Consider the following 54,508-nt stretch of genomic DNA (forward strand, 5'->3'; position numbering starts at 1 on the left):
CATCTCTACATGGTGTTCGCCGAGCGCCGCGACGAGCTCTACAAATACTGCCTGGACAACGGCATCGAAGCGAAGATCCACTATCCCATCCCGCTGTATCAGCAGGAAGGCCTCAGGCACCTCGGCTACGCGCCGGGCACCTTCCCGGTCACCGACCGCCACGCCCAGGAAGTCATCAGCTTCCCCGTCGACCAGCATCTGACGCGCGCCCAGCAGGACCGCGTCATCGAGATCGTTCGAAAGTTCTGCCATGGACGCTGACACCGGCCGCCGGCGCATTGGTTACGTCAATCTTCCCGCGCAATTCGAGGAAGAGCGCGTCGAGATCATGCAGGCGGTCGAGGGCGTGTTCCGGCGCGGCGATTTCATCGGCGGCGCGGCCGTTGCGAAGCTCGAAGAGGAGCTCGCCACCTATCTCGGCTCGCCGCATGTGGTGGCGCTGAATTCCGGCACCGATGCGCTGATCCTGTCGTTGCGGGTGCTCAACATCGGTCCCGGGGACGAGGTGATCACCCCGCCGAATTCGTTCGTGGCGTCGACCGCCGCCATCATCGCAGTCGGCGCCACGCCAGTATTTGCGGACGTGCTGCCGGACCAGAATATCGATCCGGCCGCGGTCGAGGCCGCCGTCACCCCGCGGACCAGGGCAATCATGCCGGTGCACCTGACCGGGCGGATGGCCGACATGAACCCGCTGATGGCGATTGCGGCCAAGCACGCTCTCGCCGTGATCGAGGACAGCGCACAGGCCGTCGGCTCGACCTATGACGGGCGGATGAGCGGGACCATCGGAACGTTCGGCTGCTTCTCCGCCCACCCGCTGAAGAACCTCAATGCCGCGGGCGACGCCGGCTTCGTCGTCACCGCCGACGCCGAGCTTGCCGCGAGAATTCGCCGCCTGCGCAATCATGGCCTGATCAATCGCAGTGACGTCCAGGAATGGGGCATCGTGTCACGCCTCGACACGGTCCAGGCCGAGGTGCTCCGGATTCGCTTGCGTCACCTGCCCTCTGTCATTGAACGCCGGCGCCGCAACGCCGCGCAATATCGCGCCGAGCTCGGCGGCCTTCCCCTGTTCATTCCGGTTTGCCGCAACATCGAGTTCAACACCTTCCACACCTTCGTCGTGCAGACGGACCGTCGCGACGACCTCCAGAAATATCTTGCTGACAAGCGCATCGAGACCGCGATCCACTATCCGGTACCGATCCACCTCCAGGAAGCGGCGGCGCATCTTGGCCACGGTCGCGGCGCGTTCCCGGTGACCGAGCGGCAGGCGGATCAGATCCTCACGCTTCCCATCAACCAGTTCCTCTCGACCTCGGACATCAGCTATATTTGCGCGACGGCCCGGGAGTATTTTGCATGACGGACACGGCTTTCCTCGAGGCCGATGAGCAGGCATTGGCGCAACGCTTCATCGACGACGGCTTCGTCACCACGCCGGCCGACGATCGCGCCGGGCTCGATCGTATCCAACGGCGCGCCGCCGAGCTCGCGGCGGATTATCTGAAGCTGCCACACGGCAACGACCCCTACGCGATGCTCGACACCATCCACACGCGGGTGAGCGTAGATGATCTCAACGGCCTGCGGCTGCACGTCTTCAACGGTCTCAACGCCGAGCCCTGGTTCCGGCCGACCTATTTCCGTCTGGCGCGCTCGACGATCGAGACCATCGTCGGCAACGAGCTCTGCATGCAGCGCCGCGTCAATCTCAGCATCCAGCTACCGGGAGACGATTCGTCGCTGCTCGCCACCCATTCCGACGTCTGGTCGGGCGACTCGCCGTTCGAGGTCGTGGTGTGGGTACCGCTGGTCGACGTCCACCGCACCAAATCGATGTATCTGCTGCCGCCATCCCTGAACGGCAACATGCAGGACCGGATGGCCAGCCTGCGCAGCGCCGAGGAACTCTACCAGACGATCAAGCCGCACGCGACTTTCATCGAGATTCCCTACGGTCACGTGATGCTGTTCAACCAGACCCTGATGCACGGCAATCGCATCAACGAGGAAGCCGGCTCGCGCTGGAGCATGAACTGCCGTTTCAAGAGCATCATGTCGCCCTATGCGGACAAGCGATTCGGCGAATTCTTCGAACCGATCCTGTTGCGCCCGGCGACACGTGTCGGCATGCAATACAAGCTCCCGGGAGGCTTCCATGGCTGAGCGAGCCGGCCATCGCGGCTATATCGGCGCCCGGCCATTGAACGGCAGCCGTACCCCGCAGCACGTCCAGAACATCGTGATCCGCGACTATGCGCGACGGAAGAAACTGCATTATCTGCTCAGCGCCGCCGAGCACACCATGCCCGGCAGCTACATGGTGCTTGAGGACATCCTGGACGAGCTGCCGCGGTTGCGCGGCCTGATTCTCTACAGCATCTTCATGCTGCCGCCCGACGAGGCACGGCGGCGGGAGATCTATGACCGGGTGCTGAGCGAGGGCTGCGATCTGCACGCGGCCGTCGAGGAGATCACGCTGTCCTCGCGCGACAACATCCAGGCCGTCGAGGACATCCTGCTCGTCAACAAATTCGCGACCATCCTGTGACGATGCTGCGGACCGGTTGAGGACAATGGCCGAGATCAACCTGCTCCAGCCGATGCACGCATCGACCAAGCGGAACTACGTTCAGCGGGTCGTCGAGCACGACAAGGCGGAATCCGCCACTGTCGCTCGGCAATGGGGACACGACTACTGGGACGGCGACCGCCGTTATGGCTACGGCGGCTACCGCTACGACGGACGCTGGCGCCCGCTCGCCCAGACCCTGATCGACCGCTATGGCATCAAGCCCGGGATGAGCGTGCTCGATGTCGGCTGCGGCAAGGGCTATTTGCTCTACGAATTCACCCAGCTCGTCCCCGACCTCACCATCGCCGGCATCGACATCTCCGACTATGGCATCGCCAACGCCAAGGAGGAGGTGCGGCCGCAATTAAAGGTCGGCAGCGCCGTCGAGCTCCCCTACCCCGACCACAGCTTCGATCTCGTGGTGTCGCTCGGCGTGCTCCACAATCTTCCGCTCGAGGACGTCTTCCGCGCCGTGTCGGAGATCGAGCGCGTGGGGCGCGGCGCCTCGAAATATCTGATGGTGGAATCGTTCCGCGACGAGCGCGAGAAGGCGAACCTGCTCTACTGGCAGCTCACCTGCCTGAGTTTCCATGGTCCGGAGACGTGGGCCTGGATCTACGACAAATGCGGCTACCGGGGCGACCATGGGTTCATCTTCTTCGAATGAAGCAACGGGCCTGCGCCGGCCGGCCTCGTTGCGGGCGCAAAATCCCGAAGTGTATTATTCGGACGACGCCATCGTCACGGCGGACGACGCCACGATCGCGGAGCTGAAGCGCATCGCCGCAGGCAATCCGCGTCTGCGCAGCCGGCTGTGCACGCATCCCGATCCTTCGTCCGGCCTGCACGAGATGCTGATCGTGCATCACCGCGAGTCCTATGTGCGGCCTCACAAGCATTTTGGCAAACCTGAATCGTTTCACCTGATCGAGGGCACTGCGCAGGTCGTGATCTTCGAGGACGACGGCCGCATTCGCGACGTGCTCGAGATGGCGCCGTACGGCCGGGGCGTGCTTTGCTATTACCGGATGCCCGAGCAGGTTTTTCACTCGATCCTGATCACCTCGGAGTGGCTGGTGTTTCACGAAACCACCGCCGGTCCGTTCGATCCCTCCCGCACGGCGTTTCCCGACTGGGCACCGGATGGCGGCGATGCCGCGGAAGTGCAGGTCTATGTCACTAGGACCGGTGCGCTCGCCGCGGAGCATCTGGCCCATCGCCATGCTTCACGAGCCAATCCAGCAGAGGTTCCTATTCGATGACTGATCATTGCCGCCTCTGCCACTCGACCAATTTGCGCCCGGTCATCGACCTCGGACAGATGCCGATTGCGCATCGGCTTCGGCACAGCCGCGACGAACAGGAGGAACGGTATCCGTTCGAGGTGTTCGCCTGCGGCGAATGCGGCCTCCCCCAGATCGTCAAGCCAATCGATCCCGACATTCTGTACCGGCAGTTCAACTACAATTTCAGCAGCTGGAAGCCGGAGCCGCACCAGGTCGACGAACTCGATACCATCGCCAAATTCTCGGCCCACCAATCCGTGTTCGAGATCGGATGCAATGACGGCCTGTTCATGGACAGGCTTCGCGAACGCGGTGCGAAGATTTTGGTGGGCGTCGAGCCCAACCCGGTGTCGGGCAAGATCGCCCGCGAGCGCGGCATCAAGGTCTATGCCGACATGATCAGCCCGGCGCTGTGTCACGACGCGGTCGCGGAGGCCGGCAAGTTCGACCTCGTCGTCTCGCGACAGGTGCTCGAACACATCGTCGATTTCGAGAATTTTTTCGACTGCGTGAAAATCGCGCTGCGCGACGACGGTCTGCTGTTCATCGACGTGCCTGATTTCGCGCCCGGCTCGACCGCGGGCGACCTCTCGGTCCTGTGGGAGGAGCACGTCAGCTACTTCACCGAGCCGACGCTGCTCGCGCTGCTGGCGCGCCACGGCTTCGAAGCGGTCTCGGTGAAGAAGTACAATTTCAGCGGCGGCAGCCTCGCGATCGCAGCGCGACATACGACGCGCGACGTTACGGCCCCGCCCGCGCCGTCCGGCGTCGGCGAGAGGTTCGGCCAGCGCGCAAGGGAGTACGGCGCGCGTCTCCGCCCGATCCTCGTCAAGGCCCGCGCCAACGGCGCCGAGATCGCCATCTACGGTGCCGGCTGCCGCGCCTGCACCTTCACCAATGCCCATGAACTCGCGGATCTCGTCGACCTCTCGGTCGACGACCAGAAGGAGCGCCAAGGCTTGTTCCTGCCCGGCACCGGCATTCCGATCCGCCCGCCGGAGGACCTCGCCGGGAAGTCGGAGCCGCTCGTTTGTCTTCTGGCCGTGAACCAGGAGAACGAAGACAAGGTCGGCAGCCGGCTGCGCGAAAACGTGAAGCGTCCGCTCCACATCGTTTCGATCTTCGCGCCATCGGACATCTGGAGCGAGCTCGATCGCCTTGAGCCCGCCGCAGGGTCGCGGCATGGCTGAGGACAAGCTCTTCAACTATTACGAACGTCAGGACGTCCTGCCGACGTTCGGCAATTTCAAATCCGCCGCCGAACTCGAAGCCTATGCCGGCCTGCGGCGCGAGTTGTTTTCCGACAAGCTGGTGCTGCCGCCGCGGTTGTTCCGCGACGCAGACGTGCTCGAATTCGGCCCCGATTCCGGCGAGAACGCGCTGGTGTTCGCCGGTTGGGGCGCAAACATGACGCTCGCCGAGCCGAACCGGCATGCGCACGCGAAAATCCAGGCTTACTTCGCGCATTTCAACCAGGCCCAACGTCTCCGCGAACTCCTATCGTTCGACGTCGAAGGATTTCACAGCGATCGCCGTTTCGACATCATCGATGCCGAGGGATTCATCTACACGGTGCAGCCGACTGAAAATTGGCTCGGCATCTTTCATCGGCTGCTCAATCCGGACGGTTACGCCGTCGTTTCCTACTACGAGCGCTACGGCGGCTTCTTCGAGCTCGCGCTCAAGGCGATTCATGCGGCCGGCAAGGTGCTGACGGGCCGTCCCGGACTCGAAACGGCGAAGCTGCTGTTCGACGCGAAATGGAACAGCATTCCGCACACGCGCAGCTTCGAATCCTGGCTGATGGACGTGCTCGAAAATCCGTTCGTCCGGCACCGCTACTTCCTCGACGCGGGCGCCTTGTGCACGGCGGCGCACGAACAGGGATTCGATATCCATTCGGCGTGGCCCGCCTATCGCGACGGCCTGGACGTCTACTGGCACAAGAAGATCCTGTCCGACGATGAGAAGCTGCGGCGCGCGACGCGCCACCTCGGCCGCAGTCGTCTGAGCTTTCTCGGCGGACGGAAGCTCTATCTGGCCGGCAAGACCGAAGCGGTCGACGCGATTTCGGCTTCGATCGAGACACTGGTTCTCGACGTCGATGCGATGATCGACGATCCCTTCGGCGACAGCCTGCCCCGTGCGATCGCGAGCCTCGCGTCACTGCGCGAGACGATACCGACGATGGAAATTCTCGCCGACGACGCTTCCGACGTCGACGCCATCATTGCGACCCTCGACAGTTTCCACCGTATCTTTGGCGCGATCGGGCGACGGGATGCGTCCACAGTCATAGCCCTCACCCAATCCGACCAGGCGTTCATCAACACCTGGGGACAGCCGGCGCATTTCCTCGTTCTCCGGAAACGCTTCGAGGGGTCCTAGCAAGTGAGGCCAGGCATTGGCATCATCGGAACGGGCATGGTCGGTCAGATGTGCCACCTCGCCAATTTCGCCGCCAACCCCACCTGCCGCGTTGTCGCGATTGCGGATCTGCGGCCTGATCTCGCCGCCGCAGCGGCGCAGAAATTCGACATCGCCCGGGTTTACGGTACGCACCGGGAATTGCTGGCGGATAGCGAGGTGTCGGCCGTCGTCGTCGTGACGAAGCGTCGCGCCACCGGCCCGATCGTGCTGGATGCATTGAACAGCGGTCGCCATGTGCTCTCGGAAAAGCCGATGGCCTACACCACGGCTCAGGCCGTTTCACTGACCGAGGCGGCGCGGCGGCACAACCTCGTCTACAGCATCGGCTACATGAAGCGTCATGATGCCGGGGTGGCGCGCGCGATTGCCGAGTTGGCGCGCCTGCGAGCGGATCAATCGCTTGGACGGATTGTTGGCGCGCGAGGCTGGTGCTTCGGTGGCAGCACGGGCCGGTCGCAGGACAATTTCGTCATGACCGGCGAAGTGCGGCCGGACGGGCTCGAGCTCTGGCAGGACGGCCCCGACTGGATGCCGGGCGCGATGCGCCCCGGCTACGACAATTTTCTGAACGTGTTCAGCCATATCATCAATCTCGCGCGCTACGTGCTCGGATCGTCACCGACAGTTGCGGAAAGCACCGTCGAGACCTCGGGCGCGGCGACCGTGACACTCGACTTCGACGGCGTCGCCTGCGCGCTGCAACTCGCGAATGAACTCGAAGGCGTCTGGCGCGAGGGGCTGAGCATCGAATTCGAGCGGGGCACGCTGACCATCGAATTGCCCCCGCCTTTTGCCGAGCAGGAGGCGGAGGTCATCCTCGATCAGCAAGGACAACGCACGCAATTGCCGCGCGACACGAGCTGGGCGTTTCGGCGTCAGGCCGATGCATTCGTCGCTGATATCGTGGAACAGAGGACGCCGTTGGCGTCCGGCGAGGATTCCGTGGCCGACATCGCCCTTGCGGAGGCGATCTGGAAAGCGCGGGTCGGTCGCTAGGTTTCACGCCGTCCGGCGGCAATATCCGGGCGATGGCTGATCGCCCACGTTCCAGCTAAGTGTTTGATTTGGCTGGCAGGAGTGGCAGGGCTCGAACCTGCGACCCCCGGTTTTGGAGACCGGTGCTCTACCAATTGAGCTACACTCCTACGGACCCTGCGTTGCCGCCCGGATCAGGCCGCTTTGAAGCACAGGGGGCGGCCGGATTGCAAGGCCGGATTGCAAGGGTGAAGCGCGCTGGCTTCGCTTGTTTGTGCCGCGCCTTCTGGGCCACAGTCCGCTCCGAACAATAATAAGCACCGGGAGTACCCATGACTGCGTCCGCGACAGCCCACCGCCCCTCGATTGCGCCGAAAACCCCGCCTCTGCCGGAATCCCGCCCCGAGACGCTGGGGCTGTCGCGTCCTCGCCTCCAGGCCATGTCGGACGCCTTCAAGCGCGAGATCGACAAGGGAACCGTTCCGGGCGTCACCGTGCTGGTGGCACGGCACGGCCAGGTCGGCTGGTTCGAGGCGCTCGGCAGACAGAGCCCGACAGGCGCAGCGCCGATGGCGCATGATTCGATCTTCCGCATCTTCTCGATGACCAAGCCGATCGTGTCGGTCGGCATCATGACGCTGGTCGAGGACGGCCACCTGCTCCTTGCCGACCCCGTCGCGAAATTCATCCCGGAGTTCGCCAACCAAAAGGTCGGCGTGGTCAGCGGCGGCAAGCTGGAACTGGTTCCGCCAAAGCGCCCGATGACGGTGCAGGACCTGCTCCGCCACACCTCTGGCCTGACCTACGAGCACCAGGGCGACGGCCCCGTGCACAAGATCTACCAGGACTCGCGGGTGCGCAGCCGCAAGATCACCAATGCCGAGCACGCCGCCTTGGTGGCGAGCTTCCCCCTGGTCTGCCATCCCGGCGACGAGTTCAACTACAGCCGCTCCACCGACATCCTCGGTCGCATCATCGAGGTTGTCAGCGGCAAGTCGCTCGGCGCGTACCTCGCTGAGCGCATTCTTACGCCCTTGCAGATGGCCGAGACCGGCTTTGCGACAGCGGAGGCCAATGCCGTCCGGCTCGCCGAGCCGTTCGCAGCCGATCCCTGGACCGGCGACAAGGTCGCGCTGTTCAACATGCTCGAGCAGCCAATCATGGAGTCCGGCGGCGGCGGCCTCGTCTCGACCACCATGGACTATGCCCGTTTCGCGCTGATGCTGCGCAATGGCGGCACGCTCGACGGCAACAGGATCATCGGCCGCAAGACGCTGGAGCTGATGGCCTCCGATCATCTCGGACCTCACGTCGTGACCAACGGCACTCTGCTGTCACCCGGCCATGGTTTCGGCCTCGGCTTCGCGGTGCGCCGCGATGCCGGCATCGCGCCCTTCCCCGGCAGCGTCGGCCAGTTTTTCTGGAGCGGCATTGCGGGGACGTTCTTCTGGATCGATCCGAAGGAGGATCTGTTCGTCGTGTTCATGAGCCAGGGCCCGGGACAGCGCGATTTTACGCGAACGCTGGTGCGGGATCTGGTGTACGCGGCGGTGGATTGAAACGGCGCCGCTATGCGCGGCGCTGCATCCACATTTTCGCTGTCATGCCCCGGCTTGACCGGGGCATCCAGTACGCCGCGGCGGATCTCGTGGGAGCGAGCTCTGCAACGAAGGCCGCGGAGTACTGGATCGCCCGCGCTTCGCGGGCGATGACAGCTACTGGGGCCTCAGCTGATCGTGGCGCCGCCGTCGATCACCATGGTCTGGCCGGTCATGAAGTCGCCGGCCCGCGAGCCCAGGAACACCGCGGCGCCCGCGATCTCGTCGGGGACGCCGATGCGCAGCAGCGGCGAGCGCGCGGTCGAGGCTTTCAAATTCTCCGGATTGTCCCACAACGCTTTCGCAAAATCGGTCTTGATCAGGCCCGGCGCGATGCAGTTCACGCGGATGTTGTGCGGGCCATATTCGCAGGCCAAATTGCGCGCGAGCTGCATGTCTGCGGCTTTCGAGATCGCGTAGGCGCCGAGGATGGTCGAGCCTTTCAGGCCGCCGATCGAGGAGACGATGATGATCGAGCCGTCCTTGCGCTCGATCATCTGCGGCACCACCATCGAGATCAGCCAGTTGTTGGCGACGATGTTGTTGTCCAGGATCTTCCTGAACTGATCGTCGGAGATGCCGGCGAGCGGGCCGTAATACGGGTTCGACGCGGCGTTGCAGACCAGCACGTCGATCTTGCCAAAGGCGCGGTTGCTCTCGTCGATGAGGTTTTGCAGGTTTTCCTTCGACGAGATGTTGGCGGCGATCGCCACCGCGGTACCTTTGCCGAACTTGTCGTTGATGCCCTTCGCGACCTGGTCGCAAACGTCGGCCTTGCGCGAGGAGATCACCACCTTGGCGCCGTGCTCGGCCATGCGCTCGGCGATCGCAAGCCCGATGCCGCGCGTCGAGCCCGTGATGACGGCGACTTTCCCCTTCATGTCGAACAAGGTCATGTTTCTCTCCCAGAGTACGTTTGATTGCTTGAAGCTTACGCCGCATCCGCGCGACCGGGCAATTGCTCAGGCGAGCTTCTTGACTTCCGGTCCCGCGGGTTGATGCATCGCCGCATGCGCGTCGTCCGCGATCCACGGCTGCTGGTTCACCATCGGCAGCCGCCAGACGCTGCGCTCGGGGCTTGCGAAATAGTCGAGCCGCGTCACCGAGCAATTGTCGATATCGAACGCGAGCCCCCGCTCCGGCTGATTGTCGAGCGCCAAGCCCAGCGCCGCCTTGATGGTGCCACCATGTGCAACCGCGATCACGTCCTGCCCGGCGGCCTCATTGTTGATCCGCTCGATGGTGCGGCGGGCACGGTTGTAGAGATCCATGAAGCTTTCGCCGCCGGGCGCAGGCTCGTTGATATCGGCAAACCAGCTCGAGCCGACGGGACGGCTGGCGATGAACTCGGCGCGGTTCATGCCCTGCCAGCGGCCGAGATTTTGTTCGGCGAGGTCCGCTTCCCATTTCATCGATGCAGGCCTCGGGAAGCCCGCTGCCCAGATCGCTTCGGCAGTCTGATGCGTGCGCATCAGATTGCTCGAATACCAGACCGCCTTGCGTGGCAGCACCTTGGCAACAGCATTGAAGACGTAGGTATCGCTGGTGTCGCAAGCGAGATCGGACTGACCGTAGATGTTGCCGCCGTCATTGCGCACGGGCGCGTGACGGACCCACCACCAGCGTGTCGTGACCACTTTGGGCTTGTCTGCACCTGCCATCGAAACCCTTCCATCCCGTTTGATGTCGCTGTACGTCAGTAGTGAACGCGCCTCAAGACACTTTACCGTTTGAAATCTTGTTTGAAATTCCGTCGCGCGGCAAGCGTCGCGTGCGAACCAAAGGGAGAAACCGCATGGGCCGTCTGCAAGGCAAATCCGTCATCATCACCGGTGCCGGCAGCGGCATCGGTCGCGCGGCCGCGCTGCTGTTCACCAGGGAAGGCGCCAAGCTGATCGCGGTCGATCGCACCGAGGCAGTGAAGGAGACGGTCGACGAGGTGAAGAAGGCCGGCGGTGTCGCGGAAGCCATGATGGCGGACGCGGGCTCCGAACAGGACGTCATCGCCGTGATCGACAAGGCGGTGAAGACGCACGGCCGCCTCGACGTGATCTGGGCCAATGCCGGCGTCTCCGGCGGACTCGTTCCGCTCGGCGAGCAGACCGTCGAGCAGTGGCAGGAGGTTTTGCGCATCAATCTGATCGGGCCGTTTCTCGCGGTGAAGCATGCGATGCCGCACATGGTGAAGCAGCAGTCCGGCGCGATCGTGCTGACCGCGTCCGTCGCCGGCCTCAAGGCCGGCGCCAGCGGTCACCCCTATGCGGCGAGCAAGGCCGGCGTCATCTCCCTGGTGCAGACCACGGCCTATTCGCTCACCGGCACCGGTGTGCGCATCAACGCGGTGTGCCCGGGCCTGATCGAGACCGGCATGACCAAGCCGATCTTCGACCGCGCCAAGGAGCGCGGCACCGCCGACAAGATCGGCCAGCTCAATCCACTCAAGCGCCCCGGTCAGCCGCACGAGCTCGCCGCGATGGGACTGTTTCTGGCCAGCGACGAGGCGTCGTATGTCAATGGCCAGGCCTTCCCGGTGGACGGTGGCCTCACGGCGTCGATGCCGTATACGGGGAAACCGGTTTAGCGCAACTGCTTCGGCACCGTCATTGCGAGCGCAGCGAAGCAATCCAGAATCTTTCCGCGGCGGCAGACTGGATTGCTTCGCTGCGCTCGCAATGACGGAGTCTTTGGATGGCAGCGTCACGCTTCCATTCACATTCTCGATCGCAGATGCACCTTCGCATCCTCGCGGCTTGTTCGCCCGAGCTTTGCTTTGGTCGTCTCACCCAGACGGCATACGCCGCTTCCGAATTTCGGCAAAGTTTCGCCGCCGCGCGTTGGGCCACGGCTCGCGTGTTTTGCTCGACGGCAACGCAAGGCGTTGCAGGCTCGGATTTGTGCTGGTTTGCCCTACCACCCGCAACATTGGTATGGTTCGTGCAAGCACTTCAGCTTCCATCCCCCTGACAAGAACGTGAAAATGCCAAGCTCAAGACCCGACCGTATTCGCAAGCTGCTCGCCGACCTCGTCGGCTTCGACACGATCAGCGATCGCTCCAACCTGCCCCTGATCGCGCATATCGAGAGCTATCTCGCCACGCTCGACGTCAAGGGTGAGCGCATCGTCGACGAGACCGGACAGAAAGCCTCGCTATGGGTCACCATTGGACCCGAGGACTGCCCGGGCCTGGTGCTGTCGGGGCATACCGACGTGGTGCCCGTGGTCGGCCAGGACTGGAGCCACGATCCGTTCAAGCTGATCGAGCGCGACGGCAGGCTCTATGGCCGCGGCACCACCGACATGAAGGGATTCGTCGCGGTGTGCCTCGCCATGGTGCCGGAGATGCTGGAAGCGAAGCTCGCGACACCGATCCATCTGGCGATCTCCTATGACGAGGAGATCGGCTGCGTCGGCGTGCGGCCGATGCTGCGCGAGGTCGCGAAGAAACGGATCAAGCCGCTCGGCGCCTTCATCGGCGAGCCGACCGAGATGAAGGTCATCATCGGCCACAAGGGCAAGCACGGCGTGCGCGCGACCTTCAAGGGGCTCGCCCGCCACTCCTCGATCGCGCCCGAGGGTGTCAACGCCATCGAATACGCCGCCGAGCTGATCGTCGAAATCCGCCGTCGCGCCGTGGCGCTCGCAGCCGTGCGAGCGGCCGACAGCCTCTACGACGTTCCGCACTCGACGCTGCTCACCAGCATCGTCCATGGCGGCGCCGCGCTGAACATCGTCCCTGATACTTGTACGGTGGATTTCGAATGCCGCGGCATCGGCATTACGGAGTCGCGCGAGGTGACGGATGCGATCGTCGCCTGGGCCAAGGCGAAGATCGAGCCAGCGATGAAGAAGCAGCATCCGGACTGCGGCATCGATTTCGAAGAGATCCTCGACTACCCTGCGCTTGACACGGCGGCCGATGCGACAATCGTCACGCTGGCCAAGAGCCTGGCTGGCCGCAACGACCACGCCAAGGTCGCGTTCGGCACCGAGGCAAGCCTGTTCGCCAGCATGGCCGATATCCCGTCCGTCGTGATTGGCCCCGGCTCGATCGCGCAGGCGCATACACCGGACGAATTCGTGGAAATGGCGGAGCTGGAGAAATGCGCCGGCTTCGTGGAGAAGCTGATCGCGCATTGCGTGAAGGGGTAAGGCTTCTCCTCGTCATTGCGAGCGAAGCGAAGCAATCCAGAATGGTTCCGCGGGGGCAGTCTGGATTGCTTCGTCGCAAGAGCTCCTCGCAATGACGGGAGTATGTGGGGCAGCGCGTATCCCACGTGAGCGGTGCGCCTCATCGCTCCTGCAAGGCCAGCCGCACACCGACGGCGCAGTAGATCGTCCCGACCACCTTGCCCTGCCATTTCACGACGGCCGGATGGCGGCGTAGCAAATTGCCGAGGCGGCCGGCGCCGACGGCGAACACCACCGTACTGAGGAGGCCGAGCAACACGAACACAGCGCCGAAGAGCGCGAGCTGTAGCGTCGTCGAGCCGTGTTCTGGACGGACGAACTGCGGCAGGAACGCGAGGAAGAACAGCGCGGTCTTGGGATTGAGCACTTCGGTCAGCACGGCCTGCCGGAATGCCCGCGCTGCGCTGATCGCGGGCGCACCGCCATTCACCTCGATCGCGCCTTGTCGAGCATGGCGCGAACGCCGAGATAGATCAGGAAGCCTGCGCCCGCGTATTTGACGACGCTGAACAGCAGCGCCGACGTTGCAATGATCGCAGAGAGGCCGACGATGGCCATGGTGGTGTGGACCACGTCACCAGCCGCAATTCCCGCGCCCGTCGCGATGCCGACCCTGGTTCCCGAGCTCGCGGCGCGCGCCATGGTGAGGAGCGTCGCCGGACCGGGAATGAAGACGAAGCCGAGGACGATGAGGATGTAGGTGATGAGCGTGGTGTGGTCGATCATGCGGGTATCTCTCTCGTCATTCTGTCCCGTGTCCCGGACACGAGAGGAACGCAAGCAAAGGCGCGGCCGCCGGCAGCGCCTTCGGAGTCCTTAAACCGCGCCGGCCTTCTGAGCATACTCCCAAGACGCTTTCGACAGCGGTACGGTGCGCTTGGCTGACTCCAGCGCCTTGGCATTCGCCGCGGTGCCGTCGCGGACGCGGCCAGCGATGCCTTGCGTGATGCCGGCGAGGCGGAACAGGTTGTAAGCAAAATACCAGTTGAGGTCAGGCACCGTCATCTTGGTGACGTTGCAATAGATCTGCGCGGCCTCTTCCACGCTCGGGATGTTGAGCGCCTTGAGGTCGGCACCGTCCAGGCCGGGCATCACCCACTGCATCAGCAGATAGGTGAAGTCGGCCATGGGATCGCCGAGCGTCGACAATTCCCAATCGAGCACGGCCTGCACGCGCGGTTCCGTCGCATGGAAAATCATGTTGTCGAGGCGATAGTCGCCGTGGACGATCGAGACGCGCGCCTGCTCCGGCACGGTCTTCGGCAGCCATTCGGCGACCTTCTCGAACTCCGGAATGGTCTGGGTCTCGGACGCGCGGTACTGCTTGGTCCAGCGGTCGATCTGGCGCGCGAAATAATTGCCGGGCTTGCCGAAGTCGCCAAGACCGATCGCGACGGGATCGAACATATGGAGCTTGGCCAGGGTCTCGATCTTGCTGGTGAAGATCTTTCGGCGATCTTCCGGAATCTGGCTCGGCAGCGTCGGATCCCAGAACACCCGGCCGTCTTCCATCGACATGATGTAAAACGCTGAACCGATGATGCTGTCGTCCTGGCATAGCGCATAGGCCTTCGCGACCGGAAAGCCCTGCTTTCCCAGCGCCGCGATCACCCGATATTCGCGATCGACCGCATGCGCCGACGGCAGCAATTTGCCGAACGGCTTTCGGCGCATCACGTAGGAGCGGTTCGGCGTGTCGAGCCGGTAGGTCGGGTTGGACTGGCCGCCCTTGAACTGGAGCACGACCAGCGGCCCCTGATAGCCTTCGACGTTGTCGCGCATCCAGGCTTCGAGCCGCATCTCGTCGATACGATGACGCTCCTCGACTGGTTTGGTGCCCGAGAACTCTTCGTCTTTCCTGACGCCGTCAGCCACGATGACGCTCCCTCTTCAGTCCGGACATGATCCTAATCGGTAACCCCCAGCGCACTTGCGTCAAGCGGTCATCCGATCACGGATCATGCCCTGTCGTTTCTTCAAATCGGGAGCGCCAGCATGCTCTCCCGCTTAATGACTGGAAGAGTTTGCATACTTCCGAACCTCGAGCCTGGCAATGGCGCGATTGTGCACCTCGTCCGGGCCGTCGGCGAGACGGAGCGTGCGGATGTGGGCGTAGTCCTTGGCAAGGCCGGCTTCGTCCGAGACGCCTGCACCGCCGAAGGCCTGGATCGCCTCGTCGATGATCTTCAGCGCCATGTTGGGGGCTGCGACCTTGATCATGGCGATCTCGGCCTGCGCGGTCTTGTTGCCGACCTTGTCCATCATGTCGGCGGCCTTGAGGCACAACAGCCGCGTCATCTCGATATTGGTGCGGGCCTCGCCGATGCGCTGCTCCCATACCGAATGCTCGACGATCCGCTTGCCGAAGGCAGTGCGCGAGGTGAGCCGCTTCACCATTTTCTCCAGCGCCTCCTCGGCCTTGCCGATGGTGCGCATGCAGTGATGGATACGGCCGGGACCGAGACGGCCCTGCGCGATCTCGAAGCCGCGGCCTTCGCCGAGCAGGATGTTTTCCTTCGGCACCCGCACATTCTCGAGCAGCACCTGGGCGTGGCCATGCGGCGCGTCGTCGAAGCCGAACACCGGCAGCATCTTCTCGACCTTGATGCCGGGGGTGTCGAGCGGAACCAGGATCTGCGACTGCTGCTGGTGCTTGGCCGCCTTGAAATCGGTCTTGCCCATCAGGATCGCGATCTTGCAGCGGGGATCGCCGACGCCGGACGACCACCATTTGCGGCCGTTGATGACGTAGTGATCGCCGTCCTTCACGATGCTGGTCTCGATGTTGGTGGCATCGGACGAGGCCACCGCCGGCTCCGTCATCAGGAAGGCGGAGCGGATCTCGCCGTCCATCAGCGGACGCAGCCATTTGCGCTTCTGCTCCTTGGAGCCGTAGCGCATGAACACTTCCATGTTGCCGGTGTCGGGCGCGGAACAGTTGAAGACTTCCGAAGCCCAGGAGATGTGACCCATCTGCTCGGAGAGCAGCGCGTATTCGAGATTGGTCAGTCCCGCGCCGCGGAATTCGTCATCCTCATGCTCGTTGGGCGGCATGAACATGTTCCAGAGGCCTTCGGCCTTCGCCTTCTTCTTGAGATCCTCGAGCACCGGGATCACCTTCCAGCGTTCGCCACTGCGATCCTGCTCATCATAGACCGGCACGGCCGGGCGCACGTGCTTGGCCATGAAGGACTGCACGCGGTCGAGCCATTCCTTCTGCTTCGGCGACAGATCGAAATCCATGGGACGCTCCTCGTCTTTGCCAACTCGTTTTGGCGAATTTGTTTTGGCGAACTTGTTTTGCGCCGGACTGTCCACCCGCATTGTGCGACCCGCAAGTGCGAATGCGCGGCTTGCGGACGCCCCGGAACCCATTCGCACTTTTGCGAACGACTCCTGATTGCGGATTGACTTTCCCGGCCTTCAAACGATAGTTTCATACAACTGTTTGAATTGCAACTCCCTCCCCGAGGGGCTCCCATGGCCAGCGATCATACCCGGACTGCCATTCTCGCCGCCGCCGAACGGCTCTATGCCGATCGCGGGTTCGGCGACGTTACGCTGCGCGACATCGTCGCGGAGGCCAATGTCAACCTCGCGGCGGTGAACTATCATTTCGGCTCGAAGGACGAGTTGATCGCGGAGCTGTTCGTGACACGCTCGATCGCCACCAACCGCGAGCGCTTGCGCGAATTGAAGGCGGCGGAAGAACAAGGCGACGGCCGCGCGCCGATCGAGGTGATCCTGCATGCGCTGGTCGGTCCGACGCTGCGCGGCTGCCTCGGTCCCGAGAACCAACGCTCGAGCGCGGCGCGCTTCATGATCCGCGCCTCGATCGAATCCGTGCCGCCGATCCGCCGCATCAAGAATCGCGAGATCGACCATTTGCGGAAATTCGCCGGCGCGATGCGAAGGTCCCTGCCCGATCGCAGCGACGTCGATATCTACTGGGGCCTGAATTTCGCGCTCGCCATGGCGCACCACACCATCCGCGAGAGCGAGCGGCTGACGAAATTATCGGAAGGCAAATGCGATCTCGACGACGTCGAGGACGTGGTCGCGCGCGTCGTCAGCGTGGCGACGATGGCGCTGACGGCGGGACGGACAGAGGCGAAGGCGCCGCCAAAGGTGGCGGCGCGCTAACCTCACATCATCGCGATGCAGTCGATCTCGACGTCGAAGGGGCCGAACCATTCCGGCGTGCAGACGAAGATCCGCGCCGGCGGATCGTGCGGGAAATAGCGCGCATAAACGGCGTTGAACGCGGCGAAGTGTTGTGTCGAGGTGCAATAGACGTTGCACTTCATGACGTTGTCGAGGCTTGCGCCTGCCGTCTGAAGGCACAGCTTCATCTGCTCCATGACGAGTTCGCTCTGCCGTTCGATCGGCTCCTCCGCGATCTCGCCCGTGTCGGGGTCGAACGGCGGCAGCCCTGCGACGAAGATCATGTTGCCGGCGCGCGTGACCGGCGAGACCGGGGCTTTCCGGCGGTCAAGGAATGTCGAGATCGGTTCGACGCGGAGCGCTTCGCGTTTCATTCCGGGTTTCACTTCGAGGTTCATGGGCGGCCACCTTCGGTTCAAGCGAGATGACGGCTTGCTACATCATAGCGCAGCCGTCATGCTTCGCTTTCGACCGAAGTGTGTCGCCGAGCCCGCCTAGGCGTGCTGCGGCATCTCCTCGGCCTCTTCCTTGGCGAGCAGCAGCAGCATCTCGATGCCCATGTCGCCTTCCTGAGGCGAGCGAATGAACTTTATTTCGTCGGCGCTTTGCCGCAACGCGGCAACGATCGCGACGGCCTGGTTGGCCGTTGCCGCCTCGGTCGCCAGAATTGCCTTCTGGTTCTTGGCCTGAAACCCGATCGTGTAGGACATGCGTTCCCTCCCGGACTGAGTGGAAGGATCGAATCTGAGTCGCGCGCGGAGCGGAAGCCTGTGCGAGTACGGACCGGGATTATCTGGGGATGGCCCGCAAGCCTCAGGCAAGCCCGAGCATCGCGCGCGCCTCGTTGGCGGTCGCGACGCTCGCACCCAGGCTCTTGACGATGCCGGCGGCACGCCCGACCAGCTCGGCATTAGTCTTCGCCAGCACGCCCTTGGACATATAGAGATTGTCCTCCATGCCGACGCGGACGTGGCCGCCGAGCAAATAGGCTTGCGCCACCATCGGGAATTCAGCGCGGCCGATACCGAAGCCGGACCAGATCGCGCCCGGCGGCAACAGGCTGCGGGCATAGAACATCGTCTCGGGCGTTGCGGAGAAGCCGTATTTGACGCCGAGCACGAGCGAAAACAGGCCCGGTCCTTTCAGCGTGCCGTCGGCAAGGAGATCGCGGGCCAGATGGCAGTCGCCGGAATCGAACAGCTCGATTTCCGGCAGCACGCCGGCCGCCTTCATCCGCTCGGCCATGATGCGGACGTTGCGCGGGGTGTTGATCACGACCTCGCCACCGGAATTCATGGTGTTGAGATCGAGCGTGCAGATGTCGGGCTTGAGCAGCTCGATATGCTCGACGCGCTTTTCGGGATGCAGCAACGTGGTGCCTGCAGCGGCGACGCGGGGATCCTCAATCGAAGGAACAAACCGCCCGCCGGGACCGGTCGTGAGGTTGATGACGAGAGACGTGTTGCGGGCGCGAATGCGATCCACCACATCGCGATAGAGATCGATCTCCATCGAAGGCCGCCCCGTTGCGGGATCGCGGACATGGATATGGGCAATCGCGGCGCCGGCTTCGGCCGCTTCCAGCGCCGACGTCGCGATCTGCTCGGGCGTGATCGGCAGATGCGGCGACTGCTCGGGCTTTGTCAGATTGCCCGTGATCGCGCAGGTGATGATGGTCTTGGTCGGGGTCATGCGTACTGTCCCTTTTCGTAAAACGCGCCACGAGCACCGGACCTCTTCCTTCTCTCCTTGCTGGAGAAGGTGGCGCGAAGCCGGATTAGGGGTTCTCTCCACGAACTCAACTCACAACGGCGCGCGCGGACAGAACCTCACCCGTCTCGCCGCTATGCGGCGAGCCACCCTCTCCCACAAGGAGCGAGGGTAAGAAATCGCTAGATGATGCCCTGCTGCTTCAGCGTCTCGATCTTGCCGGCATCATAGCCGAGCTTGCCGGCGAGCACCTCCTGGGTGTGCTCACCGAGCAGCGGCGGGGCGCGGTAGTCCTTGATCGGGGTTTCCGAGAGCGTCAGCGCGTTGCGGATCAGCGAGAGATCGGGCTGGAAGGGATGATCGACCTTCACCCGCATGCCGCGCGACTGGACATGCGGATCGGAAAACACCTGCTCGAAATTGTTGATCGGACCTGACGGCACGCCGGCCTCCTCCAGCTTGTCCAGCCAATAGGCCACCGGCTGCTTCAGGAACAGGCCGGCGAAGATCGCCATGATCTCCTTGCCGTGCACGACGCGGTCGTTGTTCTTGACGAAGCGCTTGTCGTTCGCGAGCTCGGGCTCGCCGAGCACGGCGCAGGTGCGCTGGAACTGGCCGTCATTGCCGACCACCAGCATCAGCTCGCCGTCGGTGCAGCGGAACACGCCGGCCGGCATGCCGCCATTGCCCCAGGTGCCGCGGCGCGGCGGCGTCTTGCCGTTGACGAGATAGATCTGCAGCCAGTGCGACAACGAGGCGATGACGGTGTCGAACAGGCAGACGTCGATATGCTGTCCCACGCCGTCATTGGCGTCGCGATGGTAGAGCGCCGAGAGAATCCCGATCGAGGTGTTCATGCCGGTCATGTAGTCGACGATCGACGGGCCGACCTTCATCGGCCCCTCGCCGGGCTCGCCGTCGATATGGCCGGTGACGCTCATCAGGCCGCCCATTGCCTGCAGGATGGCGTCATAGCCGGCGCGCGGCGCATAAGGGCCGGTCTGGCCGAAGCCGGTCACCGAGCAGTAGATAATGCCGGGATTGATCGCCTTGATGGTCTCGTAGTCGAGGCCGTAGCGCTTGAGATCGCCGACCTTGTAGTTCTCCATGAAAACGTCGACGTCCTTGGCGAGCTCGCGGATGATCGCCTGCCCCTCGGGCTTGGCGATGTTGACCGTGACCGACTTCTTGTTGCGGTTGGCACAGAGGTAAAACGAATTGTTGTTGTTGGCCTTGCCCTCGGGGTCGGTCAAATAGGGCGGGCCGAAGGCGCGCGCGTCGTCACCCGTGCCCGGCCGCTCGATCTTGATCACCTCCGCGCCCAAATCGCCCAGCATCTGGGCCGACAGAGGCCCGGCAAGCACGCGGGTGAGGTCAAGGATCTTGATGCCTGAGAGCGGCAGGGCCGACATGTCGAATTCCTCCGGGACCTGGATATTGGCGCGGCGGCGAGATCGCGGGCCGCGCTCCCTGCGGATACACTATTTTGGCGGTCCGAGCACTGCGCTGGCGGCATACAGCTATCCGCCCGCCCGCCCGGCCCAGGTCACCGCGGCGAATTTCCGCAGCGCGAATTCTCAGGTCGCGGCCGCTGCAGCCACCTGCGGCCGCCGGCGGCCGAGCAGGACCAGAATCAGCACCGTGGCGCTGGAGCAGATGAAGGTGAGACCGAGCGCGCCGCGGCTGCCGAACTGGGTGAGCAGGCCGACAAGGAGCGGCGGCGAGACCGCGGATGCGAGATTGAGCGGCAGCGCGATCATCGACATCGCCTTGGCGAACTCGGTCTGATCGTAGAACACGAGCGGGATCGTTGCCCGCGCCACCGCCATCGCGCCGCTGCCGGCGCCGTAGAGCAGGATGAAGGCCGCAACCGCCCAGGTCGCGCCCTCGCTCGTCATCAGCAGCAGCATGGCGATCGGCAGCGCCGTGCCGGCGACGAGCCCGGTCGTGATTCCATCCCACCGCCCTCCGCCGAGAAAATCGAGCCCGCGCGCGCTGACCTGGATCACGCCCAGCATCGAGCCGAACGCGAGCGCCTGCGCCGGGGGAAGCCCCTCCGCCCGGAGCAACTCGATCATGATAGCGCCGATGCCGAAATTGACGAAGGCGTTCAGCGTGATCGCGGCGACGACGAGGCTAAAGGTGCTCCTGGGAATCGCAGGCGGCGGCAAAGACTTCACCGACTCACCACCACGACCCGCGGCGATTTTCCGGCGCGGGGCGAGGAACGCGTAGAGCGGAAGGTTGATGACGACTATCATGGCCGCATAGACCATGCACGTCCCGCGCCAGCCGAGCAGACCGCTGAGGAACGACGTCGTCGGCCAGAAGATGCTGCTCGACAAGCCAGTCACCAGCATCAGCGCGCCGATCGCGTTCTTGGCCTGCCGCCCGGCGACCTCGTTCAGCATGATATAGGCGCCGGTCGACAGCGTGGCGCTGCCGGCGATGCCGAGGACGATCCAGGCGGCGAAATACACCCTCGGCTCGCGCGCGAGGGACAGCAGTATGAAGCCCGGCACGGTCAGGACCGTGCCTGAGATCATCACCTTTCGTGCACCGTGCCGTGCAAACGACTTGGCGAGCCAGGGCGCGCACAGTCCCATCGACACATAGAGCACGGACGTCCCGGCGAACACCGCCGGCAAGCTCATGCCGAGATCGGCCGCGAGATCGCGTCCGACGATGGCGGGAAGACCTATCGTACCCCACCCAACAAGCTGGGAGACCGCGAGCACCAGCAGGACCCCGATGAGCCTGCTGTCAGATTTCAGAAACCGCATTCCAACCGTCGCCTGCCCGCCAGGCGCAAATCACGCCTGTGACGCCAGTCTTACGCCCGGACTCAGTGCAGGGAAACGCCGGCCGCCGAATGGCAGCAGGCGGCCGGGAGCATGTCAGGAGGCGGCAGGAGCTTCCGCGATCCCGAGCAGGGATCGCGCCTCGGCCGCAGTCGCCACGCGCCGGCCGTGGCGCGCGACAGCCTCACCGGCGACGGCCACGAGCTCGGCGTTGCTGGCGGCGAGGCGCGCCTTGTCGATCCTGATATTGTCCTCGAGTCCGGTGCGGACCGCATCGGAGCCCCGCGCGAGCGCCCAGCCCATGACCTCGGCCTGGTGGCGTCCGATCCCGGCTGCCGTCCACGTCGCCTTCGGGATCAGCCGCCTGAGCTCTCCCAGCAGAATGTCGAGGACATGCTCGTCCGCGGGCATGGCGTTCTTGACGCCCATGACGAACTGCACGTGCGGACGCGCGTCGATCAGCCCGGCCTCGATCAAGCGGCGGGCCCCGTGCAGATGCGACAGATCGAAGATCTCAATTTCCGGCCGGATGCCATTCGCCTTCATGCCGGTGGCGAGAGTCTCCACCAGCGCGGCGCTGTTCTCGTAGACGATGGTCGGAAAGTTCACCGATCCCGTGGACAGCGAGGCCATGTCGGGCTTCAGGTAGAGCGACGATCCGCGCGCCGAGGGATCGCGGCCCCGCCCGCCGGTCGAGAACTGAACGATCATGTCAGGACAGTGCTTCCTGATCCCCTCCTGCACCACGGCGAAACGCTCGGGATCGGAGGACGGCGTCTCGTCGTCGTTGCGAACATGGATGTGGGCGAGCGTGGCACCGGCTTCGAAGGCCTGGTGCGTCGACTCGATCTGTTCGGACGGCAGGATCGGGACCGCCGGATTGTCCTTCTTGCGCGGAACGGAGCCGGTGATGGCGACAGCGACGACGACGGGGTTCATCTTGCAACCTCATATTGATTGCGCTCACGCGCACCAAATTCGAATCGGCAGCCTGACTATGCAGTGAGGCCCTGCCGCCGCGAACATCGTCGATCGCGGCGGCAGTTGCCTCTACCATACCGTCAGGTCCGAACCGTGGCAGCCCCGCTCACTGCATCGCCGGCCCGCTGGCGGTCATAATCTGCCCGCGGCATCGGAACGGCATTGGGATTGCCGAGATCGTCGATCCTGATCCGATAGGTTTCCCGCGCGGTCAGGGCCGCCAGCGCGGCGATGACCGTGATAGCGAAGGCAATCGCCCCCACCGTTAACGGGATGTTTGTCGAGCCGGGAGGCGCGACGGTCGCAAACAGGGCGGGAAGCAATGCGGTGATGGTGGTTCCGATGTTCTGCGATATCGCCATCGCCGAGACGCGGGTGCGGGTCGGAAACAGCTCCGGGTAAAAGCTCGGGAAGATCGCGTTGTAGCCCTGATAAACTACGCCCCACATCAGCAGCGACACCAAGATTGCCAGCGGCACATTCCTGATGCTGATGGCATAGAGATAGCAAAAGGCGAGCAAGCCGGAGAGAAGCGCGCCTACGATGATCGGAGGCTTGCGGCCGACCTTGTCGGAGAGATTGCCGACGAAGGGAATGACGAACACCGCCAGCATGTTTCCGAGCACGGGGATCCAGAGATAGACGTCCTTGGCAAAACCGATCCCGTAGGCCGGCTGCACCGCATAGGCCGCGCCGAAGATGGTCGCAACGACAGGAATGACATTCATCAGCGCCATGCAGATGACCCTGAGCATGTCGCGCCAGCTCAGCTTGATGGCCTGGACGATGGGCGCGCGCGGCGTTTCTCCCCGTTCGCCCTCGCGGGCAAAGGCAGGGGTCTCATCGACTTCGCGACGGATGATGTAGCCCGCGACGATGACGAAGAAGCTGAGCAGGAAGGGAATCCGCCAGCCCCAGCTGTTGAAGGCCTCGGTCGGTATATAGGCCGCCAAGGGCAGGAAGATTGCTGCGGCGAGGATCTGTCCGGCCTGCACCCCCTGAAGGGCGAAGCTGGCATAGAAGCCGCGCCGACCGAACGGCGCGTGCTCCAAGATCATCGAGCTTGCGCCTGAGATTTCGCCGGCAACGGCAAATCCCTGCACGAGGCGCAGAATGACGAGCAGAATTGGCGCCAGGATGCCAACCTGCTGATAGGTCGGCAGGATACCCACGGCCATCGTCGAGATGCCCATCAGGAACATGCAGACGATGAGAACCGTCTTGCGGCCATGGGTGTCGCCCCAGTGCCCCAGCACGAACGCGCCAATCGGCCGGGCCACATACCCGACGCCATAGGTCGCCAGCGAGGCGACGATCGCGACGGTGGGATTCTCCGACGGGAAGAAGATTTGCGGGAAGATCAGTGACGCGGCGGTCGCGTAGATGAAGAAGTCATAATATTCGAGAGCCGACCCGATCCAGCCGCTGGCAGCGGCTTTCCTGGACTGACTCATCTGATGGATCGCGGTCATCTCAAGATTCCTCCCTTGGGTTTTGCTGACGTCCCGTTGACGGGCTTCGCTCAAAATTGGGCAGCACTCTCCGGCCGCCCTGCGGAGTTTCGCGAGCGCTTGTCACTGCCGATGGGTGTCTGCTTGGTGGGGACGATAGGCTATCGCCGGGCTAACACAATTACCCAGTTATCCGACAAACCTAACATGATGTTATTTGTGCGAGAGCCCACGTCCCGGCGAACACCGCCGGCAGGCTTATGCCGAGATCGGCCGCGAGATCGCGTCCGACGATGGCTGGTGGGAGGTGGTTGACATTGGACCATTGCATGGTCCATTTTATGGAAATTGAGGAAGGACAATGAGATGCGGGTCTCCGTTACCGACGCAAAAGGACAATTGACCGATCTTGTCCGCCGCGCAGAGGCCGGCGACGAGGTGATCCTGACGCGGCATGGACATCCGGCGGTGCGGCTCGTCCCGGTCAAGCTTCCGCCGGACCGCGCCGCCCGCCGGACCCTCCTCGAGGCGGCACGAAGGACCGGCGGGGCCAAGGCTATTCCCGGACCGAGCGCCGCACGCAGTCAGGACTTTCTTTTCGGCGATGACGGACTGCCGGAATGATCGCGGTCGATACCTCCGCACTGATGGCGATTGTGCTTGACGAACCGCAAGCCGATGCTTGCATCACCGCGCTGGACACCGCCGACGAAATCCTGATCTCGGCGGCCTCCGTTGCAGAAAGCCTGATCGTCGCGGCACGGCGGGGCGTCAACGAAGAGATGAACAAGCTGATCAACGATCTCGGTTTGAACGTGATCTCGGTGACCCAAGCTTCGGCCGAACGCGTGGCGCAAATCTACTCGCGTTGGGGCAAAGGCATTCGTCCTGCCGGTCTCAACTTTGGTGACTGCTTCGCCTACGATGTCGCCAAGGAGCATGGCTGCGCACTTCTTTATGTCGGCGACGACTTTGCCAAGACGGATATCGTTGCGGCGGCGTAGTCGACGACCGCCGGTGCGGCGACTTACCGGCCGAACAGTAAAGCCGCCGGCAGCCGTCAGGCTGTATGGCCGGGATCGACCTGCTTCGGCGTTTTCTTGTCTCGTTGAGGTGTCATCTTGGCCGGATCCGGCGCATTCGGCACGCCGCGCGGCCCCAGCTGGTCGCGCTGGATGTCGTCTTCGGAGCGGGAGGGCTCAATGCCGTTCGGCTCACGGGGCTTGGTCATCGCAGGCTCCTGAAGTGTGTCGCTCGGAGTGTCCATCAAATTCCCAGCGCGTTTTCGCCGGCTTCGCGGCCGGGCACGCTGACATGAACTTCGTGTCCCTCGCGAAGCGCCAACGATGCTGCGGCAACCGCCGACTCGAAGGCCGCTTCCTTGGTGGAGTATCTGTTCTTGACGTCGCCGTCGTGCAGCACGCCCCAATCGTCCTGCACCGGCACGATCGTGTATTGAGCAAGGCCCATCATTTAACTCCTCGAAATCTATCGCTGCGTGAGCTGCGGGTGCGCGGTGGTCACGCGCCACACCGTGTTGCCGCTGTCATCGGCGACCAGCAGCGCGCCGGTCTTGTCGATGGCGACGCCGACGGGCCGCCCGCGCGCCTGGTTGTCGCTGTTGAGGAAGCCAGTGACGACGTCCTGCGGCGGGCCGCTGGGCTTGCCGTCCGTGAACGGCACGAACACCACCTTGTAGCCGTTCAAGACCTGCCTGTTCCAACTACCGTGCTCGCCGACGAAGGCGCCGCCGCGATAGGCCGCCGGCAAACTCGCGCTGGTGTTGAAAGCCATTCCAAGCGGCGCGACATGCGAGCTCAGCGCGTAGTCAGGCACGATCGCCTTGGCGACGAGGTCGGGACGCTCCGGCTTGACGCGCGGATCGACGTGCTGGCCGTAATAGCTGTAGGGCCAGCCATAGAAGCCGCCGTCCTTCACCGACGTCATGTAGTCCGGCACGAGATCGGGGCCGAGTTCGTCGCGCTCGTTCACGACCGTCCACAGCGCGCCGGTCTGCGGCTCGAAGCTGAGGCCGTTGGGATTGCGCAAGCCGCTTGCGAAGATGCGCCAGCGGCCGCTGGCACGGTCGATCTCGAGGATGGCGGCGCGATTGTGCTCGGCCTCCATGCCGTTCTCGGTGATGTTGCTATTGGAGCCAACGCCGGCATACAGCTTTGAACCGTCGGGGCTTGCGACCAGGCTCTTGGTCCAGTGATGGTCGATCGGCCCGCCCGGCAGCTGCGTCAGCACCGTGCCCGGCGCGGTGATCTTGGTATCGCCTTCGGTGTAGGGATATTTGACGATCGCATCGGTGTTGGCGACGTAGAGATCGTTCCCGACCAGCGCGACGCCGAACGGCGAGTTGAGATGGTCGAGGAAGACGCTTTGCGTGTCCGGGACGCCGTCGCCGTTGCTGTCGCGCAGCAGCGTGATGCGGTTGCTCTCGCCGGTGTCGCCGCCGGATGTCGCCCAGGACTCGATGTATCCCATCACGATTTCCTTGGGCCGCTTGATCGGAGCGCCCTTCGGCGCCTTGGATTCCACCACCAGCACGTCGCCGTTGGGCAGCACGTAGAGGAATCGTGGATGCTGCAGGCCGGTCGCGAAGGCCTTGGCCTGCAAGCCTTGCGCAACGGCCGGCGTCTCGTCCTTTTTCCAGCCGACGATGCGCGCGATGTGCATCGGCGGCAGCAGATATTGCTGGATGTCGGGAAGCGTCGGGTTGGCGCCGGTTTGCGCCTTGGGATCGCCACTGCCGTCATTGCAGCCGGCCAGACACAGCAGCGAGGTACACAACAGGACCCGAGCGATTGCGGAGTTCATCGCGCAACTCCTACGCCGTGGCGGTACACCATGGCCCAGCCGAGCCAGCCGGTGACCGGCAGGATCAATACGGTGATGGCTGAAAGAAGGAGCCCGGTCGGCCACACCGAGGTCCAGGCATCGCGCGTGTGGATCAACGCATTGATGGTCGCCAGGACCAGCGCCAGCGCGTTGCCGATCAGATGCGGCCAGGCCGGCGGCTGCGCCCGCACCAGGCGGTTGCCGAGAAAATCGGTCAGGCCGGCGATGGCGGCCAGCACGCCGAAGATGACGCCGACGACCAGAAGCCAGGCGGAAAAATCCGCCCACATGATCTCGGCAGTGATTACATAGGCGATGTCGGTCAGCAGCGCCCCGATGAAGCACGCGATCGGGATCGGCACCAGCATCGGATGAATCGGATGGCCTGCGATTTGCGCGGTCGAGCGCACACGCAAATTATCTTGCACGGTTGGCCTCTTGTCAGATCGCCACCCCTCCCCGGTGGAAAACACCCGCTTCCAGCGAAGGTTCCTGATGGTCGGCCTCAGCTCCGCCGTGCCTCAACAGCGCTGCGGCGTCGAAGCACTCACGAGGAACCCCTTGCCGTTCCGGGCCTTGATCCCGGCATAGAGATGAACCTGCCCTTCAGGAGACCGCGGAGTGGACCAGCCTGGCGACGGCGCCTCCTTCAATCCAGCCTCGAAGCTCGACGGCGTCTCGCGGCGGCAGACGAAACAGATCGAATCCCAGAGCCGGCCCAGCGCAGCGCTGATCCATGAGACGATCCGCGCCGAGGGTGAGCAGGAACTGGAACGGCGATGGTGGGCCATCGTACTGTCCGGTCTTGCCGCCGGCCTTTCGATGGGATTGTCCCTGATCGTCCAGGGCGAGTTTCACGCGCTGATTTCCGACGAGGCCACCCGGCGCCTGGTGGCTCCGCTCGGCTACACGGTCGGTTTCCTGGTTGTGGTGCTGGGACGGCAGCAGCTCTTCACCGAGAACACGCTGACGCCGATCCTGCCGCTGTTGCACAACAGGGATCTCGGCACGCTGGCAAGCGTGATCAAGCTGTGGGGCCTGGTCCTCGCCTCCAACATCGCGGGAACGTGGGCGGTCGGATACGTGCTCGCGCACACCAGCATCTTCGAACCACGCATCGTGGACGCCTTCGTCGATCTCAGCCGCCACACCATCGAGGGCACGTTCGCGACGACCCTTGTCCGAGCGATCTTTGCCGGCTGGTTGATCGCCTTGATGGCGTGGCTTCTTCCGGCGGCCAAGGGATCGCGCGCACACATCATCGTCGTGATGACCTATGTGGTCGCGCTCGGCCAGTTCGCGCACATCATCGCGGGCTCGGTCGAGTGCGCCTTTCTCGTACAGAGCGGCCGCGCGTCGCTCTCACAATATGCCTCCGACTTCTTCGTACCGACACTCCTCGGCAATATTCTGGGCGGAACGACCCTCGTGGCCCTGCTGAACTACGGACAGGTCGCCCCCGAAATCGACGACCACAGGCAATAAAAAGCCGGCACAAAAGCTGCCGCCTCGACAGGAACGATGGGCGCGAGCCGAGCTTGCCTCAACAAATCAACATGCGGCGACGAGCAGGATCAATCATGAGCACCAACATCAAGAGCCCATTCGACAAGGAACCGGCCGAAGGATCACGCGACATCATCGATCGTGAGTTGCAGCGTTCCGAAGATGCGGCCAACAACAAGATCGATCATCTCCCCGGCGTGAAGGTCAGCGGGCAGCCGCAGGGCGGCGCAGTCGATCGTGCCCGCAAGCAGCGCGAGGAGAAGGATAGCGAACAGGAATAGAATCGCTCTGCCGACCCGAAACGCCAAGTCGGTCAAGCGAGACGCATCAATTTGTTCGGGACTGGCAATGACTGACAGCCCATCGTTCCGAGGAAACGTGGTTCTGGAAAACGTGGAACTTCCCAGCCCCGCATATGTTGTGGGCGATGAGTGATGCGGCGGCCAGTACAAGGCGGGCGCCATTTCTTGCAGACGATTGCCCATCATCGAACTCAGGAGCCCGAAATGAGCCGCGGAATGCCATCGATGACCGCCCTCTTGGGTATGCTCGCAATCGCCGGTTATCAAAATCGGGACAAGCTCGCCGACATGTTTCGCAATGCTACCTCCGGTCAGCCGTCGGGTACCAAGGATTCCCTGGGCGTCATGCTCGGCAATCTTGGCGGCCTTGTGGGAGGCGGCGGTGTCGGTTCGCTGCTGAACGGCGGGATCGGCGAGTTGCTCGAACACTTCAGGCAGAACGGGCAAGGCGATGCGGCTCAATCCTGGATCAATCAGGGGCCAAACCGCGAAGTCACCCCGCCCGAACTCCAGCAGGCGATCGGTCCGGACGTTCTTCAGAAACTGGAGCAGCAGACCGGCCTGTCTCAGCAGGAGATCCTCGACCGATTGTCGCGCGAGCTCCCGGCAGCGGTGGACAAATACACGCCGGACGGACGTCTTCCGGCGCAATCCGCGGGATAACACTCCTCAAGACTCGAGAAAAGATATGAGCATCATTTGGACGATCATCATCGGTTTCATCGCAGGCGTCATCGCGAAGTTCATCATGCCCGGCGACAACGAGCCCTCGGGTTTCATCCTGACCACGATCCTGGGAATAGTGGGCGCATTCGTTGCGACCTATCTTGGCCAATCCCTCGGCTGGTACCGGCCAGGAGAAGGCGCAGGACTAGTGGGGGCAGTGGTAGGCGCCATCATCGTGCTTTTCGTCTACGGTTTTGTAGCTGGTCGCAGCCGTCGGGCCATCTAACCACAGTGGACGGAATTCCGCGCGTTAGCGGAGAATTCGCCCGGCGCGAAAGGCGATCGGCAAGATGAAATGGATGCTCGTTGTCTTGGTAGGAGGCATGACCCCGGTCAACACCGACCTGGTTTTCGACAAGTTTGCCGATTGCCTTGCCGCCGAGGAGCAGATGCGAAAGCACTATACGGACGCTTTCGAGGCTTGGGACCGATGGGCCGCGGCCAATATCGAGCGACGACGCGAATACTCAAAGGTGCGCGACCTCCAGGCCAAACGGCTGCTCAGCAACATCGGTACCTGCGTTCCTCACGCAGGCGGCGAGGCCACAGCGCCTCAGCAACTGAGCAATCCGGCACCTTCTCCGCAAGCCACACCTGCGCCGCAGCCAAGTCCGAAAACGTGACGTTTGAGCCCCTAAAAGCCCCTTGGCACGCCGCTAACCCGAGACATTTTAAGGAGATCAGCATTGAGCGACAGGACCGGCAATGAACCTGCACCCTTGGTGCTTTTCGGCGTGGCAATCATTCCGATCATTGCGGTGTTGGCGTGGTTCGCCTTTTAGGCTTTGAACCTTTTCGCTATCGCGCGTCATACAGTCGAAGCGTCCCTAAGCTTCACTCCTACCAGAAAGCCCCGCTTCCCCCAGCGGGGTTTTCGCTGTCGGCGCTGCATCAACGCACCGATTTTTTCAAGCGCCCTTTTTGGCTTGACCACTTTTTCCCGATGCAGCAGCCTAGATATGGGCAGGGTTTTGAGGAGGCACAATTGCCGAAAACCCTAGTGGAATTCAGAGCGCAGAACCTTCGTTTGCTTGAACAGCTTTGTCCGGACGATCCGGGCTACATTCAATCGTGGATCAGGAAGTTCGACCAGCAGAATGGGATCGAACCTGAAGCTCCTGCGAAGTCCCGCCGGGAGCGAGGTGTTGCTTCACCCAAGAAGGCCAGGTCCGGCGACCGAACCACTTGAGCGCGTGGTTGCCTTCGCTCGGCGCCGGACACTACGGCCAAGAGGCGTTGGGCTGGGCAGCTCGCCGCTTTTTCCGGGGAGCGCTCGCCTTGGCCTTCAACTTGCCGCTCCCGGTATTCGACACACGAGTCACGCCTCCGAGTGCAGCTGCAAGAACCCTCGCGCTGAGCGAGGGCATTTGGCTCGTCAGCTTCATGCATTCTGATCTGAGATACTTCGACCTGAAGCAGAAAACCCTGCAACCTCTCGACAACCCATTCGGCACGAGGCTGTCACCCACGTCTTAGGTACGTACCGTGACCCCTGTCTTCGGGCTGGTATTGAAAGCCTTGGAGCGGGTGAAGGGAATCGAACCCTCGTATTCAGCTTGGAAGGCTGCTGCTCTACCATTGAGCTACACCCGCGACAGGGGCTCCCTAACACGGCCGGGCGGCGGTCTCAACTGCCCATCAACTGCCCAATCGACTGCTTTCCAGCGCCTTCCCGGTCTTGCGAACAGCTGCTGGTTCCTCCCGACCCGCCTCCCCTTAACAACACCGGAATTGCCGCCTATATTGATGTCTTCCGCAACCAACGAAAGGAGGTGATCCAGTGTCTCTTACCAAGCGCTGTCACCTCGCTGGGATCGCCCGCTAAGCTTTGAATAAAGGCTTGGCATCGGGGCGCTCTCAGCCCTGGACCAGCGAGCAAGAAATCGGGCGCGACGGGGGCCTCCCCGCCGCGCCTTTTCGTAGGTCACGCGCCTGCTGTTCAGGCGGGCGGCTTGCCGGCGAGCACCTCGCGGATCCTCAATGACAGGTCCGCCTTCCGGTACGGCTTCCTCAGCAAGGCAACGCCGGGACCGAGATGCCCCTCGTGGTCGAGGGCGTTGTCGGTATAGCCGGACGTATAGAGCACCCTCATCCCCGGGCGGAGGCGCCGCACGGCCTCGGCCAATTCCTGCCCGTTCATGCCGCCGGGCATGATGATGTCGGTGAACAGCAGATCGAATTGGGCGCCCTGCTGCACCAGCGCAAGCACAGTTGCGCCGTCGCCGGCTGCGAGGGTGCGATAGCCGAGGCTGCCGAGCTGGGCAATGACATAGCCCTGCACCAGCGGATCGTCCTCGACGACGAGAATCGTCTCGTGCCCGCGTGCCGCCGCGGGCGCCTGCAGCGACCCGGTCCTCGCCTGCGCTCCGCCCGCAGATCGCGGCAGAAACAGCCGAATCACGGTGCCGCGGCCTTCCTCACTCTCGATCGCAACGCTGCCGCCGCTCTGCTTGGCGAAACCGTAGACCATGCTGAGGCCGAGCCCGGTGCCGCGACCGACCCCTTTGGTGGTAAAGAACGGCTCGAACACGCGGTCGCGGATGTCGGCGGGGATGCCATGGCCGGTGTCGGCCACCGCGACCATGATGAAGGCGCCGCGCGTGGCGTCGCCGTCACCGGCACCATCCGCGCCATCGAACTCGCGGTTTGCGGTCTCGAGCGTCAGCGTGCCGCCGCGAGGCATAGCATCGCGCGCATTGACCGCGAGATTGATGATCGCCGACGACAGCTGCGACGGATCGGCCATCGCCGGCCAGGCGTCGTCCGCGAGGCGGGTCACGATTTCGACGTTTCCGCCCAGGATCGGCTTCAACAGCTTCGCCGTCTCGAGCACGAGGCCATTGACGTCGATCTCGCGCGGCTCCAGCGGCTGGCGACGCGCAAAGGTCAAGAGCTGCGAGGTGATCTCAGCGCCTCGCGCCGCCGCGTCGTCGATGAGCTGGGCGATCGCGGCGAGGTCGGGCTTGTCCGCCAGCCCCTCCCGGATGATCTCGATGGTGCCGGTGATGACGGTGAGCACGTTGTTGAAGTCATGCGCGACGCCACCGGTGAGCTGACCGATCGCATCCATCTTCTGGGATTGACGAAGCCGCTCCTCGGTCTCGTGCTGCTCGGTCAGGTCGGTGGCCGAGCCGCGATAGCCCCTGAAAGATCCGTCCGCGGCGAACACCGGCCGCCCGCTGACGCTGAAATAGCGCGCGCCCCCGGCCGTAAGGGCGCGATACTCGAATTTTCGAAACGGCTCGTGCCGCTCCAAGGTGGCGATGTGCGCGCGCCATTTCTGCGCCTCGGTGGAGCGGCCGAGCGCGACATCGAAGCGGCGCTTGCCGATCATGGCGGTTCGATCTATCCCGAAGGAGTCGGACCGATCAGAGATGTAAGTGAAGGCGTGATCCGGCCCGGTCTCCCAGAACCAGTCGGATGCGGTCTCGGCATAATCACGGAAGCGCTGCTCGCTCGCGTGGGCGTTCTCCTCGGCGCGCTGCCGGATCTTCAGGTCACGCTCGAGATTGCCATTGGCCTCGCGCAGCTCGCCATAGGCATGTTCGAGGTTGGCGCACATGGCGTTGAAAGCAACGACCACCTTGTCCAGCTCGTCGGCCTCGTAAGGCGGCCGGCGCTCCAGGCGCAGCGGCGGCGGCGGCCGTCCGAGGCTGTACTTGCCGACGTACTCGGCGATGGCGACGAGATGCCGCGTCACCAGCAGATGAAACATGTAGATGATGAACAACGAGACCAGGAACGTCTTTGCCGCCTGGCTTGCCAGAATGACGAGGGCCCTGTTCAGCAATTGCTGATAGACGTCGGTCAGCGTCGCCTCGACCCGGAGCGTGCCGATGGCGCGCGAGGTCCCCTGCACCTTGGTGCTCAGCGGGAATTCCCGGGTCATGATCGAACGGGTGTTTCGCTCGCCGACTTCGACACGGATCGGATTAGGCCGATCGGCGATCTCGCGGACCTCCGCCGCACGGATGTCAGGCAGCCGCAGAATGCCATCGAGCTGGAGCTTGAGCTGGTTCTGGTCGAGATTCCACAAGCTCTCTCCGAGGCTGCCCGTGGTGCTGCGGCCGATCTCGTCCAGCCGCGTCTCGATCAGTCCGACCTCACGATTGTAATCCAGATAGAGCTGGAGCGCGGTCAGGGTCAGCGTCACGACCGATGAGAACAGCAGCACGGCGGCCAGCAGACGGGGCCCGACGCCGCTGCGCGACCAGTTGAAGATCCGCGACAGGAGCGCCGCGAACATCGCAGGCGCGAGCGCGGCGCCGATGCCGGTCAAATCCTGCTTCGCAGCCGCCGGCGCAATGGCGTGGCCACGCTTGGTCTCATCGTCACCTGCGTTGCCCATGCACCATGTCCTCGAAAATGGCGGCACCTGCTCAGCTTGCCGATCGCAGCCGCGAGCAAGGTGAACGGTTGAGGCCCTGCCTCAGCACGCGTACACGTGGCGATCCTGTCGGCCTTTGATCCTGTCGGCCCTTGGGCGCCTTGAGCTCGACGGGGTCATATCTTGCGCCCAGCAACAGGATTCCAGGCAAACTACCACCTCGCGTGCTAGAATAACACCGGTGAAAGTCCGGAGCCGCCGCACAACGAGAACGCGCTGTCAACGTTGCGGACCGGCACAGCTGCCATCTGAGATAGATCGCGCGGCACCGGAATCCGATGGTAGCAGAGCACGCCCAAAGGCATGGCCAAGGAGATGCGTCATGAGGCGGATAGTCGTGGTCTGCCTGTTGCTGCTCGCGGCAGGCCCGTCGCAGGGGCAAGAGGTCATCCGGCTGGCACGCATCGCCGATATCCCCGATCAATATGTCGGCGGCGAGATGCTCCGCGCGGTCTATGCCCGGCTGAACATCAAGCTCGAATTCGAGGATGTCCCCGGCAAGCGCGCGCTCACGCTGTCGAGTACCGGCGAGGTCGACGGCGAGGTCCAGCGGATCGGAACGCTCTCTCGCGACTATCCGACGCTGATCCAGGTGACACCTGCGATCAATTACATCGAGCCCACTGTCTTCACCACGAAACTGCAGTTCGACGTCGCCGGCTGGAATTCAATCAGGGACTACAGCATCGGCATCGTACGCGGCGTCGGCTCGTCGGAAGCCGGCACGCGCGGCATGACCCGGGTCACGGCGACCACAAGCCTCGACAACATGGTCAAGATGCTCGATGCCGACCGCTTCGACGTGATGGTCACCGACCTCTTCAGCGGGTTGGCTGCGGTGAAGAAACTCAATCTGCAGGCCAGGATCCGTCCGCTCTCACCACCACTCGAGCGCATCAGCATCTACCACCATCTGCATGAACGGCACCGCGATCTCGTGCCGAAGGTCGGAAGGATGATCGCGCAGATGGAGGCGAGCGGCGACCTCGCCCAGTTGCGGGAAACCCTGGTCAAGCAGGTGCTGAGCGGGATGTGACACGCAGTCAGGTCGTGCGAGGCCGCTCCCGCACCGCTACCGCCGCGATCAGCAGCCCGACGCACCAGGCCATGGCCGCCCGCGGCGGCGCGTCGCCGAGAAGCACGGTGAAGATGCCCGCAAGCAGGCATGGCGCGATCGCCTTGCCGGACCTGCTCGCGAGCGAGAGCAGGAACGGCATCGCGGCGATCGATATCTGCACGACGTTCATGGTTACAGGCTGTTCGCAAGCGTCGGGCTTAGAAGCCGCAAACGCTCATTGCAGGCGGGCGCTTGCCGCGCCGGCTTTCGGCGATGCGCTCGCCGCCGCTCTCGGCCGAACTGCCGTAATAGCGGTGGTGGCCGCTCTGGTCGTGCAGATCCGCAGCGTCCGACTTTCCCGCCCGACGCGCGTCGCAGATGATCTTGATGGTCGACATGGCCGCCTCGGAAGTGTTCTTGGTGGCAATCAGTCGCGCCTCATTCGGCCGGCGTTCACATTTTTCGGCCGCAATCGGGTTTCGGGAAGGTTTCGTCGCCGCACCCCGACGCAATATTTTCCGCAGCCCCATTGTCGGCCGCGGCGGTGGTGATACGTCCTTCGGACGCGCGCAGCGAAAATCAACGAGGTGACGATGCTTTACGCTATCCTGGCCTATCACGTGGAAGACGAGATCTTGTCCTGGACTCCCGAGAAGGACGCCGCGGTCGTGGCGAAAGTCATCGAGGTTCAGGCGCCCCTCCGGGCAAGCGGGCATTTCGGCCCGGCCGCCCGCCTGGATGAGACCCGAAAGGCCCGCACCTTGCGCGGCCCCGGCGCGGGCGTCGTGCTGGACGGCCCGTTTGCCGAGACCAAGGAGCAGCTTCTGGGCTTCCACCTCGTCGAATACGACACGGATGAGGAGGCGATCGCGGCCGCGCGGACGCTGCGCCAGGTCAATCCGTCAGCGGTCTACGAAATCCGACCGGTCAAGCTTTACGTGCCGGCCGACGGGTTCGGCACGACGCCCTCCGACGAATGAGTGGCAGGCCTATTTGTCCGTCCCGGTCGGCCCGACATAGAAGCGCTGGATCAGCAGGCCGCCGAAGGCGATGAACCACACGAACGGCGCGACTTGCGGCGCGAACGCCGCAACGACCGTGCCCGGGATGAACACCAGCAGCGGAAACAGCGAAGCCATGATCTCCTGGCGCCAGCCGCCCAGGATCCTCCACCACAGCCAGGCATTGAGGCCGGCGATCGTGGTCAGGTGCAGGCCGTAGAGCACGGCGACCGCACTGCTCGTGGGGTAGTTGGTGTAGAGGCCGTTGGTCACCGGCAGCAGCACGATCGACAGCAGGAAGAACAGATTGAGGATCACCGCGCCGCGGCTGCCGACGGGCTGGCGCGCCAGTCGCCGGTGATGGCTGATCCAGAACACGCCGGCGATGATGAAGCTGAGCGCAAGACCCGCGAGCTTGCCGGAATAGACCCGGGCGAGATCGTTCCAGTCGGGCGCGCTGGTGAAGACCGCCGCCTTGGGCAGGTCGTAGGCGAGCAGCGTCATGGCGACGCCAAAGATGGTGTTGCTGAGCGATTCCAGCCGTCGCATCTCGAACTGGTCGGATTTGAGCTCGGTCATGCCGGGAGACGCTTTTCGGAATGGAACCTCGGGCCGTCTTGTCCCTAGGTCTTAACATCGGTCTCGTCCAGACGCATTGCGATTCGCAGCGGGATCGCCGACTCTGGCTGTTTCACCGGGGCGATTCGTGGCGACATATCTGGACACGCTCAATGCGGAGCAACGCCGCGCCGTGGAGCATGGCGTGGCCGAGGGTGCGACCGTGGGCGCGCCCCTGCTCGTCATCGCCGGTGCAGGCTCCGGCAAGACCAATACGCTGGCCCACCGCGTCGCGCATTTGATCGTCGCGGGCAGCGATCCGCGCCGCATCCTCTTGATGACGTTCTCGCGCCGCGCCGCGGCCGAGATGTCCGGCCGGGTCGAGCGCATCGCCCGGAAAGTCCTCGGCGAGAACAATGCCGCGATCATGCGCGACGCGCTCACCTGGGCCGGCACGTTCCACGGCATCGGCGCCCGGTTGCTGCGCGAATATGCCGAGCGGATCGGTGTCGATCCCGCCTTCACCATCCACGACCGCGAGGATTCCGCCGACCTGATGAACCTGGTCCGGCACGAGCGCGGATTGTCGAAAACAGAGAGCCGCTTTCCCGCCAAAGGCACCTGCCTGTCGATCTACTCGCGCTGCGTCAATGCCGAGATGGAGATCGAGAAGGTGTTGGGGGCGCACTATCCCTGGTGCGCAGGCTGGGCGGCCGAGCTGAAGGGCCTGTTCGCGGCCTATGTCGAGGCCAAGCAGGCCCAGCACGTACTCGATTACGACGACCTGCTGCTCTACTGGTCGCAGATGATGAGCGATGCGCTGATCGCGGAAGAAATCGGCGGCCGCTTCGATCACGTACTGGTCGACGAATATCAGGACACCAACCGCCTGCAATCCTCGATCCTGCTCGCGCTGAAGCCGGACGGACGCGGCCTCACCGTCGTCGGCGACGACGCGCAGTCGATCTATTCGTTCCGCGCGGCCACTGTCCGCAACATCCTGGATTTTCCGCAGAGCTTCTCGCCCCGCGCCGAGATGATCACGCTCGACCGCAATTACCGCTCGACGCAACCCGTGCTGGCGGCGGCCAACGGCGTCATCGGCCTGGCGCGCGAGCGCTTCACCAAGAACCTCTGGACCGACCGCAGTTCCGCGCGAAAACCACAGCTCGTCACCGTGCATGACGAGGCCGACCAGGCCCGTTACATCGTCGAGGAAGTGCTGGCCAACCGCGAGCAAGGCGCGCTCTTGAAGCACCAGGCGGTGCTGTTCCGGACGTCCTCGCATTCGGGCCCGCTGGAGATCGAGCTCACCCGCCGCAACATTCCCTTCGTCAAGTTCGGCGGGCTCAAGTTTCTCGACGCCGCGCATGTCAAGGACGTGCTGGCGCTGCTGCGCTTCACCGAAAATCCGCGCGACCGCGTCGCTGGCTTCCGCATCCTGCATCTGTTGCCGGGCATTGGACCCGCGACGGCGCAGCGTGTGCTCGACCAGATGGCCGAGAGCACCGATCCGCTCGCCGCGCTCGGCCAGCTCCCGGTGCCGGCGCGCACCGGCGCGGACTGGACCGACTTCGTCCGCACGATCGAAAATCTGCGCTATTCGGAATGGCCGGCCGATCTCGAACGCGTGCGGCTGTGGTACGAACCGCATCTCGATCGCCTCCACGAGGATTCGGAGACGCGCCGCGCCGATCTGATGCAGCTCGAACAGATCGCGAGCGGCTATGCCTCGCGGGAGAAATTCCTGACCGAGCTCACGCTCGACCCGCCGGATGCGACCAGCGACAAATCCGGGCCACCATTGCGCGACGAGGACTATCTGATCCTCTCCACCATCCACTCCGCCAAGGGCCAGGAGTGGAAATCGGTGTTCGTGCTCAACGTCGTCGACGGCTGCATGCCGTCGGATCTCGGCGCCGGCACCAGCGCCGAACTCGAGGAGGAACGCCGCCTGCTCTATGTCGCGATGACGCGCGCCAAGGACGATCTGCACCTCGTGGTGCCGCAGCGCTTCTTCACCCACGGCCAGGCCGCCAAGGGCGACCGCCACGTCTACGCCTCGCGCACCCGCTTCATCCCCGAGCAGCTCGTCTATCTGTTCGAGCGGACCGCCTGGCCGAAGGCCGCCGCCGGCGCGGCCCGCACGGCGGCGCATGGGCCAAAGGTCGACATCGGCGCGCGGATGCGCGGGATGTGGCGCTAGGCGCCCAGCCGGTCGAACTGGACCTTGCCTGCCTTCATCACCAGCGGAATGTGCTCGCCCTGGCCGAGCAGGCAGGCCACGTCGCGCAGCGGGTTGCCGTCGACCACCAGCAGGTCCGCGATGGCTTCGGGCATGATGCGGCCGAGCTTACCCTCCATGCCGAGCACCTCGGCGCCGACCAATGTCGCGCTGGCAATGACGGCGCGCGGCCCGAGAATTTCGGCGCGGATGCGGAATTCGTCGCTCTGCAGACGCTGCGACGGCCCAAGCAGGTCGCTTCCGAACCCCATCTTCACGCCGGCATCGCGATAGATCGTGAGCGAACGCAGCCCGGCGTCGCGGACATCGGCGATCTTGGCCACGCTCTCCGGCGGCAGGCCATACTGAGCGCCCTCGTTAGCCAGCGCCTCGTAGGTGACCAGCGTCGGCACCACATAGGCGCCCTTCTCGGCCATCAGCTGCGCGGTCGGAGCATCGACCAGATTGCCGTGCTCGATGGTACGCACGCCGCAGCGCACCGCGCGTTCGATCGCGGCAGCGGTGTAGGCGTGGGCGAGCACATAGGTCTGACGCCCGCGTGCCTCCTCGACGATGGCGCGGATCTCGTCCTCGGAGTAGCCGAAGGCACCAACCGGGTCGGTCGGTGAGGCGACGCCGCCGGAGGCCATGATCTTGATCTGGTCGGCGCCCATCTGGAGCTCTTCGCGCGCCGCCCTGCGCACGCCGTCGACACCATCGGCAACGCGCGCCAGCGCGCCGACACGCACGCAGCAGGGGCACGGTGCGTCGCTGGCGAGATAATCCGAGCGGGCCCGCATGTCGCCGTGCCCGCCGGTCTGGCTGAGCGCACGTCCCGAGACGAACAGCCGCGGACCGTCGGTGAGCCCGGTCTCGATCGCCTGCTTCAGCGCATGGCCGGCGCCGCCGGCGTCGCGCACCGTGGTGAAGCCCCGCCGCAGCATGCCGCGCAGCAGCAGCGTCGAGCGCAGCGTCACCAGCACGTTCGGCATGTGCACCTGCTGCGCCAGATTTAGCTCCACGGCGATCGCATGCACATGCAGGTCGATCAGGCCGGGCATCAGCGTCTTGCCCTTCAGATCGACGGTGCGGTCGGCTTCCACCTGGAGCGGCCGATCGGAGACCTCCTTGATCAGATTGTCCTCGACCAGCACGTGATGTCCCTCGAGGAGGTCCGGCTGAAGCGGATCGAGCAGAGCGGCATTCTTGAAGAGCACACGGGACATGACGACTTCCTGTCTTATCAGGACTGGATGAGCAGCGCGGGGAGAGCGAGTTGGGCGAATGGGAGACACGCGGCGCTATCGTCCTCGCCGTACCAGCCTGCCTCATGGAGCAGATTGAGCGAGCCGAGCGTGCGCCCGCGCCAGCGCACGGGCATGTTGAGCACGCTTTCGCAGCCGAGCGAAGCGATCAGCTCGTGATCGGAGAACACCTCGCGCAGATCGTCCCGGGTGCGGCCGATATAGGCCTCGCCGCGGTCGAGCACGGCCTCGGTCCACGGCCCCGGCGCCAGGCGTTTGCGTCCGCCCGCCGGGTAAGGTCCGGGGAGATTGGAATACACCCGCGCTGCTTCCCTTGTGTCGTCGTCATAGGTCAGGATCGTGAACAGCTTGTGCCCGATCGCCGATTTCAAGGCGTCGTCCAGCGCCGAGTACAGGGCATCCGGCTGATCCGGCCTGCCCTGCGCGGCCGCCACGGCGCAGAGCAGCGGATCGGATCGGTGTTTCGTCTCCCTCATGCGACTTCACCCGCCGCGATCTCTTCCAGCGAACGGCCGCGCGTCGGCACCCCCATCAGCACCACGGTGAGCGCGCCTAACAGCAGCACGCTCGTGGTGAGGCCGAACACGCCGGCAAAGCCAAAATTGGGATAGAGGTAGCCGACCAGGATCGGCGAGACGATCGCACCGATGCGGCCGATCGCGGAGGCGAGCCCGGCGCCGGTGGTTCTCACCGCCGTCGGAAAGACCTCGGCGGTATAGGCATAGACGCCGGCATAGGTGCCGTTCATGAAGAAGGACAGTAGAATTCCGGCGACCATGATGTGCTGGTCGCTCTGCGCGAATGCAAGTCCGAGCGCGCTGGCGCCGCCGAGCACCATGTAGGACGCAATCGTCGCCTGCCGGCCGATGCGCTCGTTGAAGTACGCAGCGCTGAAATAGCCGGGAATCTGCGCGCAATAGATCGCGATCGAATAGGCGAAGCTCTTGGTGATGCTCATGCCGTTCTGGACCAGAAGGCCGGGGATCCAGACGAAGAAGGAATAATAGCTGAACGTGATCGTAAGCCACATGATCCAGGTCATGATGGTGATGCGCGCCTGGCGGCCGGCGACGAGCGCGGCGAAATTGGCAAGCAGCGTCCCACCAGTCACGGCAGGCGCCGTGATTTCGACGACCGGTTGCGGCAGGATGTGGCCTTGGCTCACAAATCCGGCCTCGATCCTGTCCAGCACGGCTGCGGCTTCCTTCTCCCGGCCCCGGCTTTCCAGCCAGCGCGGCGATTCCGGCAACGCCCTGCGCCACCACAGCAGCATGACGACCGGCACGGCGGTGATCACTAGAACGATGCGCCAGCCGTTCTCATAGGCTGGCACGATGAAATAGCCGAGCAAGGCCGCCGCGACGAAACCGAAGGAGAAGAAGCCGGCGAGCGCGCCGGTAAAACTGCCGCGGTAACGCCGTGCGACGAATTCCGCCAGATAGGGCGCAATGATTGCGCTCTCCGCGCCGGTGCCCATGCCCGCGACCACGCGGGCGGCGAAGAAGGACGACCAGTCGTTCACCGCCGCGCTGACGATGGAGGCGACGCAATAGAGCGCCAGCGCCGACATCATCACCGCACGACGGCCGATCAGGTCACCCAGCGTGCCCGCCAGCAGCGCGCCGAACAGGAAGCCGATATAGGTGCTGCTGCCGAGCACGCCGATCTGCACGCTCGACAGATTCCAGGTCGTGCGCAGCACCGGCAGGATGAACGCCAGCACGGCTGCGTCCATCGCGTCGAACATGTAGCCGAGCCCGCCCATCAGCAGCAGATGCCCGTGGAAGCGCGCAAATGGAAGGCGCTCGATGCGCGCCGAGATCATCGACATGAAAGTCCCCTCTGTCTGGCGGCCCGGCACTCCGCTCATTCCCTGGGGAACCATAGACAAGGAGATATTATCGTCATAATTTATAATCATGATCTAGTACATCACTGTGGTGAATGTTCTGTCCTTTCGAACGCTCGACCTCAACCTGCTGAAAGTGTTCGAGGCCCTCATGACCGAGGGCAGCGTCACGCGCGCTGCTAACGCGCTTCTGATGACGCAGCCGGCGGTCAGCAACGCGCTCGCACGCCTGCGGGACGCAATCGGCGATCCCCTGTTCGTCAGGTCCGGCACCGGCATCCGTCCGACCCAGCGCGCCGTGGTGTTGTGGGAGCCGATCGGCGAAGCGCTCGAAACCGTCCGCGGCGCGCTCGACGAGCAGGTGTTCGATCCGCGCCGTGCGCAGACCGAGTTCAGCCTGTCGATGTCGGACTATGTCGCCTCGCTGGTGATGCCGAACCTGCTGAACCATTTCGGCAAGGTCGCGCCGAAGGCGCGGATCCATACCGTCCCCAACACCGTCGTGGAGATCGCCGACCAGCTCGAAGACAATCGCGTTGATTGTGTGTTGAGCGTCTATGTCAACGAAGCACAGCAGCCGGCCGCCATCCGCTCGCGCTCGCTGTGGACCGTCGACTACGCCTGCTTCATGCGGCGCGGCCATCCGCTCGCGGCGATGAAGCGGCTGAGCACGCGCAGCTTCCTCAACGCGGGGCATGTCGATGTGAGCCTCGCCGGCAAGACATTGCCGTCCTACGACCTCTTCCTCGCCTCGCGCGGGCTGTCGCGCAACCTGGTCGCGACCGTCAATCACTACAGCGCCGCCTACGAAATCGTGCGTCAGTCCGACCTGATCGCGGTGCTGCCGAGCGATCTGCGCTCGCAATCCCGGCACGCGCCGTTCCTGCACGCGATGCCGCTTCCGCTCAAGGCGCCGCCACGCATCGTCAGCCTGTTCTGGCACCAGCGCAACGACACCGTACCGGCGCAGCGCTGGCTGCGCGACACCCTGGTCGAGATGTTCGCCAGGTCCGACTGAGCCGCGGGCGGCGGGCCCCCGACACCATGAAAAAAGAGAAACAATGGGTTTCTCGAAGCAGCATTGTGCACCAGTCCCCGCTGCTTAGCTCCAACCAAAGCAATCCCCTCCCCCAGTGACAGGCGCGCAAGCCGCGCCCGCAGAGACCGCATCAATGACCGCACCGCTCGAATTCGGACTGGACACCTTTGGCGACGTCACCAGGGACGCCTCCGGCGCGATGGTTCCGCACGCGCAAGCGATCCGCAACGTCGTCGACGAGGCGGTGCTCGCCGACGAGCTCGGCCTCGACTTCATCGGCCTCGGCGAACATCACCGCGCCGACTTCGCGATCTCCTCCCCTGAGACCGTGCTGGCCGCCATCGCGTCGCGGACCAGCCGCATCCATCTCGGCTCGGCCGTGACGGTGCTGAGCTCGGACGATCCGATCCGCGTCTTCCAGCGCTTTGCCACGCTCGATGCACTCTCGAACGGGCGCGCGGAGGTGATCCTCGGCCGCGGCTCGTTCACCGAATCCTTCCCGCTGTTCGGCTTTGATTTGCGCAAGTACGAAGAGCTGTTCGAGGAGAAGCTCGATCTGTTCGCCGCACTGCTGTCGCAGAAGCCGGTGACCTGGGAAGGCAAGCTGCGTCCGCCGCTGAAGGATCAACTGGTCTATCCCCCGGTCGAGAACGGCACGCTCAATACCTGGATCGGGGTCGGCGGCAGCCCGCAATCGGTGGTGCGCGCGGCGCATTACGACCTGCCCTTGATGCTCGCGATCATCGGCGGCGATCCCGCGCGCTTCGCGCCCTTCGTCGATCTCTATCATCGCGCGTTCAGGGAGTTCGGCCGCCCGGCACAGCCGATCGGCGTGCACTCGCCAGGCTATGTCGCCGAGACCGACGAACAGGCGCGCGAGGAGCTGTGGCCCGACCACAAGGCGATGCGCGACCGCATCGGCAAGGAACGCGGCTGGCCACCGATGGGCCGCGACGAGTTCGTGAACGAGGCCGAGCACGGCTCGCTCTATGTCGGCTCGTCGGAGACGGTCGCGCGCAAGATCGCCAAGACGGCAAAGGCACTCGGCATTTCGCGGTTTCAGCTGAAATATTCGGCGGGCCCGCTGCCGCATGGCAAACTGATGAAGAGCATCGAGCTCTACGGGCGGAAGGTGGTGCCAATGGTGCGGGAGATGATGGGGTGACTTACGCTCTGACCCAGTCCGCCTGCGCCCTGCGGGCTACGGCGCGACAGCCTTCGCTCACTTCGCGCCATGACCATCGGTGCCGGCTTGCCGAGCCGTAGCTCGCGAAGCGAGCGAAGGCTGGTGGGGGAGGCAGGACTCGAACCTGCGAAGCCATAAGGCGGCTGATTTACAGTCAGCCATCTTGTGGTTTCAGTGATCACCACGAAGCCCCACATGAGACAAAAAATCCTCTTCCAATCAAGATCGTAGCTCCCTATTGATGGCTAATGACATCTCCCGAAATACCACTGCAGCTAGGTATTTTGTGGGGCTTAGAGTGGGGCTTGGAAGGGGGAGCTAATGAAAAGACCGCTTACTGCGTTGGCGATCGAGCACGCAAAACCGCGAGCGAAGCGCTACGCCCTGCCCGATGTCGGTCATCCGGGCTTGCGGGTGCTGGTGTATCCGTCGGGGGTGCGGACGTTCGTCTACAGGTTCCGACGGGGTGACAAGCAAGACGTGACTGTAGTGCTCGGCCCTGCCAGCGGTCCCGGCGCGCTTACGCTTGTACAGGCCCGTGAGGCGGCTGGTGATGCACGCCGGCAACGCGCAATGGGCGCGGACCCGGCCGACCAGAAGCGCGCTACGCGCAAGGCGGAAGCCGCTAGGATTGCTGCCGAAGAGAAAGAAGCTCGACGCCGGGAGGATACGATCGCGAACGTGCTGGCGCGCTACTACGCCGACCACGCCGATGGGTTGAAGTCCGGCCGGGAGGTGCGACGCGTTCTCGACAAGGAATTGAAGGGCTGGGCTAAAAGGCGCGTGGATGACATCCAACGCAGTGATGCAATCCGGGTACTCGACACGGTGAAGGCGCGTGCGCCCGTCCAGTCGAACCGGCTTCGGGCGCATGGGCGGAAGTTCTTCCAATGGTGCATTTCCAAGGAGCTTGTTGAGAAGAACCCGTTCGACGGGACGGCAGTCGTCAAAGAGGTTTCGCGCAAACGGGTGCTGACCGACGATGAATTGCGGCTCTTGCTGCGGGCGATCGATCGCCTCGAATGGCCGCGGCGTCAGTTCGTCCATCTGCTCTTGTTGTCGGCGCAGCGGCTAGGCGAGGTCGGTAACATGGAATGGGTGGAACTAGACTTGACCGGCGACACGCCGACTTGGACGCTCCCCGACGCCCGCGCGAAGAACGGCACCGCCCATGTCGTCCCCCTCGCCCCCGCCGCTGTCGAGATTTTGGACGGCATGGACCGGATCGCGGGCTCGCCCCGCGTGTTCGCGACGCTCTCTGAATCCCACGTAAAGAAGCGCGTTGACGAAGTGATGCTTGAGGTCGCACGGGAAGACGCTGCGGCGCGTGGCGCCGACCCGGAGGCGGTAGCCGTCGCGCCTTGGCGGCTGCATGACCTGCGGCGAACGGCAGCCACGACGATGCCCCGACTGGGTGTGGACGTGGTGACTGTCGAGCGCGTGTTGAATCATCAGATGCGCGGCGTGATGGCGGTCTATCAGCTTCATACCTTTGCCGCCGAGAAGCGGCACGCGCTCAACCTATGGGCAGATTTTCTCGCTAACCTGACGATAGAACGCAAATCGAATATCGTTCCGTTCAAGGCAGAGGCGTGATCGATGACGAAACTCGACATCGATTTTATTGGCAATGAGATTGCCGACCTGACCGCCTATTTCGAGGAGACGGGAAACGTCGTTGCGGCGTGGCGAGTATTTGCGCTCTCACGCCAGCACAATAGGCCCATACCTGACTCTGTCACGCTTGAGGTTGATCGCTTCGCAGCGGGTGTTGGTGCTGTGGCCGAACGAGCGATGCAATCCCCGTCCGATGACAGGCCGCTGTACTTCACGCCAGAGAAGTTAGGTGCGTTATGGCGCGGCAACGGCGGACAGAACCCCGCTGACGTTCTGCGGCGCGACTGGCGGGACATGAAGGTTGGCCATGAAGTCTGGCGGCGCGTTGAAAGCGGCGATAAGGTCGGCGCGGCGATCGAAGCTGTTGCGGATGGGCCGCCCCGCCGTAATACTGAGATAGTAAGAAAGGCCTGGCAGAAATTTCGCCGCGACGGATAGCCAACGGATCATCCGTTGACTTTGAGGGTAAAATCCGTCGGCTTCCTTTTACCTCGAAATCGCATGAGGCTCCCGATACCTTTTGAGCCACCATCAAATCTCAGGAGGTCTAGAATGAAACAACTGATCAAGTCCGAAACCGTGCGCGGCAAACTCGACATGCCGCAGTCCACTTTCGAGCGACTGGTTAAGCTGCGGACGAACAATTTTCCCACGCCGATCTATATTGGCCGCTCTCGTTTCTTCGATGCGGCGGAGATTGACGCATGGCTCGCGACTCGGTCGGCGGCCAACTCCAATGAACGCGCGGCGTAAGGGAGGGCTGACCGTGGACGACAACAACCCCAAAATCGGTTCGCCCGAATACCTGCGCCTGCTCGCAGACTGCCTCGGACGCAACGAAGAGGCCACTCTTGGCCCGACCGATCAGGCCTTGTGCAAGCAGGCGCTTCTCGACCGCGCCGACCTGATCGACGCCGGACTCGCCTGATACATCCCAGCAATAAGTATCAACGAAACGTTGCCACCGACGCGGCGTATACCTTCGCGCCTGTGTTTTTTTGCCTTGTGCAAGCGGAATTTCGGAGAGGGATACTCGAATAGACTCCTAACCACCCCCACGCGCGCCTAGCGTTATCCCCGACTAACCCAACCCTCTACGTGGAGATCTAAAATGCGGATTGAATTGAACGGTAAGACCTACATCGACCAGAAGGCATGCGCGGGAATTTTGTCTCGGACCGAGAAGTGTCTGGCTGCATGGCGTGTGCGCGGCTACGGGCCGGCATATCACCGAATTGGCGGCCGAGTGATGTTCTGTCTCGACGACGTAGTTTCATTCATCAACCGCACGAAGGTCGATGCCGCGTAACCCAATAACCAAAACCCGCCCTGCTTGGGAGAGCAGGACGGCTAGAAGGAAGCAACGATAATGAGCAAGATCATTGATAGCGCATTCAACGCGGTACCGAAGGGGCATTTGAACCCTCGATATCTCAAATCGTGCGCAGAATACTTTGCGAAGAACCCCCAATCGACCGTCAGGATCGTCGCGCGCCGGCGGAGCGGGCGCGATTGGGTGAATTTGACTTTCTATGGCCGCGACGGCCGAGTATTCGAGTTGCTTGGTGAGCAGGTAGCCAACCTCATTACCGGGCCTCTTGGCTGCGGGCCGGCCCTTGAGCGCCTGACCGGCATTTACGAGTTGGTACGTTCGCAAGATTTCCGCCCCTCGCCGCCGCGCGCAACTCGGCGGTAGGCTCATGGGTGAATCTTCCTTCGCGCAGACCGCGCCGTCCCTTGTCGCACTCGGCTACAGTCCGTTGCCGATCATGCCGAACAGCAAGACGCCCGGCACTGACTCGCCCATGAAAAATTGGCAAGAGTGGTGTCGGAAGGCACCGCCGCCGAACGCCATCGCGGGATGGTCTCGCTACGCCGACTGCGGTGTCGGCGTGGCCTGCGGCATGGGCCTGATCTGCATCGACATCGATTTCGAGCCCGCGATGGAAGCGTTGATCGCGATGCTCCCGCAGTCGAACGTGCAGAAACGAGGAAAAAAGGGGGTGTCGCTCTTCTATCGCGGCAATACCGACGTGATCCGCTCGCGCAACTTCCGCACGCCTGACCGCGTCGGCCTTGTCGATCTGCTCTCGGAAGGCAAGCAGACCGTGTTGCCGCCCTCGATCCATCCCGACACCGGCGAGCCCTACTATTGGTGGACCGACGACACGTTGATGGACGTGCGTCTGAGCGAACTGACCGAGTTGCCCGACGACATCGCCGAACGCATCGGCGAAGTCTTGAAGGCGTATGGCTATGATCCCGATCTTGAGGGTCCTTCGCATCGCTTGGGATCGTTTGCCGCATCTACGGCGTCTGCCGGCGGGTCCGTCACGGCGCCCCTCTTCCGCGCTGTGAATAACCAGGCGCTGGCGAGCCTTGCCGCCTGGGTGCCGCATCTCGGCTTGCAGCGCTGCTATCGGGCTGGTGGTGGTTTCAAGGCCGTCGCCAACTGGCGGGCGTCCGGCACCGGTCGGGCGCTTCATTTGCGCGCCCCGAATCTGTCGTTCAGGTCGGACGGCATCCGCGACTTCGGCGACGGGCGCGGTTACTCCCCTATTGATGTCGTAGTGGAGGCACGCCGCTTGTCCCCTAGCAACGCGCTGGAATGGTTGGCGCCGCGTGTTGGAGTGCAACTTTATGATCCCGACGCCGCCGCAATGGCAGACCGGATCGTCGCCAGCGCGCTTAGAAAGAAGAAAGCCCGATAGATGGCCCCGATCACCAACACTGCATTAATCGCGCAAACCAGCTCGCAGAAGCGCTCGAAGTTCCGCGCGACGTGGTTCGACGACATCCAGGACAACGTAACGAAGGAATGGGTGGTCGATGGCGTTTTTGGCGTCGGTGAATTTACTTACGTAGTCGGAAAACCCAGTTCTGGAAAAAGCGCCATTATTACCGACGTTGCTTGTCACGTCGGCGCTGGAATGGAATGGCATGGACGCAAGGTGCGACGTGGCTTGGTCGTATACATCGCTGCGGAACGAGGAGCGCTTACGAGGCGACGCATGATGGCGTTCCGTAAGCACAACAAGCCGGGCAGCGTTGCATTGGCAATTATCGAGGGGACGCCCGACTTAACCAACGGCCTCTCCGACGCGAATGAATTGGTTGGTTCTATCACGAGGCTCGCGCAGGAACGTGGCCTGCCTCCCGTTTGGATCATCATCGACACGCTGTCCCGTTCGTTCGGTGGTGGCGACCAAAACAAGTCCCAGGACATGGGGCGGTTCATTCAGGCGGCCGATGCGCTCATTGCTGGGACCGGTGCCCACGTCACTGTCATTCACCACACCCCCTGGGAACAAGATCGCGCCAAGGGAGCTATTGATCTGGATGGCGCAGTCGATGCTTCCTTCGTCGTGAGCAAAACGACGAAAGGGCATGTCTTCCGATGTGATGGTGCTAACGATGGCGACGCTGGTCCCATTACCGCCTTCACCATGATGTCCGTTGAGATCGGTACTGACGATGCCGGAAAGGCCACGTCGGCGCCCGTTGTTGTGCCAAATGATTCGTTCGTCGATGAGAAACTGCCTAACGGCAATCTTATCAACCTGCGCAACCCCGCTAAGCCGATCCGGGTACAGGCCTTTGAAGCCGCGCTCAAGTCAGCAGGTCGGATCAATCCCGGCAATGGTCGAATGGCAGTTCACGACCGCGATCTAAGAGAGCATTTGAGCCGGGAACGCGGGGGACCTCATGTGAAAGACGATTCCCTTGCATCAATGCTTCGCAGGGACATGGCCGAGCTTCAAAAGAAGGGCGAGGCCGAAAAGATCGGGGAATGGTTCTATCCGACTGCAGCGAACGACAATTTTAAGAGAAAATAGCTGGTATCGCGAACGCCGAACAGCGAACACTCCCCTAAAGAGGGGAGTGTTCGTGTTCGTCTGTTCGCTTCAGAACTACCCCTCGAACAAAAGCGCGAACTGTTCGCGAACATGTTCGCCATGATGTTCGCGATTACTAGTTTACGATGTTGAAGCTGATCTAACGCTTATTTCGACGTCATCAGATCACGAACCCTGGCGTACATTTTATTGCCGGCGCCTATTAGCTTCTGACCCTTGGAACGGTAGTCTCCGGGAATCGGATCGATACTCAGTACGTTGAGCCCCTCACGGCCTTGATGTCCACGATCCGACATAAGAGCGCAGATCCGCGAGACGGTGCCGTCGGCCAGATTAGTGACCTTCGACAGCTCCTTTTGCGTAATGCCAGGCTTGGCTCCGGCGTGCAGCAGCACCAGCATCTGGTTTGCAGTGATGTCCGGGCTGATCTTCCTGAACTCGTTGATGATAAGCGTGAGCGTCTCGACCCACTCCGCATCTTCGATGCTGTTGTTTTCCCTGCTAGTCATGTTCCAAGCTCATTTTCGATGACGGCTTAATCTTTTGCTTTAGCTAAAGTCAATGGCTTGCAGTCCGCCAACGTGAGCGCTCTCAGCTGCATGGCCGTCAGGTCGCAGTTCCTCGGCGGAACATAGACTCAAGGATGAATGACGCAGCGCGATTCGAGCAGGTAGATGGGGCACCCTCCTCCTCAAGCGAAAAACAATGAAAAAATTTACCCTTGCTCTCGCGATCTGCGCTTTCCCGACACTTCTTTTTGCGGAAGAGGACTTTGAGAAATTGGCTCCCACGATAAAGTGCGACGAATTTCGAGAAAGATTCACCGAAGCGCTGATGGGCAATCGGGACGGAATTTGGTTATCTGACCTCTTCACCGGACCTAAGAGAGAGAAGTTCGAGGTGCCAGGTATTCAGGCGGCAATTGGCTGCAACGCGACCGGCATGTTCGAGGGCTTCGGCGCCACTCTGCTCGAAACAGACGAGGCTAATGTCAAACGATTCGCGCGCTTCGCGGCTGCGGCCGTGCGCGCCACCGAGCCTACCTTCTACCACGCAGATTCGCTCAAGTTCTTTCTTGACGTAGCCAAGGAAGCTCTAGCGGATGCCCGCGAAAACGAGAGGAAATCAGGCTGGTTGCGTGGGCAGGCCGAAAAGACGCTCGGCTCTTACGTGATGGAATACAGCATCAGCAACAGCCTTGTGAGAACGGGTATCGAGCTTCGGTACAAACAAGAGAACTCCGAGTAGCGGCGTCAGTGGCGGACTAATGAAAATGAAAATATTAGTAAGGACGATCATATCGATCTTAATCGCACTTCCTTTCTCGGCCGTAAGCTATGCAGCGAAGCCAAGCCAAGTGCCGGCAGCGGAACTTGAAAAGAATCCCGCAGCCCACAAGGGCGAGACGATTGCTCTCGACCACGTAAGCTGCACCTTCGTTCAAGGCGTCTATGCCTGCTTTCATGAGACTGCAAAACTGTTTGTTGTCGCCCGCGTGAGACCTTCGACCTTCCAAGACTATGTTGATCGAGGTTGCGGAACCTCTGTCAGTGACCCAATGCGCTGCATGACTGCTATCACTTTTCAGCTGGACGATGTGAGGTGGGAGGCACGGCCCGGACAAGTACGAACGGTGCTGATTGCATCCAACTTGAACCTCACCGGCTCACTTCCGGAGGCGACCGAGCTTCAGTCACAAGCTGAAGGCGCTTTGCCGATCCGCGCAAACGCATTTGCAGATTTGTTCAATACTCTCGCCATCGAGAACGGGATCGTGGACCTAAAAGCCTCGTTAACCGGCTGCGAGCGCGGCGAGCGGTCGATCCTATGCCGCTACAGGCTCGGCGAGCATTCGGTACTGACGATGATTGCTCCGGGGACTTCGAGCCACTCCACCGAGCTGGCCCTCACGTCGAGCATCGACACGTTAGCGCGACGGCAGATGGTGAAGACTTCAATGCAAATAATTATCGAGCTTGTCGCGCCAGATGAATATCCCGAGGTGAAGGTTGAGGCGTTGTCCGCGCTACTTAGAAAGGCGGAAGACGCGCAAGAGCACCCTCGGCGGCCGCAGCTCGTTAGCCAAAAGCTCGGACAGTATGAGCTGCTTTTCTATCAGGACCTCGATGGCCAGATCAATTTCAATGTACGGAAGAAATAAGGGCCCGACGGATTTGCCTCAACAGGGCCCGAACGACCGGTATTGTGCCGCGAGCAGACTGTCGGCCGACACTGCCGGCAAGCCGCTTGTGGACCCAAAGGCGACATTGGCGCGGAGTAGCCCAGCGATTACCGCCCTGATCTAGTTGATGTTTGCCATGAACAGCTTGATGTCCTGCTCCAGGAGCAGTCGATCTTGGACAAGCTGCTTCGCGGACTTCGAAACGGCCGCAGCACGGTCGCCTTCCCTTGGATAGCGTTCAGCTAGCGATAGGCGGGGATCGTTGTTCTTGACCCGCTCCTCGCGAGTTGCTGCGAACGGGAACATCGATCCGTTGTTGTCGCACAGCTCGCCCTCCGCAAATCCGGATTTGCGGAAATTCCAGCCCGTATGCGTTGCGATGGGAGCGGCCAGCGTAGGCAGGTGCACTCCGGCGATATCGCGGCCATCGGCGTCGGTCTTTGGAACAAATACCGGATAGGCGGCTCCTTTGACCGGCGGCATCTTGTCGAAATCGACGACGGTCGCTCGTGTCATCTGCCCTGAGTAATGAACACCCGGAATTTGCGGAAAGCCAACCGCTGCGGCAGTTGGCGGCACTAGCGTGGCATCGTCTCGACTCGGGTAGCGGCTCGGGGGCGGCAGCGTCCCATCCGTTATCCATGCATCAAGCGCGACCAACAGAGCTCGCGCTGGCGGACCCGCATGGAGCGGGTTCGTCGGGAACATGCAGGTCCGTGCTAGCGCGGAGCGGTCATTTGCTAGCGCGAAATGCTGAAGATTGGAGATCAGGAATAGCCGAACATTGTCAGGCATCGCCAAACCATTGCCTTGCGTGTCGGTGGCCACCAAGGACGCGCGTTGCTGGTAAAATTCGATTTCGCTGTCGGTCTTGATAATCTTCGGACAGTTGCCTGCAGCGAGGCACCGGGCCAGGACGCCGTCGGTGCGACCCGTGATGGTGTCCGTGATCACCGGATAGGTGAACGGAAATTCAGAGCCCGGATATACAGTGTCGGCGTGCTGGTAGGGCGAGCGGCCGGGCTGGCTGAAGCGATAGTTGGTGAATGTCTTCTTCCCGCCAGCGATATGCGGCATCAGCCCCTCGAAAACTGTGCGGCCCGCCTCATCGGCGTTGAAGCCAAGATAGAGGAAATCATGCAGATACCGGCCACTCTGCGAGGCACCGAACGCAATCGCTCGATCGACCTGGCCAGCCAGCAAATTCGGCGTGCCTTCTTCATCGGCCTTCTCATACCGAAGGAACGAGACGATGTCGCGCGTCGCCGCAAACCCGACCCCCATCACTTTCGGATCCTTGGCGAGGTAGATGATTTCGTATATTGCCCCGGCATCGAAGCCGGCGGGGCGACTGATCGCAACCCGCTTCGAGTCTTCAAACTTCATCGAAAGATCGTTCGGCGCAGTTCGCGGATCGCTCTCGCGTTCGCGCACCGTGAGCTTCACCTGGGCAGGATCGAGATCGGAGGCGGGATAGCTCAGCGTTGCGACTGCAGGATTCTCCAAGTGGTCGAAAACAAATTCCTCGCGGGAGAGGCCGGTTACCTGCGGCACGATGGGCGGCGAAAACGTAAGACGCCCACCCACAGCAGCCGTATCCCCCTGCCAGCCGCTCCACACGATCGTGTACCCGCGGCTCATCAGAAACCCATTGCCCGCATCAGCAGCCTTGGCCAGATCGTTTAAGACCCCTGTGTCATTGAACAGCGCCAGCCCAAGCTTGTTGCCGCGATTGACAACTTCATAGAAAAGGCGACGATTTGCGTTTGTTGCAATCGTGGGGCGCAGTATCTCCACATCGCTTACCGCTTCGACGAGTCCGTGGGCATTCCGCGGCGCGTGGTCAATATCTACGATCACCGAATTGTGCGGATCATCGGGCGGCACCGCAATTGTGGCGCGGGCGATGATTCGGTCGTAGGTGCCAACTGGTGGGAACGTGCGGCCTTCGAATGTCGGCGATTCAGTGCGAAGGACCTCAAACTTGATGAGCTTTGCGTCGACAGAATGTGACGAACCCACGACACTGATCGCGAAGGCCAATCCTTGCAGTACACGCTTCATCTTTTCCTCCCAGCGACGGCGCGTCCACACGCGGTTCCAGGTCAATGATGAATGTGATGCCTACCCGCAATGCGCACACAGGCTGACGTAGCAAAATTAGTTCGGGCCCCATTCCTGGCAACTAGTGCATGGACTGTACCCCAAAGGTGCCGCTCTGAGAAGAGTTAGGATTTCCGCACCTGGCCCATCTGCGACCTCAGGCTACGACAGCCGTTGCGCTGTCATTAGGCGACAAGCGGACATCGAACGAACCCACCTTTGGGCACCTCTTGGGTCCTCCCGGCGCCCCCGTCCTTGAGGATGACGCGCGACCCCGCCCTTTTGGCAGATACAAAAAAATTGAAGGAGGTTGTTGTTCTCGGATGACCTGCCGCCTCCGAGCCAAGGATATACACAGCGGATACTGGATTGGGCTGTAGCGGAATAGCCCATTATCCGACCCTGAAGGGAGTTCAATCGCCTTCAGGATTTTCGCCAATGCCCAACGCTCTTCCGCTGTATCCTTCCGACTTCCGCACCGCGCCCGTTGCGCCCTTGAACCGAAAGCGTCGCAAAAACCCGCGCACGGTCACGATGCCCGACAGGGTGGGTCCGCATGTGAAGCTGGTCTTCGCCGAAATGGCGCGGCAAAAGCTGCGTTACCTTGACGTGGCCGAACGTAGCGGCGTGCAGCATGCC

General features: G+C 62.9%; 60 protein-coding genes, 2 tRNA genes and 1 pseudogene (2 of these 63 cut by a window edge). 36 read left to right on the plus strand and 27 right to left on the minus strand.

Annotated elements, in window-relative coordinates:
- The 9 genes in view from N551_RS0114165 to N551_RS0114205 are tightly spaced (at most 25 nt apart) and all read left to right on the plus strand, a layout consistent with a single transcriptional unit that may run on beyond the window.
- Nucleotides 1-261 carry the 3' portion of a DegT/DnrJ/EryC1/StrS aminotransferase family protein gene (locus N551_RS0114165; RefSeq protein WP_027567506.1) on the plus strand. It extends 846 nt beyond the left edge of the window, so only the last 261 of its 1,107 coding nucleotides appear in the window; its start codon lies off the left edge, out of view; the stop codon is at nt 259-261.
- Nucleotides 251-1,369: a DegT/DnrJ/EryC1/StrS aminotransferase family protein gene (locus N551_RS0114170; protein ID WP_027567507.1), complete on the plus strand. Its 1,119-nt coding sequence runs from the start codon at nt 251-253 to the stop codon at nt 1,367-1,369. Before N551_RS0114165 ends, N551_RS0114170 begins: the two co-directional genes overlap by 11 nt.
- Nucleotides 1,366-2,172: a sporadic carbohydrate cluster 2OG-Fe(II) oxygenase gene (locus N551_RS0114175; RefSeq protein WP_027567508.1), complete on the plus strand. Its 807-nt coding sequence runs from the start codon at nt 1,366-1,368 to the stop codon at nt 2,170-2,172. The genes N551_RS0114170 and N551_RS0114175 overlap by 4 nt, the downstream gene beginning before the upstream one ends.
- Nucleotides 2,165-2,557, plus strand: a complete 393-nt coding sequence (locus N551_RS0114180) for an LIC12192 family sporadic carbohydrate cluster protein (RefSeq protein WP_027567509.1) — start codon at nt 2,165-2,167, stop codon at nt 2,555-2,557. Before N551_RS0114175 ends, N551_RS0114180 begins: the two co-directional genes overlap by 8 nt.
- A gap of 25 nt (nt 2,558-2,582) precedes the next feature.
- A complete protein-coding gene (locus tag N551_RS0114185) occupies nt 2,583-3,248 on the plus strand; it encodes a class I SAM-dependent methyltransferase (protein ID WP_027567510.1) in 666 nt (221 codons plus the stop codon).
- Nucleotides 3,226-3,843, plus strand: a complete 618-nt coding sequence (locus N551_RS0114190) for a WbuC family cupin fold metalloprotein (protein WP_027567511.1) — start codon at nt 3,226-3,228, stop codon at nt 3,841-3,843. Before N551_RS0114185 ends, N551_RS0114190 begins: the two co-directional genes overlap by 23 nt.
- On the plus strand, nt 3,840-5,057 hold the full coding sequence (locus tag N551_RS0114195) for a class I SAM-dependent methyltransferase (RefSeq protein WP_027567512.1): 1,218 nt from the start codon (nt 3,840-3,842) through the stop codon (nt 5,055-5,057). The genes N551_RS0114190 and N551_RS0114195 overlap by 4 nt, the downstream gene beginning before the upstream one ends.
- Nucleotides 5,050-6,255, plus strand: coding sequence for a class I SAM-dependent methyltransferase (locus N551_RS0114200; RefSeq protein ID WP_027567513.1), 1,206 nt, complete (start codon nt 5,050-5,052; stop codon nt 6,253-6,255). Before N551_RS0114195 ends, N551_RS0114200 begins: the two co-directional genes overlap by 8 nt.
- Nucleotides 6,256-6,258: 3 nt before the next feature.
- Complete coding sequence (locus N551_RS0114205) at nt 6,259-7,293, plus strand: Gfo/Idh/MocA family protein (protein WP_027567514.1); 1,035 nt, start codon at nt 6,259-6,261, stop codon at nt 7,291-7,293.
- A gap of 73 nt (nt 7,294-7,366) precedes the next feature.
- On the opposite strand, the gene N551_RS0114210 is transcribed toward N551_RS0114205, so the two are convergent.
- Nucleotides 7,367-7,442 (minus strand) — tRNA-Trp (locus N551_RS0114210).
- A 162-nt stretch (nt 7,443-7,604) separates the two neighbouring features.
- On the opposite strand from N551_RS0114210, the gene N551_RS0114215 reads away from it, so the two are divergent.
- Nucleotides 7,605-8,831, plus strand: a complete 1,227-nt coding sequence (locus tag N551_RS0114215; RefSeq protein WP_027567515.1) for a serine hydrolase — start codon at nt 7,605-7,607, stop codon at nt 8,829-8,831.
- Between the two features lie 167 nt (nt 8,832-8,998).
- Here N551_RS0114215 and N551_RS0114220 read toward each other — a convergent pair whose 3' ends face one another.
- The gene (locus tag N551_RS0114220) at nt 8,999-9,766 is read right to left on the minus strand and encodes an SDR family NAD(P)-dependent oxidoreductase (RefSeq protein ID WP_027567516.1); all 768 of its coding nucleotides are present in this window, start codon (nt 9,764-9,766) and stop codon (nt 8,999-9,001) included.
- A 66-nt stretch (nt 9,767-9,832) separates the two neighbouring features.
- A complete protein-coding gene (locus tag N551_RS0114225; RefSeq protein WP_027567517.1) occupies nt 9,833-10,531 on the minus strand; it encodes a histidine phosphatase family protein in 699 nt (232 codons plus the stop codon).
- 134 nt (nt 10,532-10,665) lie between these two features.
- On the opposite strand from N551_RS0114225, the gene N551_RS0114230 reads away from it, so the two are divergent.
- Nucleotides 10,666-11,451 (plus strand): SDR family NAD(P)-dependent oxidoreductase, encoded by a 786-nt coding sequence (locus tag N551_RS0114230; protein ID WP_027567518.1) that lies wholly within the window; start codon nt 10,666-10,668, stop codon nt 11,449-11,451.
- 396 nt (nt 11,452-11,847) lie between these two features.
- Complete coding sequence (gene argE / locus N551_RS0114235) at nt 11,848-13,020, plus strand: acetylornithine deacetylase (RefSeq protein WP_027567519.1); 1,173 nt, start codon at nt 11,848-11,850, stop codon at nt 13,018-13,020.
- A 139-nt stretch (nt 13,021-13,159) separates the two neighbouring features.
- Here the strand turns inward: argE and N551_RS35390 are convergent.
- From N551_RS35390 to N551_RS0114250, 3 genes and pseudogenes are all read right to left on the minus strand, one after another.
- Nucleotides 13,160-13,785, minus strand: a pseudogene (locus tag N551_RS35390) (LysE family translocator).
- 90 nt (nt 13,786-13,875) lie between these two features.
- Nucleotides 13,876-14,934, minus strand: coding sequence for a phosphotransferase family protein (locus N551_RS0114245; RefSeq protein WP_027567520.1), 1,059 nt, complete (start codon nt 14,932-14,934; stop codon nt 13,876-13,878).
- Between the two features lie 132 nt (nt 14,935-15,066).
- Complete coding sequence (locus tag N551_RS0114250; RefSeq protein ID WP_018460217.1) at nt 15,067-16,302, minus strand: acyl-CoA dehydrogenase family protein; 1,236 nt, start codon at nt 16,300-16,302, stop codon at nt 15,067-15,069.
- A 237-nt stretch (nt 16,303-16,539) separates the two neighbouring features.
- Between N551_RS0114250 and N551_RS0114255 the strand changes: the two genes are divergently transcribed.
- Nucleotides 16,540-17,202, plus strand: coding sequence for a TetR/AcrR family transcriptional regulator (locus N551_RS0114255; RefSeq protein WP_027567521.1), 663 nt, complete (start codon nt 16,540-16,542; stop codon nt 17,200-17,202).
- A gap of 2 nt (nt 17,203-17,204) precedes the next feature.
- Here N551_RS0114255 and N551_RS0114260 read toward each other — a convergent pair whose 3' ends face one another.
- The 7 genes from N551_RS0114260 to N551_RS0114290 all read right to left on the minus strand — a co-directional run bounded on the left by N551_RS0114260 (nt 17,205) and on the right by N551_RS0114290 (nt 24,187).
- Complete coding sequence (locus tag N551_RS0114260; protein ID WP_027567522.1) at nt 17,205-17,597, minus strand: RidA family protein; 393 nt, start codon at nt 17,595-17,597, stop codon at nt 17,205-17,207.
- Nucleotides 17,598-17,717: 120 nt separating this feature from the next.
- Entirely contained in the window at nt 17,718-17,933 is a 216-nt protein-coding gene (locus N551_RS0114265; protein ID WP_007602925.1) for a hypothetical protein, read from the minus strand.
- 103 nt (nt 17,934-18,036) lie between these two features.
- Nucleotides 18,037-18,915 carry a 3-keto-5-aminohexanoate cleavage protein gene (locus N551_RS0114270; RefSeq protein WP_027567523.1) on the minus strand — a complete coding sequence of 293 codons (879 nt, stop codon included), beginning with the start codon at nt 18,913-18,915 and terminating at the stop codon, nt 18,037-18,039.
- Nucleotides 18,916-19,115: 200 nt separating this feature from the next.
- A complete protein-coding gene (locus N551_RS0114275) occupies nt 19,116-20,345 on the minus strand; it encodes a CaiB/BaiF CoA-transferase family protein (RefSeq protein WP_027567524.1) in 1,230 nt (409 codons plus the stop codon).
- 165 nt (nt 20,346-20,510) lie between these two features.
- Nucleotides 20,511-21,716, minus strand: coding sequence for an MFS transporter (locus N551_RS0114280; protein WP_027567525.1), 1,206 nt, complete (start codon nt 21,714-21,716; stop codon nt 20,511-20,513).
- Between the two features lie 114 nt (nt 21,717-21,830).
- Nucleotides 21,831-22,673: a 3-keto-5-aminohexanoate cleavage protein gene (locus tag N551_RS0114285; protein ID WP_027567526.1), complete on the minus strand. Its 843-nt coding sequence runs from the start codon at nt 22,671-22,673 to the stop codon at nt 21,831-21,833.
- A gap of 122 nt (nt 22,674-22,795) precedes the next feature.
- The gene (locus N551_RS0114290) at nt 22,796-24,187 is read right to left on the minus strand and encodes an MFS transporter (protein WP_027567527.1); all 1,392 of its coding nucleotides are present in this window, start codon (nt 24,185-24,187) and stop codon (nt 22,796-22,798) included.
- A 345-nt stretch (nt 24,188-24,532) separates the two neighbouring features.
- On the opposite strand from N551_RS0114290, the gene N551_RS0114295 reads away from it, so the two are divergent.
- Together N551_RS0114295 and N551_RS0114300 are read left to right on the plus strand one after the other, a co-directional pair.
- The gene (locus tag N551_RS0114295) at nt 24,533-24,790 is read left to right on the plus strand and encodes a type II toxin-antitoxin system Phd/YefM family antitoxin (protein WP_027567528.1); all 258 of its coding nucleotides are present in this window, start codon (nt 24,533-24,535) and stop codon (nt 24,788-24,790) included.
- The gene (locus N551_RS0114300) at nt 24,787-25,170 is read left to right on the plus strand and encodes a type II toxin-antitoxin system VapC family toxin (protein ID WP_027567529.1); all 384 of its coding nucleotides are present in this window, start codon (nt 24,787-24,789) and stop codon (nt 25,168-25,170) included. Before N551_RS0114295 ends, N551_RS0114300 begins: the two co-directional genes overlap by 4 nt.
- Before the next feature lie 56 nt (nt 25,171-25,226).
- Here N551_RS0114300 and N551_RS38780 read toward each other — a convergent pair whose 3' ends face one another.
- The 4 genes from N551_RS38780 to N551_RS0114320 are packed head-to-tail and all read right to left on the minus strand — an operon-like array spanning nt 25,227 to nt 27,438.
- Nucleotides 25,227-25,397 carry a hypothetical protein gene (locus tag N551_RS38780; RefSeq protein ID WP_007611679.1) on the minus strand — a complete coding sequence of 57 codons (171 nt, stop codon included), beginning with the start codon at nt 25,395-25,397 and terminating at the stop codon, nt 25,227-25,229.
- A 35-nt stretch (nt 25,398-25,432) separates the two neighbouring features.
- Nucleotides 25,433-25,636, minus strand: coding sequence for a hypothetical protein (locus N551_RS0114310; RefSeq protein WP_027567530.1), 204 nt, complete (start codon nt 25,634-25,636; stop codon nt 25,433-25,435).
- 18 nt (nt 25,637-25,654) lie between these two features.
- Nucleotides 25,655-26,989 carry a sorbosone dehydrogenase family protein gene (locus N551_RS0114315; RefSeq protein ID WP_027567531.1) on the minus strand — a complete coding sequence of 445 codons (1,335 nt, stop codon included), beginning with the start codon at nt 26,987-26,989 and terminating at the stop codon, nt 25,655-25,657.
- Entirely contained in the window at nt 26,986-27,438 is a 453-nt protein-coding gene (locus N551_RS0114320) for a DUF2231 domain-containing protein (protein WP_027567532.1), read from the minus strand. The genes N551_RS0114315 and N551_RS0114320 overlap by 4 nt, the downstream gene beginning before the upstream one ends.
- A 193-nt stretch (nt 27,439-27,631) precedes the next feature.
- Between N551_RS0114320 and N551_RS0114325 the strand changes: the two genes are divergently transcribed.
- From N551_RS0114325 to N551_RS0114345, 5 genes are all read left to right on the plus strand, one after another.
- Entirely contained in the window at nt 27,632-28,495 is an 864-nt protein-coding gene (locus N551_RS0114325; protein WP_027567533.1) for a formate/nitrite transporter family protein, read from the plus strand.
- A 95-nt stretch (nt 28,496-28,590) separates the two neighbouring features.
- Nucleotides 28,591-28,797 carry a hypothetical protein gene (locus N551_RS0114330; protein ID WP_027567534.1) on the plus strand — a complete coding sequence of 69 codons (207 nt, stop codon included), beginning with the start codon at nt 28,591-28,593 and terminating at the stop codon, nt 28,795-28,797.
- Nucleotides 28,798-29,022: 225 nt separating this feature from the next.
- Nucleotides 29,023-29,481 (plus strand): YidB family protein, encoded by a 459-nt coding sequence (locus N551_RS0114335; protein ID WP_027567535.1) that lies wholly within the window; start codon nt 29,023-29,025, stop codon nt 29,479-29,481.
- Between the two features lie 25 nt (nt 29,482-29,506).
- Nucleotides 29,507-29,770 (plus strand): GlsB/YeaQ/YmgE family stress response membrane protein, encoded by a 264-nt coding sequence (locus tag N551_RS0114340; protein WP_018459399.1) that lies wholly within the window; start codon nt 29,507-29,509, stop codon nt 29,768-29,770.
- Between the two features lie 64 nt (nt 29,771-29,834).
- Complete coding sequence (locus N551_RS0114345; RefSeq protein WP_027567536.1) at nt 29,835-30,167, plus strand: hypothetical protein; 333 nt, start codon at nt 29,835-29,837, stop codon at nt 30,165-30,167.
- Nucleotides 30,168-31,063: 896 nt separating this feature from the next.
- Here N551_RS0114345 and N551_RS0114360 read toward each other — a convergent pair.
- Nucleotides 31,064-31,137 (minus strand) — tRNA-Gly (locus tag N551_RS0114360).
- Nucleotides 31,138-31,483: 346 nt separating this feature from the next.
- Nucleotides 31,484-33,892, minus strand: coding sequence for an ATP-binding protein (locus tag N551_RS0114365; protein WP_027567538.1), 2,409 nt, complete (start codon nt 33,890-33,892; stop codon nt 31,484-31,486).
- 361 nt (nt 33,893-34,253) lie between these two features.
- Between N551_RS0114365 and N551_RS0114370 the strand changes: the two genes are divergently transcribed.
- On the plus strand, nt 34,254-34,967 hold the full coding sequence (locus tag N551_RS0114370; protein ID WP_027567539.1) for an ABC transporter substrate-binding protein: 714 nt from the start codon (nt 34,254-34,256) through the stop codon (nt 34,965-34,967).
- Between the two features lie 7 nt (nt 34,968-34,974).
- On the opposite strand, the gene N551_RS0114375 is transcribed toward N551_RS0114370, so the two are convergent.
- Together N551_RS0114375 and N551_RS0114380 are read right to left on the minus strand one after the other, a co-directional pair.
- Nucleotides 34,975-35,178, minus strand: coding sequence for a hypothetical protein (locus N551_RS0114375; protein ID WP_027567540.1), 204 nt, complete (start codon nt 35,176-35,178; stop codon nt 34,975-34,977).
- 28 nt (nt 35,179-35,206) lie between these two features.
- Nucleotides 35,207-35,386, minus strand: coding sequence for a hypothetical protein (locus N551_RS0114380; RefSeq protein WP_027567541.1), 180 nt, complete (start codon nt 35,384-35,386; stop codon nt 35,207-35,209).
- A gap of 195 nt (nt 35,387-35,581) precedes the next feature.
- Here N551_RS0114380 and N551_RS0114385 point away from each other — a divergent pair, with 195 nt between their 5' ends.
- The gene (locus N551_RS0114385) at nt 35,582-35,968 is read left to right on the plus strand and encodes a YciI family protein (protein WP_027567542.1); all 387 of its coding nucleotides are present in this window, start codon (nt 35,582-35,584) and stop codon (nt 35,966-35,968) included.
- 9 nt (nt 35,969-35,977) lie between these two features.
- Here the strand turns inward: N551_RS0114385 and N551_RS0114390 are convergent, their stop codons facing one another.
- A complete protein-coding gene (locus N551_RS0114390) occupies nt 35,978-36,568 on the minus strand; it encodes a TMEM175 family protein (protein WP_027567543.1) in 591 nt (196 codons plus the stop codon).
- 127 nt (nt 36,569-36,695) lie between these two features.
- Between N551_RS0114390 and N551_RS0114395 the strand changes: the two genes are divergently transcribed.
- Nucleotides 36,696-38,753, plus strand: a complete 2,058-nt coding sequence (locus N551_RS0114395) for an ATP-dependent helicase (RefSeq protein WP_027567544.1) — start codon at nt 36,696-36,698, stop codon at nt 38,751-38,753.
- Here the strand turns inward: N551_RS0114395 and N551_RS0114400 are convergent.
- From N551_RS0114400 to N551_RS0114410, 3 genes are read right to left on the minus strand one after another with little or no spacing between them, the layout of a single operon-like run.
- Nucleotides 38,750-39,997, minus strand: coding sequence for an amidohydrolase family protein (locus tag N551_RS0114400; protein ID WP_027567545.1), 1,248 nt, complete (start codon nt 39,995-39,997; stop codon nt 38,750-38,752). The two genes, N551_RS0114395 and N551_RS0114400, sit on opposite strands and share 4 nt — an antisense overlap.
- Before the next feature lie 17 nt (nt 39,998-40,014).
- Entirely contained in the window at nt 40,015-40,512 is a 498-nt protein-coding gene (locus N551_RS0114405) for a GAF domain-containing protein (protein ID WP_027567546.1), read from the minus strand.
- Nucleotides 40,509-41,867 carry an MFS transporter gene (locus tag N551_RS0114410; RefSeq protein WP_027567547.1) on the minus strand — a complete coding sequence of 453 codons (1,359 nt, stop codon included), beginning with the start codon at nt 41,865-41,867 and terminating at the stop codon, nt 40,509-40,511. The genes N551_RS0114405 and N551_RS0114410 overlap by 4 nt, the downstream gene beginning before the upstream one ends.
- A gap of 106 nt (nt 41,868-41,973) precedes the next feature.
- On the opposite strand from N551_RS0114410, the gene N551_RS0114415 reads away from it, so the two are divergent.
- The 10 genes from N551_RS0114415 (at nt 41,974) to N551_RS35410 (ending at nt 49,563) form a co-directional block, all read left to right on the plus strand.
- Nucleotides 41,974-42,903 carry a LysR family transcriptional regulator gene (locus N551_RS0114415; RefSeq protein WP_371180061.1) on the plus strand — a complete coding sequence of 310 codons (930 nt, stop codon included), beginning with the start codon at nt 41,974-41,976 and terminating at the stop codon, nt 42,901-42,903.
- Between the two features lie 154 nt (nt 42,904-43,057).
- Nucleotides 43,058-44,089, plus strand: a complete 1,032-nt coding sequence (locus N551_RS0114420) for an LLM class flavin-dependent oxidoreductase (RefSeq protein WP_027567549.1) — start codon at nt 43,058-43,060, stop codon at nt 44,087-44,089.
- Between the two features lie 342 nt (nt 44,090-44,431).
- Nucleotides 44,432-45,706 carry a site-specific integrase gene (locus tag N551_RS35400; protein WP_051462707.1) on the plus strand — a complete coding sequence of 425 codons (1,275 nt, stop codon included), beginning with the start codon at nt 44,432-44,434 and terminating at the stop codon, nt 45,704-45,706.
- Between the two features lie 3 nt (nt 45,707-45,709).
- Nucleotides 45,710-46,165 carry a hypothetical protein gene (locus N551_RS0114435; protein ID WP_027567550.1) on the plus strand — a complete coding sequence of 152 codons (456 nt, stop codon included), beginning with the start codon at nt 45,710-45,712 and terminating at the stop codon, nt 46,163-46,165.
- Nucleotides 46,166-46,279: 114 nt separating this feature from the next.
- Complete coding sequence (locus tag N551_RS0114440; protein WP_027567551.1) at nt 46,280-46,480, plus strand: AlpA family transcriptional regulator; 201 nt, start codon at nt 46,280-46,282, stop codon at nt 46,478-46,480.
- A 13-nt stretch (nt 46,481-46,493) separates the two neighbouring features.
- The gene (locus N551_RS0114445) at nt 46,494-46,655 is read left to right on the plus strand and encodes a hypothetical protein (RefSeq protein WP_155255840.1); all 162 of its coding nucleotides are present in this window, start codon (nt 46,494-46,496) and stop codon (nt 46,653-46,655) included.
- A 183-nt stretch (nt 46,656-46,838) separates the two neighbouring features.
- Entirely contained in the window at nt 46,839-47,036 is a 198-nt protein-coding gene (locus tag N551_RS0114450) for a hypothetical protein (protein WP_027567553.1), read from the plus strand.
- A gap of 60 nt (nt 47,037-47,096) precedes the next feature.
- On the plus strand, nt 47,097-47,423 hold the full coding sequence (locus N551_RS37935) for a hypothetical protein (protein ID WP_155809681.1): 327 nt from the start codon (nt 47,097-47,099) through the stop codon (nt 47,421-47,423).
- 4 nt (nt 47,424-47,427) lie between these two features.
- Entirely contained in the window at nt 47,428-48,438 is a 1,011-nt protein-coding gene (locus N551_RS36555) for a bifunctional DNA primase/polymerase (protein ID WP_051462709.1), read from the plus strand.
- On the plus strand, nt 48,439-49,563 hold the full coding sequence (locus N551_RS35410) for an AAA family ATPase (protein ID WP_027567554.1): 1,125 nt from the start codon (nt 48,439-48,441) through the stop codon (nt 49,561-49,563).
- Nucleotides 49,564-49,730: 167 nt separating this feature from the next.
- Here the strand turns inward: N551_RS35410 and N551_RS35415 are convergent, their stop codons facing one another.
- Nucleotides 49,731-50,093: a helix-turn-helix domain-containing protein gene (locus tag N551_RS35415; RefSeq protein WP_155809683.1), complete on the minus strand. Its 363-nt coding sequence runs from the start codon at nt 50,091-50,093 to the stop codon at nt 49,731-49,733.
- Between the two features lie 196 nt (nt 50,094-50,289).
- Between N551_RS35415 and N551_RS0114470 the strand changes: the two genes are divergently transcribed.
- Nucleotides 50,290-50,832, plus strand: coding sequence for a hypothetical protein (locus tag N551_RS0114470; RefSeq protein WP_027567555.1), 543 nt, complete (start codon nt 50,290-50,292; stop codon nt 50,830-50,832).
- Between the two features lie 19 nt (nt 50,833-50,851).
- Nucleotides 50,852-51,745, plus strand: a complete 894-nt coding sequence (locus N551_RS0114475) for a hypothetical protein (protein WP_027567556.1) — start codon at nt 50,852-50,854, stop codon at nt 51,743-51,745.
- A gap of 141 nt (nt 51,746-51,886) precedes the next feature.
- Here N551_RS0114475 and N551_RS0114480 read toward each other — a convergent pair whose 3' ends face one another.
- Nucleotides 51,887-53,830, minus strand: a complete 1,944-nt coding sequence (locus N551_RS0114480; protein ID WP_027567557.1) for an alpha/beta hydrolase domain-containing protein — start codon at nt 53,828-53,830, stop codon at nt 51,887-51,889.
- A 477-nt stretch (nt 53,831-54,307) separates the two neighbouring features.
- Between N551_RS0114480 and N551_RS36560 the strand changes: the two genes are divergently transcribed.
- A protein-coding gene (locus N551_RS36560) for a hypothetical protein (RefSeq protein ID WP_051462711.1) crosses the window boundary here: on the plus strand, nt 54,308-54,508 show its beginning. Its footprint extends 336 nt past the window's final position; 201 of the gene's 537 nt are visible here — the first part of the coding sequence; it begins with the start codon at nt 54,308-54,310; its stop codon lies beyond the right edge, outside the window.

The organism is Bradyrhizobium sp. URHA0013 (genome assembly GCF_000518345.1).
Lineage (GTDB): Bacteria > Pseudomonadota > Alphaproteobacteria > Rhizobiales > Xanthobacteraceae > Bradyrhizobium.

Excerpts from the sequence above, each read along its gene's own strand:
- N551_RS0114390 (WP_027567543.1), bottom strand. The coding sequence starts at position 36,568 with ATGACCGAGCTCAAATCCGACCAGTTCGAGATGCGACGGCTGGAATCG.
- N551_RS35415 (WP_155809683.1), bottom strand. The coding sequence starts at position 50,093 with ATGACTAGCAGGGAAAACAACAGCATCGAAGATGCGGAGTGGGTCGAG.
- N551_RS0114440 (WP_027567551.1), top strand. The coding sequence starts at position 46,280 with ATGAAACAACTGATCAAGTCCGAAACCGTGCGCGGCAAACTCGACATG.
- N551_RS0114380 (WP_027567541.1), bottom strand. The coding sequence starts at position 35,386 with ATGTCGACCATCAAGATCATCTGCGACGCGCGTCGGGCGGGAAAGTCG.
- N551_RS0114300 (WP_027567529.1), top strand. The coding sequence starts at position 24,787 with ATGATCGCGGTCGATACCTCCGCACTGATGGCGATTGTGCTTGACGAA.
- N551_RS0114265 (WP_007602925.1), bottom strand. The coding sequence starts at position 17,933 with ATGTCCTACACGATCGGGTTTCAGGCCAAGAACCAGAAGGCAATTCTG.
- N551_RS0114480 (WP_027567557.1), bottom strand. The coding sequence starts at position 53,830 with ATGAAGCGTGTACTGCAAGGATTGGCCTTCGCGATCAGTGTCGTGGGT.
- N551_RS0114270 (WP_027567523.1), bottom strand. The coding sequence starts at position 18,915 with ATGACCCCGACCAAGACCATCATCACCTGCGCGATCACGGGCAATCTG.
- N551_RS0114255 (WP_027567521.1), top strand. The coding sequence starts at position 16,540 with ATGGCCAGCGATCATACCCGGACTGCCATTCTCGCCGCCGCCGAACGG.
- N551_RS0114340 (WP_018459399.1), top strand. The coding sequence starts at position 29,507 with ATGAGCATCATTTGGACGATCATCATCGGTTTCATCGCAGGCGTCATC.
- N551_RS0114370 (WP_027567539.1), top strand. The coding sequence starts at position 34,254 with ATGAGGCGGATAGTCGTGGTCTGCCTGTTGCTGCTCGCGGCAGGCCCG.
- N551_RS0114410 (WP_027567547.1), bottom strand. The coding sequence starts at position 41,867 with ATGTCGATGATCTCGGCGCGCATCGAGCGCCTTCCATTTGCGCGCTTC.
- N551_RS0114195 (WP_027567512.1), top strand. The coding sequence starts at position 3,840 with ATGACTGATCATTGCCGCCTCTGCCACTCGACCAATTTGCGCCCGGTC.
- argE (WP_027567519.1), top strand. The coding sequence starts at position 11,848 with ATGCCAAGCTCAAGACCCGACCGTATTCGCAAGCTGCTCGCCGACCTC.
- N551_RS0114375 (WP_027567540.1), bottom strand. The coding sequence starts at position 35,178 with ATGAACGTCGTGCAGATATCGATCGCCGCGATGCCGTTCCTGCTCTCG.
- N551_RS0114450 (WP_027567553.1), top strand. The coding sequence starts at position 46,839 with ATGCGGATTGAATTGAACGGTAAGACCTACATCGACCAGAAGGCATGC.
- N551_RS0114290 (WP_027567527.1), bottom strand. The coding sequence starts at position 24,187 with ATGACCGCGATCCATCAGATGAGTCAGTCCAGGAAAGCCGCTGCCAGC.
- N551_RS36555 (WP_051462709.1), top strand. The coding sequence starts at position 47,428 with ATGGGTGAATCTTCCTTCGCGCAGACCGCGCCGTCCCTTGTCGCACTC.
- N551_RS0114170 (WP_027567507.1), top strand. The coding sequence starts at position 251 with ATGGACGCTGACACCGGCCGCCGGCGCATTGGTTACGTCAATCTTCCC.
- N551_RS0114470 (WP_027567555.1), top strand. The coding sequence starts at position 50,290 with ATGAAAAAATTTACCCTTGCTCTCGCGATCTGCGCTTTCCCGACACTT.
- N551_RS0114420 (WP_027567549.1), top strand. The coding sequence starts at position 43,058 with ATGACCGCACCGCTCGAATTCGGACTGGACACCTTTGGCGACGTCACC.
- N551_RS0114275 (WP_027567524.1), bottom strand. The coding sequence starts at position 20,345 with ATGTCGGCCCTGCCGCTCTCAGGCATCAAGATCCTTGACCTCACCCGC.
- N551_RS0114405 (WP_027567546.1), bottom strand. The coding sequence starts at position 40,512 with ATGAGGGAGACGAAACACCGATCCGATCCGCTGCTCTGCGCCGTGGCG.
- N551_RS0114295 (WP_027567528.1), top strand. The coding sequence starts at position 24,533 with ATGCGGGTCTCCGTTACCGACGCAAAAGGACAATTGACCGATCTTGTC.
- N551_RS0114475 (WP_027567556.1), top strand. The coding sequence starts at position 50,852 with ATGAAAATGAAAATATTAGTAAGGACGATCATATCGATCTTAATCGCA.
- N551_RS0114190 (WP_027567511.1), top strand. The coding sequence starts at position 3,226 with ATGGGTTCATCTTCTTCGAATGAAGCAACGGGCCTGCGCCGGCCGGCC.
- N551_RS0114310 (WP_027567530.1), bottom strand. The coding sequence starts at position 25,636 with ATGGGCCTTGCTCAATACACGATCGTGCCGGTGCAGGACGATTGGGGC.
- N551_RS37935 (WP_155809681.1), top strand. The coding sequence starts at position 47,097 with ATGAGCAAGATCATTGATAGCGCATTCAACGCGGTACCGAAGGGGCAT.
- N551_RS35400 (WP_051462707.1), top strand. The coding sequence starts at position 44,432 with ATGAAAAGACCGCTTACTGCGTTGGCGATCGAGCACGCAAAACCGCGA.
- N551_RS0114260 (WP_027567522.1), bottom strand. The coding sequence starts at position 17,597 with ATGAAACGCGAAGCGCTCCGCGTCGAACCGATCTCGACATTCCTTGAC.
- N551_RS0114185 (WP_027567510.1), top strand. The coding sequence starts at position 2,583 with ATGGCCGAGATCAACCTGCTCCAGCCGATGCACGCATCGACCAAGCGG.
- N551_RS0114315 (WP_027567531.1), bottom strand. The coding sequence starts at position 26,989 with ATGAACTCCGCAATCGCTCGGGTCCTGTTGTGTACCTCGCTGCTGTGT.
- N551_RS0114215 (WP_027567515.1), top strand. The coding sequence starts at position 7,605 with ATGACTGCGTCCGCGACAGCCCACCGCCCCTCGATTGCGCCGAAAACC.
- N551_RS0114220 (WP_027567516.1), bottom strand. The coding sequence starts at position 9,766 with ATGACCTTGTTCGACATGAAGGGGAAAGTCGCCGTCATCACGGGCTCG.
- N551_RS0114180 (WP_027567509.1), top strand. The coding sequence starts at position 2,165 with ATGGCTGAGCGAGCCGGCCATCGCGGCTATATCGGCGCCCGGCCATTG.
- N551_RS0114385 (WP_027567542.1), top strand. The coding sequence starts at position 35,582 with ATGCTTTACGCTATCCTGGCCTATCACGTGGAAGACGAGATCTTGTCC.
- N551_RS0114250 (WP_018460217.1), bottom strand. The coding sequence starts at position 16,302 with ATGGATTTCGATCTGTCGCCGAAGCAGAAGGAATGGCTCGACCGCGTG.
- N551_RS0114335 (WP_027567535.1), top strand. The coding sequence starts at position 29,023 with ATGAGCCGCGGAATGCCATCGATGACCGCCCTCTTGGGTATGCTCGCA.
- N551_RS0114400 (WP_027567545.1), bottom strand. The coding sequence starts at position 39,997 with ATGTCCCGTGTGCTCTTCAAGAATGCCGCTCTGCTCGATCCGCTTCAG.
- N551_RS0114175 (WP_027567508.1), top strand. The coding sequence starts at position 1,366 with ATGACGGACACGGCTTTCCTCGAGGCCGATGAGCAGGCATTGGCGCAA.
- N551_RS0114200 (WP_027567513.1), top strand. The coding sequence starts at position 5,050 with ATGGCTGAGGACAAGCTCTTCAACTATTACGAACGTCAGGACGTCCTG.
- N551_RS0114345 (WP_027567536.1), top strand. The coding sequence starts at position 29,835 with ATGAAATGGATGCTCGTTGTCTTGGTAGGAGGCATGACCCCGGTCAAC.
- N551_RS0114285 (WP_027567526.1), bottom strand. The coding sequence starts at position 22,673 with ATGAACCCCGTCGTCGTCGCTGTCGCCATCACCGGCTCCGTTCCGCGC.
- N551_RS0114365 (WP_027567538.1), bottom strand. The coding sequence starts at position 33,892 with ATGGGCAACGCAGGTGACGATGAGACCAAGCGTGGCCACGCCATTGCG.
- N551_RS0114230 (WP_027567518.1), top strand. The coding sequence starts at position 10,666 with ATGGGCCGTCTGCAAGGCAAATCCGTCATCATCACCGGTGCCGGCAGC.
- N551_RS38780 (WP_007611679.1), bottom strand. The coding sequence starts at position 25,397 with ATGACCAAGCCCCGTGAGCCGAACGGCATTGAGCCCTCCCGCTCCGAA.
- N551_RS0114280 (WP_027567525.1), bottom strand. The coding sequence starts at position 21,716 with ATGCGGTTTCTGAAATCTGACAGCAGGCTCATCGGGGTCCTGCTGGTG.
- N551_RS0114435 (WP_027567550.1), top strand. The coding sequence starts at position 45,710 with ATGACGAAACTCGACATCGATTTTATTGGCAATGAGATTGCCGACCTG.
- N551_RS35410 (WP_027567554.1), top strand. The coding sequence starts at position 48,439 with ATGGCCCCGATCACCAACACTGCATTAATCGCGCAAACCAGCTCGCAG.
- N551_RS0114330 (WP_027567534.1), top strand. The coding sequence starts at position 28,591 with ATGAGCACCAACATCAAGAGCCCATTCGACAAGGAACCGGCCGAAGGA.
- N551_RS0114225 (WP_027567517.1), bottom strand. The coding sequence starts at position 10,531 with ATGGCAGGTGCAGACAAGCCCAAAGTGGTCACGACACGCTGGTGGTGG.